53 protein-coding genes and 4 tRNA genes are annotated in these 52496 nt (G+C 60.4%); 35 read left to right on the plus strand and 22 right to left on the minus strand.

Annotated elements, in window-relative coordinates; genetic code table 11:
• The first annotated feature begins 155 nt into the window (after positions 1 to 155).
• Positions 156 to 1427, plus strand: a complete 1272-nt coding sequence (locus tag ACR0I0_RS19590) for an NAD(P)/FAD-dependent oxidoreductase (protein ID WP_480492563.1) — start codon at positions 156 to 158, stop codon at positions 1425 to 1427.
• 2 nt (positions 1428 to 1429) lie between these two features.
• Here the strand turns inward: ACR0I0_RS19590 and ACR0I0_RS19595 are convergent, their stop codons facing one another.
• Positions 1430 to 2131 (minus strand): SDR family oxidoreductase, encoded by a 702-nt coding sequence (locus tag ACR0I0_RS19595; protein ID WP_171634230.1) that lies wholly within the window; start codon positions 2129 to 2131, stop codon positions 1430 to 1432.
• Between the two features lie 103 nt (positions 2132 to 2234).
• Between ACR0I0_RS19595 and ACR0I0_RS19600 the strand changes: the two genes are divergently transcribed.
• Positions 2235 to 3086: a LysR substrate-binding domain-containing protein gene (locus ACR0I0_RS19600; RefSeq protein ID WP_171634228.1), complete on the plus strand. Its 852-nt coding sequence runs from the start codon at positions 2235 to 2237 to the stop codon at positions 3084 to 3086.
• Here the strand turns inward: ACR0I0_RS19600 and ACR0I0_RS19605 are convergent.
• Positions 3077 to 3979, minus strand: coding sequence for a LysR family transcriptional regulator (locus ACR0I0_RS19605; RefSeq protein WP_209832332.1), 903 nt, complete (start codon positions 3977 to 3979; stop codon positions 3077 to 3079). The two genes, ACR0I0_RS19600 and ACR0I0_RS19605, sit on opposite strands and share 10 nt — an antisense overlap.
• A 75-nt stretch (positions 3980 to 4054) precedes the next feature.
• Between ACR0I0_RS19605 and ACR0I0_RS19610 the strand changes: the two genes are divergently transcribed.
• The 5 genes from ACR0I0_RS19610 (at position 4055) to ACR0I0_RS19630 (ending at position 11228) form a co-directional block, all read left to right on the plus strand.
• Positions 4055 to 7267: a reductive dehalogenase gene (locus ACR0I0_RS19610; RefSeq protein WP_480492564.1), complete on the plus strand. Its 3213-nt coding sequence runs from the start codon at positions 4055 to 4057 to the stop codon at positions 7265 to 7267.
• A gap of 125 nt (positions 7268 to 7392) precedes the next feature.
• Positions 7393 to 8259, plus strand: coding sequence for an FAD binding domain-containing protein (locus ACR0I0_RS19615; RefSeq protein WP_171634219.1), 867 nt, complete (start codon positions 7393 to 7395; stop codon positions 8257 to 8259).
• A complete protein-coding gene (locus ACR0I0_RS19620; RefSeq protein WP_152458906.1) occupies positions 8256 to 8735 on the plus strand; it encodes a (2Fe-2S)-binding protein in 480 nt (159 codons plus the stop codon). The genes ACR0I0_RS19615 and ACR0I0_RS19620 overlap by 4 nt, the downstream gene beginning before the upstream one ends.
• The gene (locus ACR0I0_RS19625; RefSeq protein WP_480492565.1) at positions 8735 to 10990 is read left to right on the plus strand and encodes a xanthine dehydrogenase family protein molybdopterin-binding subunit; all 2256 of its coding nucleotides are present in this window, start codon (positions 8735 to 8737) and stop codon (positions 10988 to 10990) included. The genes ACR0I0_RS19620 and ACR0I0_RS19625 overlap by 1 nt, the downstream gene beginning before the upstream one ends.
• On the plus strand, positions 10983 to 11228 hold the full coding sequence (locus ACR0I0_RS19630) for a MoaD/ThiS family protein (protein ID WP_152458904.1): 246 nt from the start codon (positions 10983 to 10985) through the stop codon (positions 11226 to 11228). The genes ACR0I0_RS19625 and ACR0I0_RS19630 overlap by 8 nt, the downstream gene beginning before the upstream one ends.
• Here ACR0I0_RS19630 and ACR0I0_RS19635 read toward each other — a convergent pair.
• Positions 11225 to 11929 (minus strand): lysophospholipid acyltransferase family protein, encoded by a 705-nt coding sequence (locus ACR0I0_RS19635; RefSeq protein WP_171634212.1) that lies wholly within the window; start codon positions 11927 to 11929, stop codon positions 11225 to 11227. The two genes, ACR0I0_RS19630 and ACR0I0_RS19635, sit on opposite strands and share 4 nt — an antisense overlap.
• A gap of 141 nt (positions 11930 to 12070) precedes the next feature.
• Between ACR0I0_RS19635 and ACR0I0_RS19640 the strand changes: the two genes are divergently transcribed.
• Positions 12071 to 12146, plus strand: a tRNA-Trp gene (locus ACR0I0_RS19640).
• Positions 12147 to 12573: 427 nt separating this feature from the next.
• Here the strand turns inward: ACR0I0_RS19640 and ACR0I0_RS19645 are convergent.
• The gene (locus ACR0I0_RS19645; protein ID WP_171634209.1) at positions 12574 to 13341 is read right to left on the minus strand and encodes an alpha/beta fold hydrolase; all 768 of its coding nucleotides are present in this window, start codon (positions 13339 to 13341) and stop codon (positions 12574 to 12576) included.
• 378 nt (positions 13342 to 13719) lie between these two features.
• Between ACR0I0_RS19645 and lptF the strand changes: the two genes are divergently transcribed.
• The gene (gene lptF / locus ACR0I0_RS19650; protein ID WP_480492566.1) at positions 13720 to 14859 is read left to right on the plus strand and encodes an LPS export ABC transporter permease LptF; all 1140 of its coding nucleotides are present in this window, start codon (positions 13720 to 13722) and stop codon (positions 14857 to 14859) included.
• 3 nt (positions 14860 to 14862) lie between these two features.
• Here the strand turns inward: lptF and ACR0I0_RS19655 are convergent, their stop codons facing one another.
• Positions 14863 to 15696 (minus strand): LysR family transcriptional regulator, encoded by an 834-nt coding sequence (locus tag ACR0I0_RS19655; RefSeq protein ID WP_171722796.1) that lies wholly within the window; start codon positions 15694 to 15696, stop codon positions 14863 to 14865.
• A 101-nt stretch (positions 15697 to 15797) separates the two neighbouring features.
• Between ACR0I0_RS19655 and ACR0I0_RS19660 the strand changes: the two genes are divergently transcribed.
• Entirely contained in the window at positions 15798 to 16400 is a 603-nt protein-coding gene (locus ACR0I0_RS19660) for an HD domain-containing protein (protein WP_152458899.1), read from the plus strand.
• A gap of 39 nt (positions 16401 to 16439) precedes the next feature.
• Here ACR0I0_RS19660 and speB read toward each other — a convergent pair whose 3' ends face one another.
• The 11 genes from speB to ACR0I0_RS19715 form a co-directional block, all read right to left on the minus strand.
• Positions 16440 to 17282 carry an agmatinase gene (gene speB, locus ACR0I0_RS19665; protein WP_480492567.1) on the minus strand — a complete coding sequence of 281 codons (843 nt, stop codon included), beginning with the start codon at positions 17280 to 17282 and terminating at the stop codon, positions 16440 to 16442.
• Positions 17279 to 18448, minus strand: coding sequence for a carboxynorspermidine decarboxylase (nspC, locus tag ACR0I0_RS19670; protein ID WP_480492568.1), 1170 nt, complete (start codon positions 18446 to 18448; stop codon positions 17279 to 17281). Before nspC ends, speB begins: the two co-directional genes overlap by 4 nt.
• A 52-nt stretch (positions 18449 to 18500) precedes the next feature.
• Positions 18501 to 18695, minus strand: coding sequence for a hypothetical protein (locus ACR0I0_RS19675; RefSeq protein ID WP_480492569.1), 195 nt, complete (start codon positions 18693 to 18695; stop codon positions 18501 to 18503).
• Between the two features lie 60 nt (positions 18696 to 18755).
• Positions 18756 to 19979: a saccharopine dehydrogenase family protein gene (locus ACR0I0_RS19680; protein ID WP_480492570.1), complete on the minus strand. Its 1224-nt coding sequence runs from the start codon at positions 19977 to 19979 to the stop codon at positions 18756 to 18758.
• 25 nt (positions 19980 to 20004) lie between these two features.
• The gene (gene speA / locus ACR0I0_RS19685; protein ID WP_171722800.1) at positions 20005 to 21894 is read right to left on the minus strand and encodes a biosynthetic arginine decarboxylase; all 1890 of its coding nucleotides are present in this window, start codon (positions 21892 to 21894) and stop codon (positions 20005 to 20007) included.
• A 101-nt stretch (positions 21895 to 21995) separates the two neighbouring features.
• Positions 21996 to 23081: a DUF1513 domain-containing protein gene (locus ACR0I0_RS19690; RefSeq protein ID WP_480492571.1), complete on the minus strand. Its 1086-nt coding sequence runs from the start codon at positions 23079 to 23081 to the stop codon at positions 21996 to 21998.
• A 3-nt stretch (positions 23082 to 23084) separates the two neighbouring features.
• Positions 23085 to 24095, minus strand: coding sequence for an imelysin family protein (locus ACR0I0_RS19695; RefSeq protein WP_480492572.1), 1011 nt, complete (start codon positions 24093 to 24095; stop codon positions 23085 to 23087).
• A gap of 3 nt (positions 24096 to 24098) precedes the next feature.
• The gene (locus tag ACR0I0_RS19700; protein WP_480492573.1) at positions 24099 to 25646 is read right to left on the minus strand and encodes a di-heme oxidoreductase family protein; all 1548 of its coding nucleotides are present in this window, start codon (positions 25644 to 25646) and stop codon (positions 24099 to 24101) included.
• Positions 25606 to 26091 (minus strand): bacterioferritin, encoded by a 486-nt coding sequence (bfr, locus tag ACR0I0_RS19705; RefSeq protein ID WP_170346155.1) that lies wholly within the window; start codon positions 26089 to 26091, stop codon positions 25606 to 25608. Before bfr ends, ACR0I0_RS19700 begins: the two co-directional genes overlap by 41 nt.
• A complete protein-coding gene (locus tag ACR0I0_RS19710) occupies positions 26039 to 26332 on the minus strand; it encodes a (2Fe-2S)-binding protein (protein WP_171722804.1) in 294 nt (97 codons plus the stop codon). Before ACR0I0_RS19710 ends, bfr begins: the two co-directional genes overlap by 53 nt.
• An 86-nt stretch (positions 26333 to 26418) precedes the next feature.
• Entirely contained in the window at positions 26419 to 27690 is a 1272-nt protein-coding gene (locus ACR0I0_RS19715) for an imelysin family protein (protein ID WP_480492574.1), read from the minus strand.
• 249 nt (positions 27691 to 27939) lie between these two features.
• On the opposite strand from ACR0I0_RS19715, the gene ACR0I0_RS19720 reads away from it, so the two are divergent.
• The gene (locus ACR0I0_RS19720) at positions 27940 to 28497 is read left to right on the plus strand and encodes a ZrgA family zinc uptake protein (RefSeq protein WP_209832354.1); all 558 of its coding nucleotides are present in this window, start codon (positions 27940 to 27942) and stop codon (positions 28495 to 28497) included.
• A 472-nt stretch (positions 28498 to 28969) separates the two neighbouring features.
• Here ACR0I0_RS19720 and ACR0I0_RS19725 read toward each other — a convergent pair whose 3' ends face one another.
• Positions 28970 to 29920 carry a GlxA family transcriptional regulator gene (locus ACR0I0_RS19725; RefSeq protein WP_480492575.1) on the minus strand — a complete coding sequence of 317 codons (951 nt, stop codon included), beginning with the start codon at positions 29918 to 29920 and terminating at the stop codon, positions 28970 to 28972.
• Positions 29921 to 30088: 168 nt separating this feature from the next.
• On the opposite strand from ACR0I0_RS19725, the gene ACR0I0_RS19730 reads away from it, so the two are divergent.
• The 4 genes from ACR0I0_RS19730 to ACR0I0_RS19745 are packed head-to-tail and all read left to right on the plus strand — an operon-like array spanning position 30089 to position 34563.
• A complete protein-coding gene (locus ACR0I0_RS19730; RefSeq protein ID WP_480492576.1) occupies positions 30089 to 30799 on the plus strand; it encodes a GntR family transcriptional regulator in 711 nt (236 codons plus the stop codon).
• 7 nt (positions 30800 to 30806) lie between these two features.
• Positions 30807 to 31724, plus strand: coding sequence for a dihydrodipicolinate synthase family protein (locus tag ACR0I0_RS19735; RefSeq protein ID WP_480492577.1), 918 nt, complete (start codon positions 30807 to 30809; stop codon positions 31722 to 31724).
• Positions 31725 to 31729: 5 nt separating this feature from the next.
• Positions 31730 to 33226 (plus strand): aldehyde dehydrogenase, encoded by a 1497-nt coding sequence (locus ACR0I0_RS19740; protein ID WP_480492578.1) that lies wholly within the window; start codon positions 31730 to 31732, stop codon positions 33224 to 33226.
• The gene (locus ACR0I0_RS19745; protein ID WP_480492579.1) at positions 33223 to 34563 is read left to right on the plus strand and encodes an NAD(P)/FAD-dependent oxidoreductase; all 1341 of its coding nucleotides are present in this window, start codon (positions 33223 to 33225) and stop codon (positions 34561 to 34563) included. Before ACR0I0_RS19740 ends, ACR0I0_RS19745 begins: the two co-directional genes overlap by 4 nt.
• Positions 34564 to 34573: 10 nt before the next feature.
• On the opposite strand, the gene ACR0I0_RS19750 is transcribed toward ACR0I0_RS19745, so the two are convergent.
• The 4 genes from ACR0I0_RS19750 to ACR0I0_RS19765 all read right to left on the minus strand — a co-directional run bounded on the left by ACR0I0_RS19750 (position 34574) and on the right by ACR0I0_RS19765 (position 38775).
• Positions 34574 to 35308, minus strand: a complete 735-nt coding sequence (locus ACR0I0_RS19750) for an SDR family NAD(P)-dependent oxidoreductase (protein ID WP_480485456.1) — start codon at positions 35306 to 35308, stop codon at positions 34574 to 34576.
• On the minus strand, positions 35305 to 36036 hold the full coding sequence (locus tag ACR0I0_RS19755; protein WP_480485454.1) for an SDR family NAD(P)-dependent oxidoreductase: 732 nt from the start codon (positions 36034 to 36036) through the stop codon (positions 35305 to 35307). The genes ACR0I0_RS19750 and ACR0I0_RS19755 overlap by 4 nt, the downstream gene beginning before the upstream one ends.
• A 15-nt stretch (positions 36037 to 36051) precedes the next feature.
• Positions 36052 to 37155 (minus strand): mandelate racemase/muconate lactonizing enzyme family protein, encoded by a 1104-nt coding sequence (locus tag ACR0I0_RS19760; protein ID WP_480492580.1) that lies wholly within the window; start codon positions 37153 to 37155, stop codon positions 36052 to 36054.
• A gap of 72 nt (positions 37156 to 37227) precedes the next feature.
• Positions 37228 to 38775: a trimethylamine methyltransferase family protein gene (locus ACR0I0_RS19765; protein ID WP_480492581.1), complete on the minus strand. Its 1548-nt coding sequence runs from the start codon at positions 38773 to 38775 to the stop codon at positions 37228 to 37230.
• Between the two features lie 227 nt (positions 38776 to 39002).
• On the opposite strand from ACR0I0_RS19765, the gene ACR0I0_RS19770 reads away from it, so the two are divergent.
• From ACR0I0_RS19770 to ACR0I0_RS19780, 3 genes are all read left to right on the plus strand, one after another.
• Positions 39003 to 40475 carry a flavin-containing monooxygenase gene (locus ACR0I0_RS19770; protein ID WP_480492582.1) on the plus strand — a complete coding sequence of 491 codons (1473 nt, stop codon included), beginning with the start codon at positions 39003 to 39005 and terminating at the stop codon, positions 40473 to 40475.
• Positions 40476 to 41462 (plus strand): alpha/beta fold hydrolase, encoded by a 987-nt coding sequence (locus tag ACR0I0_RS19775; RefSeq protein ID WP_480485446.1) that lies wholly within the window; start codon positions 40476 to 40478, stop codon positions 41460 to 41462. It abuts the gene before it with no gap.
• A gap of 72 nt (positions 41463 to 41534) precedes the next feature.
• Positions 41535 to 41611: transfer RNA gene (locus ACR0I0_RS19780), tRNA-Met, on the plus strand.
• Positions 41612 to 41996: 385 nt separating this feature from the next.
• On the opposite strand, the gene ACR0I0_RS19785 is transcribed toward ACR0I0_RS19780, so the two are convergent.
• Positions 41997 to 42071: transfer RNA gene (locus ACR0I0_RS19785), tRNA-Thr, on the minus strand.
• Between the two features lie 83 nt (positions 42072 to 42154).
• Here ACR0I0_RS19785 and ACR0I0_RS19790 point away from each other — a divergent pair.
• The 17 genes from ACR0I0_RS19790 (at position 42155) to ACR0I0_RS19870 (ending at position 52010) form a co-directional block, all read left to right on the plus strand.
• Positions 42155 to 42310, plus strand: coding sequence for a hypothetical protein (locus ACR0I0_RS19790; protein WP_171118532.1), 156 nt, complete (start codon positions 42155 to 42157; stop codon positions 42308 to 42310).
• 6 nt (positions 42311 to 42316) lie between these two features.
• Positions 42317 to 43585 (plus strand): UDP-N-acetylglucosamine 1-carboxyvinyltransferase, encoded by a 1269-nt coding sequence (murA, locus tag ACR0I0_RS19795; protein ID WP_171634135.1) that lies wholly within the window; start codon positions 42317 to 42319, stop codon positions 43583 to 43585.
• Positions 43582 to 44058: a DUF2948 family protein gene (locus ACR0I0_RS19800; protein ID WP_480492583.1), complete on the plus strand. Its 477-nt coding sequence runs from the start codon at positions 43582 to 43584 to the stop codon at positions 44056 to 44058. The genes murA and ACR0I0_RS19800 overlap by 4 nt, the downstream gene beginning before the upstream one ends.
• On the plus strand, positions 44059 to 44580 hold the full coding sequence (locus tag ACR0I0_RS19805) for a GNAT family N-acetyltransferase (RefSeq protein ID WP_480485442.1): 522 nt from the start codon (positions 44059 to 44061) through the stop codon (positions 44578 to 44580).
• 61 nt (positions 44581 to 44641) lie between these two features.
• On the plus strand, positions 44642 to 45943 hold the full coding sequence (hisD, locus tag ACR0I0_RS19810; RefSeq protein WP_480492584.1) for a histidinol dehydrogenase: 1302 nt from the start codon (positions 44642 to 44644) through the stop codon (positions 45941 to 45943).
• A 98-nt stretch (positions 45944 to 46041) separates the two neighbouring features.
• A complete protein-coding gene (locus ACR0I0_RS19815; protein ID WP_171722821.1) occupies positions 46042 to 46521 on the plus strand; it encodes a UPF0262 family protein in 480 nt (159 codons plus the stop codon).
• Positions 46522 to 46524: 3 nt separating this feature from the next.
• The gene (locus tag ACR0I0_RS19820; RefSeq protein WP_171634118.1) at positions 46525 to 46977 is read left to right on the plus strand and encodes an arsenate reductase/protein-tyrosine-phosphatase family protein; all 453 of its coding nucleotides are present in this window, start codon (positions 46525 to 46527) and stop codon (positions 46975 to 46977) included.
• 2 nt (positions 46978 to 46979) lie between these two features.
• A complete protein-coding gene (locus tag ACR0I0_RS19825) occupies positions 46980 to 47378 on the plus strand; it encodes a ketosteroid isomerase-related protein (RefSeq protein WP_152458860.1) in 399 nt (132 codons plus the stop codon).
• The gene (locus ACR0I0_RS19830; protein ID WP_480492586.1) at positions 47371 to 47964 is read left to right on the plus strand and encodes a GNAT family N-acetyltransferase; all 594 of its coding nucleotides are present in this window, start codon (positions 47371 to 47373) and stop codon (positions 47962 to 47964) included. Before ACR0I0_RS19825 ends, ACR0I0_RS19830 begins: the two co-directional genes overlap by 8 nt.
• 61 nt (positions 47965 to 48025) lie before the next feature.
• The gene (locus tag ACR0I0_RS19835; RefSeq protein WP_171722823.1) at positions 48026 to 48295 is read left to right on the plus strand and encodes a DUF4242 domain-containing protein; all 270 of its coding nucleotides are present in this window, start codon (positions 48026 to 48028) and stop codon (positions 48293 to 48295) included.
• A 67-nt stretch (positions 48296 to 48362) separates the two neighbouring features.
• Positions 48363 to 49238: a carbon-nitrogen hydrolase family protein gene (locus ACR0I0_RS19840; protein ID WP_480492588.1), complete on the plus strand. Its 876-nt coding sequence runs from the start codon at positions 48363 to 48365 to the stop codon at positions 49236 to 49238.
• Between the two features lie 91 nt (positions 49239 to 49329).
• Entirely contained in the window at positions 49330 to 49548 is a 219-nt protein-coding gene (gene infA, locus ACR0I0_RS19845; protein ID WP_005978431.1) for a translation initiation factor IF-1, read from the plus strand.
• Positions 49549 to 49559: 11 nt separating this feature from the next.
• The gene (locus ACR0I0_RS19850) at positions 49560 to 50138 is read left to right on the plus strand and encodes a Maf family protein (RefSeq protein WP_480492590.1); all 579 of its coding nucleotides are present in this window, start codon (positions 49560 to 49562) and stop codon (positions 50136 to 50138) included.
• The gene (locus ACR0I0_RS19855; RefSeq protein ID WP_171722826.1) at positions 50135 to 51157 is read left to right on the plus strand and encodes a ribonuclease E/G; all 1023 of its coding nucleotides are present in this window, start codon (positions 50135 to 50137) and stop codon (positions 51155 to 51157) included. The genes ACR0I0_RS19850 and ACR0I0_RS19855 overlap by 4 nt, the downstream gene beginning before the upstream one ends.
• Positions 51154 to 51336 carry a DNA gyrase inhibitor YacG gene (locus ACR0I0_RS19860; protein WP_171634093.1) on the plus strand — a complete coding sequence of 61 codons (183 nt, stop codon included), beginning with the start codon at positions 51154 to 51156 and terminating at the stop codon, positions 51334 to 51336. Before ACR0I0_RS19855 ends, ACR0I0_RS19860 begins: the two co-directional genes overlap by 4 nt.
• 79 nt (positions 51337 to 51415) lie before the next feature.
• A tRNA-Phe gene (locus tag ACR0I0_RS19865) sits at positions 51416 to 51490 on the plus strand.
• Between the two features lie 61 nt (positions 51491 to 51551).
• A complete protein-coding gene (locus ACR0I0_RS19870) occupies positions 51552 to 52010 on the plus strand; it encodes a DUF6538 domain-containing protein (RefSeq protein WP_480492592.1) in 459 nt (152 codons plus the stop codon).
• Positions 52011 to 52496: the final 486 nt, after the last annotated feature.

A 52496-nucleotide genomic window follows, 5' to 3' on the forward strand; every position in this document is an offset into this window, starting at 1 on the left:
CCGGTAAAAGCACAGGCCGTCGCCTTTGCGCGCCGTCCGGGCACCTTTGCCGTGGTGATTGATTGCTGTTTCGTTGTCGCAGCACGGGTCAAAAGGCCGCTTGCAAAGGGGGGGTGTCGGTATGATGATCCGCCGACAAGACTCAGAGGCCCGACGTGAACGATCCCGAACAATCACTTTGGCAGACCACCTGCACCGAGACAGTCCCCGCACCGCCCCTGACCGCTGACGCAGCGGTTGATCTGGCTGTCATCGGAGGTGGCTACACCGGCTGTTCAGCGGCTTTGACCGCTGCCCGCGCCGGCGCGTCGGTCTGCCTGCTCGAGGCGCAGGAAATCGGGTTTGGCGGTTCGGGGCGCAATGTCGGTCTGGTCAATGCGGGGCTGTGGCTGCCGCCGGATGACATCCGGGCGCATATCGGTATTGAACCGGGGAACCGTTTGATCGACTTGCTGGCCAAGGCGCCGGCGGATGTGTTTGCCTTGATCGATGAATATGGCATTGCGTGTGAGCCCGTGCGCAGCGGAACCCTGCATTGCGCTCATTCCGCGTCGGGTTTGAAGGACCTGCATACGCGTCATGCGCAGTTGAGCGAAGCCGGAGCGCCGGTTGTGCTGTTGTCGGCGGACCAGGCCGGTGAACGCACCGGCAGCCAGGCCTTTCACGGTGCCTTGTTCGATCCACGGGCAGGAACCATTCAACCTTTGGCCTATGCGGTGGGTTTGGCACGCGCGGCGTCACAGGCCGGGGCGCGGATACATACGCAAAGCCCCGTGCAGACCATGACATATGAGGGCGGGCACTGGGTTCTGGTGACACCGGGCGGGACGGTTCGGGCAAGATCGGTCATTCAGGCGACGAATGCCTATCATCTTGCGCTGCCGGATACCGCGCCTGCCTATGTGCCGGTCTATTATTTCCAGTACGCCACGGCCCCGCTGACGGACAATTTGCGCGCCAGTATCCTGCCACGGAAAGATGGGTGCTGGGATACCGGGCTGATCATGACGTCATTCCGGCTGGATCAGGCGGGGCGGATGATCATTGGCGGCATGGGGGATCTGGGACACGCCGGCCGGGTTGTACATTCCGGTTGGGTCCGGCGCAAGCTGGCCGAGCTCTATCCGCAATTGGCCAACCAGTCGTTGGAACACGGGTGGCACGGGCGGATCGCAATGACATCGGATCATATTCCAAAGATCACGCAGATCGGCCCCAAAGCTTTGGCCGCACACGGGTATTCCGGTCGCGGCATCGGCCCGGGCACGGTGTTCGGCCGCATGATGGCCGAAAGCCTTCTGGCCGATGATCCCTCGCTTCTGCCGGTTCCCGCCGTGTCGGAACACCGCGAAAACTGGACGCGCGTGCGCCGCGCATTTTTTGAATCCGGCGCGGCGCTGACGCATCTTGTAAAAGCGCGGTTCTAAGTTCAGACAGACCGGGTGATACCGCCGTCCACCCGGATATTCTGTCCGGTGATGTAACCGCCGCCCTCCGAGGCGAGCAGAGCGACGACCGAGGCGATCTCGTCGTAGCTGCGCCCATAACGACCCATCGGAATGCGGCTGCGGAATTCTTCTTTCTCGGGCAGGCTGTCAATGAAGCCCGGAAGAATGTTGTTCATGCGGATATTCTCGGCGGCATATTTGTCCGAGTACAGCTTGGTGAAGGCGGCCAACCCGGCGCGGAACACGCCCGACGTCGGGAAAACCGGATCCGGCTCGAAGGCGGCAAAGGTCGAGATGTTGATGATCGAGCCTCCTCCCTGCGCCTGCATGATCGGGGTCACAAGCCGGGTTGGGCGCACCGCGTTCAGGAAATAGACATCCATGCCGGTGTGCCAATCCTCATCCGTCAATTCAAGGATCGGGGCACGGGGACCGTGACCGGCAGAATTGACCAGAACGTCAACACGCCCCCAATGGGCCATGGCGGCATCGACAAGTTTCTGCAAATCCTCGGTGGACTGGTTCGAGCCGGTAATACCGACACCGCCCAGCTCTTTTGCCAAAGCTTCCCCTTTGCCCGAGGAGGACAAAATGCCGACCTTGAACCCGTCCGCCGCCAGCCTCCGGGCGGAATCCGCCCCCATGCCGCTGCCGCCCGCTGTGATAAGTGCTACCTTTTCCATCTGACATCTCCGTTTTCAGTTGATCCCAAGATGGCTGTCGGACAGTGGTTTGACCAATCAGTTCTGCTGCCTCTATTCTGTAGAAAATCTACAGGATAACAGCATGACCGCCCTTCCACCCCTTAACGCCTTGCGCGCTTTCGAGGCTTCTGCCCGTCACTTGAACTTTCGACTGGCCGCCGAAGAGCTGGGCGTGACGCAGGGCGCCGTGGCGCAGCAGGTGCGCGGGCTTGAGGCGCGATTGAACGAGGTTCTGTTCGACCGCCTGCCGCGCGGGTTGCGCCTGACGGATGCCGGGCGGCGGTTTCACGCGCCCCTGCGACGTGCTTTCAGGTTGATCGAAGAGGCTGTGGCCGACTTGTCTCCGGACCGGCGGATCACATTGTCGGTCACGCCCAGCTTTGCCTCGAAATGGTTGGTGCCGCGTTTGTCGGGCTTCACGGACCTGTATCCGGACGTCTCGGTTCAGGTGGATGCGCGCGAGCGTCTGGCGGATTTCAGTTCGGATGGCGTCGATCTTGCAGTCAGGCAGGGTCGGGCGCCGTTTGCGGCGGAACTGGAGGCGGTGCCTTTGTTCTCGACCGAATTCATCCCGGTATGCAGCCCTTCTGTTGCGGGCGGAATCAGCACCTCTTCTGATCTGCTGACGCAAGTGCTGCTGAACGACACCCACGGATTGTGGCCCTTGTTCCTTGAACGGGTGGGGGTAAGCGGAAAACCCAGAATGATGAGCTTCAGCCAGACCAGCCTTGCGATCGATGCCGCAGTTTCGGGGCAGGGGATAGCACTGGCCAATGCGCCTCTTGTCGCGCCCGAGGTGGCCTCGGGCCGTCTTGTTCAGCCGCTTGCGGATGTCCTGGTTGCAGATCTGGGGTTTTACGTGGTTGCGCCCCGCAAGCCGCGCCAGCCGCAACTGGTCAGGATCATGCGCGACTGGCTGTTGTCTCAGGTCTGAAGAGACGCGGCGATCGCCTCGATCCGGGCCCGCAACCAGCGATGTGCCGGATCATTGGCCGACCTTTGGTGCCAGACCATGTAGATCGACACCGGGGCGCATTCGAACGGCAGTGGCGCGCAATCCAGCATGGCCAGCGGGCCCTGTTTCATCAGCGCCGTGTCGGTCGAGATCAGGTCGCTGCCCAGTATGAAGGCCGGGATGGCGTTGAAATGCGGCAAGGTCACCACTGCTGGCCTGATCTGGCTTTGATCGACGCCACGCATGACGGCGCGGGCATTGCGGCCATCGGCAAAGCGAACCTCGACATGATCGCAGTTGCAATAGGCGTCCCAACTGTCCGGCGGCGTGCGCTGTGTGGCGTCATAGAACAGCATCAGCGGGCTGGTCATCAGGCGTTTTTGAAAGATATCCGGCCCGTCCGGCGGCAACGGGGTCAGCATCAACTGGCATCTGTCACTGCGCAGCAGCTCGGGGTCGGGCACGCCTGAAGGAATGAATTCCAGCCGCAGACCCGCGCCTTCGGCACGTGTTTCTCGTAACAGCTGCGGAAAGATCAACTCGCGCGGCATGTCATTGGTGGCGATGCGGATCCTGATCTGTTCAGACTGCGGATCGAACGGCCGCCCTTCGGTCAGCGCCCGCATTCCGTCCAGCACCTTTTGTGCGGGCTCCTTCAGGGACAAGGCGCGCTCGGTCGGGGTCAGGCCCTGACCGGACCGAACAAACAGCGGGTCGCCCAGCACCAGCCGGAGCTTGGCCAGCGTGTGGCTGATGGCCGATTGCGTGACGCCCAGCCGATCCGCAGCTTTCGAAACCGAGCTTTCCTCGAGAATGGTCAGAAAGGTGCGCAGAACCTTGCCGTCGAGATCAGTGAAATCGATTTTCTTCATACCGCTTATGATTATGCATGAATGGTTTCGCTGTCCATGACGGGGTAGGGGATGGATGGCAACAGGAGGCGCATAATGGGAATCCGCTTTTTCTCGGACAAGAACCGGCCCGTTCACATGGGGCGATACCCGTTGGAGCGTTTGACCCGACAAGATACCATGCCGGATTTGTCGCGCGTGCCCGCCATGGGCGAACTGAGTTTCCTCCGGCCGGAACGGCCCTACAGCATCGTCAACGCCATGGGCGAGTTTCAGGCGATGCTGGACGCGATCCGCGACGGGTTGGTGAACCCGATTGCATCCGAGATCCCCTCAGATCCGCAGGAGCGCGCCAACCATCTGAAGGCATTTGGGTATTTCAACGACGCATCGATGATGGGCTGTGGGCCGTTGCCGTCGGATGCACTGCTGGAGGAACCACGCCGCAACCCCGATATCGACCGGCTTGCCCACGCATTGCGCACGCGCCAGACCAAAACGCTGGCCTCTGGGATCGATCTCATCATGGCCGATCTGAAAGACAGTATGGAGGCCGCGCCCAAGCCGATTGACGACCACCGTCACGCCATCGTCTTTCTTTACGAACACAACCGCGACCCTGACCCTTCCGAACCCGGTGCGGACTGGATCATCGACGCGCAGGATCATCGTGCCTGCCTGCTGGCAACCGAGAATGCGGTGGTCATCGCCAACTATATCCGACTGCTGGGTTTTGACGCCCGCGCGCACAGCATGATGTCGTCCGAAGTTGATCTGGGCAAGCTGGCCATGGCCGCCGGTCTGGCCTCGGTCGAGGGCGACCAGCTGGTTGCGCCTTGGCTGGGCACCCGGTTTGGCCTTGCTGCCGTGACGACCGAGATGCCCATCGCGCATGACCGGCCGCTGAGGCCCATGCCGCAACAGCCGTGGTTTCGGACCCAAGGTCCGGCATGGTGGCTGGGCACGGGATTTGCCAAGAACGCCCTCAACCGTGACCCATATGCCAAACGACGCTATGTGGACGGGGCCCATCCCTTCGAAAAGCTCAAACGGGTCGAGGCTCCGACAACCTATATCGACGAAGAGAATGTGGCCCGCGTTCCCAAGCGCGCCGACATGTTCGCCCGCGCCCAGTTCGGCGACATGGGCAAGTCATTGCAGGACGCCGCGAAAGGCGGGTACTACGTGCGCAAGGCCGCGCCCAGCTTTGCCCAGCGCCGCGCGCTGGGTGCATTCGTTCTGTTGCAGGATGGTGAAAGCGCCGAGGTCGCAGGACCCACCGATGCCGAGCGCAATGCGGCGAACATCAAGGCGGCGACCTATTTCCTTGGGGTCGATGCGGTGGGCCTCAGCCGCTGCCCGGAATGGGCGTGGTATTCTCATGACGCCACGGGCGAAGAAATCGTGCCGCCGCATGATCAGGCCATCAGCATGATCATCGATCAGGGCTATGAAACGATGGAAGGTGCCAGCGGTGACGACTGGATCAGCGTCGCCCAATCCATGCGCGCCTATCTGCGCTTTTCGCTGCTGGGCGGCGTGATTGCCCAACAGATCCGCAACCTGGGCTACAAGGCCAAGGCGCATACGGTGATGGATGGCGAGGTGCTGCAACCGCCGCTTTTGCTGCTTTCGGGGTTGGGAGAGGTCAGCCGGATCGGAGAAGTTATCCTGAACCCCTATCTGGGCCCGCGCCTGAAATCAGGCGTGGTGACGACCGACATGCCGATGACGCATGACAAACCCATCGATTTCGGCCTGCAAACCTTTTGCGAATCCTGCAACAAATGCGCCCGCGAATGTCCCTCGGGCGCGATCACCGCCGGACCGAAGCTGATGTTCAACGGTTACGAAATCTGGAAATCCGACAGCCAGAAATGCGCCACGTACCGTGTGACGACCCCGGGCGGCGCGATGTGCGGGCGCTGCATGAAGACCTGCCCGTGGAACCTCGAAGGCCTCTTCGCTGAACGCCCGTTCCGCTGGGCTGCGATGAACATCCCCACCGCCGCGCCCGCGCTGGCCAGGCTGGACGATGCGGTCGGCAATGGCGGGCTGAACGACACCAAGAAATGGTGGTGGGATATCGAGTTGCAGCCCGACGGCGCCTATCGCCCTACGACGCACCCGTTGAACCGGCGCGATCTGCAAAAGGATCTGGACCTGAAATATGAGGATCAGACCCTGGCCGTCTATCCCGCTTATCTGGCTCCGCACCCATGGCCCTATCCCTTTGCAATGGACCGAGAAGCCGGGATTGCAGCCTATGAGGCCATGGTGACGGCTGACGAGTACAAGGCCCGCAAGGCAAGCGGGGACATGTCGATCATCCATCGCTATCAGATCGCCGGTGATGCGCCCGTGATGCGGGTCGCCGTGACCAAGGTTGAAAAGATGACGGCGGATGTCACGAAATACGAATTTGCATCGCTGGACGGTGCGCCCCTGCCGGGATGGACAGCGGGCGCACATCTGGACGTTCTGGTCGCGCCTGAATTTCTGCGGCAATATTCCATGTCCGGCGACCCGTCGGATCGTACGAAATATCAGATCGGAGTGCTGCGCGAGGATGACGGGCGCGGCGGGTCCGCGCTGTTGCATCGCATCTTCACCGAGGGCCGAAAGGTTTTCGTGTCCAATCCGATCAACCACTTTGAATTGGATGAAAGGGCCACCAGAACATTCCTCATGGGTGGCGGCATCGGCATCACCCCGATGATCGCATTTGCCCATCGTCTGCATGCGCTGGGCCGCGAGTTCGAATTACACTATTCGGCCAGCACACGGGGCGGGGCGGGGTATCTGGATGATCTGGCCGCCATGCCCTGGGCGGATCGCGTTCATTACCATTTCTCGGATGAAGGCACCCGCGCCGACCTGAATGTAATTCTGTCCGGCTACCGGGATGGATGGCATGTCTATACCTGCGGGCCGGATCGTTACATGGACGGCGTGGTTCAGGCGGCCGAGCAGCAGGGCTTTCCCGAAGAGGCGCGTCACCTGGAATATTTCTCGGTTCCTGAAACGCCTGAATATGAAAACCACGCGTTTGAGCTCAAGCTTGCGCGTTCGGGCCGGACACTGCCCGTGCCCGCAGACAAGGACGCGGCGCAAGTTCTGAACGAAGCCGGTATTCATGTGGATGTGAAATGCGCAGACGGCATCTGCGGCGTCTGTAAATGCGGTGTCATTTCGGGCGAGGTCGAGCATCGGGATTTCGTTTTGTCCCGCAAACAGCGCGAAGGCGCCATGATCCTGTGCCAAAGCCGCGCGGCGGAACCTGATGGGGTGATCGAGATCGATCTCTGAACCCTGTCCAAAAGCGACATTTGGAAGTTGAATTTTGATCGCTCGGCCCATGGACGCCGGACGAGGGGTGAATTAACGTCGCCGCGAACCCAGATATTCCTGACCAACAGGTACGAGGTAGCTTCATGGATTATCACAGCCCTGCCAGCTTTGCCGAAGCTTCGGCTCTGGCCGCGAACGCGACGGGCATCACACGTTTTCTGGCGGGCGGTACGGATGTACTTGTGCAACTGCGCTCGGAACTGGTGACGCCCGATACGCTGATCGACATCAAGAAGATCGACGGCGTGCGTGACATCACCCGCAATGCCGACGGCAGTTGGACGATCGGCGTGGCCGTCACCGGCGCCGAGATGAGCGAGCACCCCGAGCTTGGCCGCGACTGGCCCGGTGTGGTCGAGGCGATGGACCTGATCGGTTCAACTCAGGTTCAGGGCCGCGCGACGCTGACGGGCAATCTGTGCAATGGCTCACCTGCGGCTGATTCCGTGCCCGCCATGGTGGCCGCAGGCGTGACCGTCACCGTAACCGGCCCCGATGGCACGCGTGACGTTGCGGTCGAGGACATCCCGACCGGGCCCGGCAAGACCTCGCTGGCGAAGGGCGAGTTGATCTCGGCCGTCAACATCCCTGCCCGAGGCAAGAATGGGGGCGACGCCTATCTGCGGTTCATCCCCCGTACCGAAATGGACATTGCGGTGGTGGGCGTAGGTGTGAACCTCCGTCTGGACGGTGAAGTCATCACAGAGGCGCGCGTGTCGCTGGGTGCCGTGGCACCGACCGTTCTGTTGGTTGAAGACTGTGCCAACGCGATCATCGGCAGCACTTTGGACGATGCCGCCCTTGACGCACTGGCCGCGGCCGCGTCCGCCGCCTGCAATCCGATCGACGACAAACGAGGTACGATCGCATTCCGTACCGAAGTCGCCGGCGTTCTGGCCAAACGTGCCGCAAAGATCGCCTATGCCCGCGCGAAGGGAGAAAACGCATGAGCAAGCTCCACGTATCCACCACCGTGAACGGGGACGCAGTCGAATACCTGTGCGACCCGCGCGAAACCCTGCTGGACTGTCTGCGCGACAAACTGAACCTGACCGGCGCCAAAGAGGGCTGCGGCACCGGTGATTGCGGCGCGTGTTCGGTCACCGTCGATGGCCGTCTGGTGTGCTCGTGCCTGATGCTGGGTGTCGAGGCCGAAGGCAAGCAGATCGAAACCGTCGAAGGGATTGCGGATGGTGACATCCTGCACCCGTTGCAGAAGAAGATGATCGAATACGCCGCGCTGCAATGCGGCATCTGCACCCCGGGCATTCTGGTGGCGGCGAAGTCGCTGCTGGAGAAGAACCCCAATCCGACCGAGGAAGAAACGCGTTATTGGCTGGCGGGCAACCTATGCCGCTGCACCGGTTACGACAAGATCATTCGCGCCGTGATGGACACGGCGGCTGAGATGCGGGAGGCGTCATAATGGCTCTGGACGATCGCAAAACTGACTTCACCTTCGTTGGCACCCGCCCCGATCGCCCTGACGGTCTGGACAAGGTGACGGGCCGGGCCAAGTTCGGTGCGGATATCTCGGCCCCCGGCATGTTGCACGGCGCAATTCTGCGCTCACCCCATGCCCATGCCCGGATCGTCAGGATTGATACCTCGAAAGCCGAGGCATTGAAGGACGTCAAAGCCGTCGTGACCCGCGCCGATTTCGCCGATGTCCCGTTCAAGCCCGGGCTTGAAGGCGAATTCTGGAATGTGCTGGAAAATGTCATGGCGGGGGAAAAGGCGCTCTATGACGGGCACGCGGTAGCTGCGGTGGCGGCCACATCTGCCTTGGCGGCACGTGATGCGCTGAAACTGATCGAGGTCGAATACGAGGTACTGTCGCACGTCACCGATGTGGACAAAGCGATGGCCCCGGATGCGCCGGTGATCCGGGAAGGTGCTGCGGATTATTCGGTGCCGGAAGGGATGCACCCGAACGTCGTGCGTTATCACGAAAGCGGTCACGGTGACGTCGAGGCGGGCTTTGCCGAGGCCGATCTGGTTATCGAAGACAGCTTTGTCACCGAGGCGACCCATCAGGGCTATATCGAACCGCATGCCTGCCTGGGCATGCTGGGCAATGACGGCAAGGGCGAGTTGTGGTGCACAACCCAAGGCCACTGGATCGCGCAAAAGACCTGTGCGGCGCTGCTGGGAATCGAAACCTCTCAGCTGCGCGTCACGGCGTCTGAAATCGGCGGCGGTTTTGGCGGCAAGACCACGGTGTTCATCGAACCCGTCGCGCTGGCGCTCAGCCGCAAGGCCAACCGTCCGGTCAAGATCGTGATGACCAGGTCCGAAGTTTTTCGTGCCACCGGGCCGACCTCTTCGGCGTCGATGGACGTGAAGATCGGCATGAAGAAAGACGGCACGGTCACGGCGGCGCAGGGTGTCTTCCGCCTGCAAGGCGGGGCCTTCCCCGGCGCCCCGGGCGATATGACGGCCATGTGTGCCTTTGCGCCCTACAACCTGACCAACGTCAAGCAGATCGGTTACGATGTGATGTCGAACCGTCCGAAACAGGCCGCGTACCGCGCGCCGGGCGCTCCGATGGGCGCCTTCGCCGTTGAATCCGTCCTTGATGAGCTCTGCAACAAGCTGGGCCTCGATCCTATTGATGTGCGTTTGAAAAATGCCGCGCATGAGGGCACGAAGGCCAGCTATGGCCCGACCTACGAACGCATCGGTCTGGTCGAAACCCTTGAGGCTGCCAAGGCGCATCCCCATTACGCGGCACCGCTGAAGCCGGGTCAGGGGCGCGGGGTTTCCTGCGGTTTCTGGTTCAACCACGGGGGCGAGACCAGCGTCTCATTGGCACTGTCCGAGGATGGTTCGGCGCAGTTGATGGTCGGCACACCCGACATTGGCGGGTCGCGCGCATCCATGGCCTTGATGGCGGCCGAGGTTCTGGGCATTCCGTATGAAAATATCCGCGTGACCATCGCCGACACGGCGACGCTGGGTTACAACGACGTGAGCCATGGTTCGCGCGTGACCTACGCGTCGGGCCTCGCGACGATCAAGGCAGCAAGACACGCGGTCGAGAAACTGTGCGAACGTGCGGCGGCCAAGTGGGGCATCCCGGTCGATGCGGTGAAATGGGAAGACGGCTGCGCGGTGCCCTCGGGGCCCAATGCGGGGGATTTCGACGCGATGCCTTTGGCCGACATCACGGCGGATATGGGATCGACCGGAGGCCCGATTTCGGGCCATTTCGAAGCAACCCCCGAAGGCGCGGGCGTATCCTTTGGCACCCATATCGTCGATGCCGAGGTCGACCCGGAAACCGGCAAGACATCGATCACCCGGTACACGGTCATTCAGGACGCCGGCAAGGCGATCCACCCGACTTATGTGGAAGGGCAGTTTCAGGGTGGCGCCGCACAGGGCATCGGCTGGGCACTGAACGAGGAATACATCTATGGCGAAGATGGCCGGTTGCAGAACTCGATCTTTCTTGACTACCGGATTCCCGTTGCCAGTGACCTGCCGATGATTGACACGGTGATCGTCGAAGTGCCCAACCCGGGCCACCCGTTCGGGGTGCGCGGCGTGGGCGAGACGGGCATTGTGCCGCCCCTGGCCGCCATTGCCAATGCGGTGTCCAATGCGGCGGGTGTTCGGATGAAGCAACTGCCGATGTCTCCGCCGCGCATTCTGGCGGCCCTGAAAGAAAATGGTTGAGGTCCACCTTTGGTCCGGCCTCCGGTCACTGACCGGGGGCCAGCAAGTGGTTGAGGTCGAGGCCAAAACCACCGGAGAGCTATTACGGGCTTTGGTCCGTGCCCACCCACAGTTGCAGGCCCCCATTGATGCAGGGGTCTCCATCGCGATCGACGGGCGCGTCATAGCCACCGGGCTTACCGAGCCGATTCCCGAAGGCAGTGAAGTCTATCTGATGCAACGTCTCAGGGGCGGTTAGGCGTCAGGTGACCAGGGCTCGCGCCCGACCATCCGGTCAGCTTCTGCCGTGATGTCGTTCATGTGCTGCTCCAGGCTCAGGCGCAGGGTCTCGATTTCCTCTTCGCTGGCCTTGCGGGGCACTGTTTCAGTCCATTCCCGGCACAGAAACACGCCTTCATTTCGCCAGGGGCGGGGCATCAGAAGGTGATCCCAGGTTCCCGCTTCGCGACCATGTTTCGCGGAAAAGGTGATACCGAATACGCGCTTGCCCGAGGTGCGCGCCCATACCAACGGAACCGTCGACAGAACCCGTTCCGGCCCGCGCGGTCCGTCTGCCGCGATCCCAATAGAGATACCCTGCTTCATCTTGCCCAGAACCTGGCGTGACAAGGCAACGTGGCGTGTCTTGCTGGCCATGGCGATCGTGTCCATGCCAAACAGCTTTTGTACCCGGCCCACCATGCTGCCCGCCCGGGCAGACGAGGTGATCGAACAGATGCGCCCCTTGTCCAGCGGGAAGAAATAGGGCGACTGCGCCAGCCGTTGGTGCCACAGCACAACGATGACCGGTTCACCTTGTTCGGCCAGCTGATCCAGTTCTTCGTATCCGATGCGCTGCCAGCGTGTGTTGCGGTTGACCAATCGAATGTAAGTGGCGATCCGGCGGGCCACCCAGTTCAGCACGGCTTCGCTGTCTGCGATCTTCTTGCGGAGGTTCACACGGGGTTCCTTTTGCTGACCGGACCTTGTCTTAGCGCACTGCACATTTTGCGCAACTTGTTTGTCGGCTCAGATAGTGGCGTGGAATTCGAAAAAGCCTCTTGAGTCCGCCGCGCGGCTGTCATATCTGGGGCTCACCATAGGGGTATAGCTCAGTTGGTAGAGCGACGGTCTCCAAAACCGTAGGTCGCGGGTTCGAACCCTGCTGCCCCTGCCATCCGCATTAAAACACCATTCGGCAATCGTGCCTGGCGCGTTTCCAGCGCGCGCGGCTTTCGGCTATGGCCGGGGCGGACCGGCAATAAGAACGCATGCAGGCTTTGTGAGCCGCAGTGCAGCCAAACCCTATATGCCATCTAAAAATACCGGCCCAGAGTGTGAACAGCGTCACTGACGGATGTTGGAAAGTCTGGTTGTTTGAGAATGTCAAAGAGTTGGCGTTCAGGTTCTGCACAGAACGCAGGTTTTCAGTTTCTCCCTTGTGACTGGGGCGCGCTTGTGGTCGAGCGCGCCCTTTCCGTTTCTGGTCAGCAACCCATAGTGACGATATCAGAACGTGCAGAGAATCCGTCCAAAGACGGTACTTGAGCAGAACCCGCAAAATCGGGCTTTGCACCATAGAAAGGTGTTGGGCGACCGGTCAGTCAGGCCAGCAGCGCCAGATCCCCGATATTTGTCTTGTGCCGGGTCGGCATCGTTTTTGCCGGATGGCCGTCGATCGTCAGGGCGAGGTCCTCATAAAACCCGCCGCTGTCGAACCACCAGCGATGCGACTTCATCATCTTGCGCTGCCCTTTGGGGACGTCTCGTTGATATTGGTGGTCACAGAAAATATCCCAATGACCTTTCGAGGTCAGCTTCGGCATCCCGACACGACCAGCGCGACGCCGACCGCCGTGAACAATCCCGCCGGCCAGGGCCAGCACCTTGTCTTTCCGGCTATAGTAATTGGTGAATCGCTTGCACCGTTTTTTCAGGACCAGATCGCCCCATGCGCCCTTTTCCAGCCATTCTGAATCGATGTCCGCTGATGCAAACATGACCTGATCCGCCGACCATATCTTGTTGCCTGGCCCGGCCGAATCCCCGAAGTCCGAGAAAGCGCGCAGTACCACCAACGCCCCCATGGAATGCGCGATCAGATGCACCTTGGGGCGTGGCGACATCCCCAACAGCGGCAAGATCCCGTCCCCCACCAGATGCGGCGCCACCGCCTTGGCATCGGAGCGGTCCGAGTCGTAGGTGTGCACCGATCCGTCGCTGGGCCAGTCAAAGGCAACGACCGCGCCCTGATACCCGTTGCCCCTGAGATTGGTTTCTATTTTCCCCAGCCGGTCCAGCATGTCCTTCTGGCTGGTGTTGAACCCGTGAACATAGATCAGGACGGCCGAATCCCCGCCCTCCTGTCGCACGAGATCCAGCCATTTGGTTTTTTTGATAATACTACCCTTACGAATTTTTCCACCAGGGCTTTGCTGGGTGATGTGAACATACCTGGTCTTTGCCGCCGGCTTAAACGTGAACTTTTTCTTCGGGGCGTTATAGGTGCGGCGTGAAAAAAATAGTGCCAAGTCGGAAACTCCCTTCTGAACAATTCCTGAATTGTGCCACGAACTGCCATTTTCACAAAGGGTTGGCCTTTAACCTCTTCGGGGCCAAATCGGCGTCGTTGGGAGAATGCGGGAATGCGCCAAGGTTGCATACCGGGGCATCCTGACGTCCAATGCCTGTTTCCTCTGCCGGCTTAATGCCCTAGTGTCCGCTGCAAACGAACACACGCACGAGGCCCCATGTCGCGTTTTGATGGATATTTCCTGCGGCAATTGCTGATTCTGTTTGGCTTTTTCACCCTGGTGCTTGTCGGTGTGTTCTGGATCACCCGGTCTGTCAGCCTGTTTGACAGGGTCATCAGCGGTGGGCAGTCGGCGATGGTCTTTCTGGAATTCACCGCGCTGACTTTGCCGACCCTGATCCGCACGGTCATGCCCATGGCGGTGTTTGCCGCCGCCGTCTATGCCACAAATCGCCTGAGCCGCGAAAGCGAACTGACGGTTATGCTGGCCACCGGATCCAGCCCTTGGCGGCTTGCCCGGGCGGTGCTGCTGTTCGGTGTGATTACCGGGGTGATGATGGCGATCATCAGCGTGTTCCTGCGCCCGGCCTCGGTTGAACAGCTGGAAATCCGGCAGGCTGAAGTGGCCGGAGATGTGACGGCTCAACTGCTGAACGAAGGCGAATTTCTGCACCCCGCCGAAGGTGTCACGGTTTACATAGGCAGGATTGATCTGGACGGCACACTTCATGAAGTCTTCGTGTCTGATCGCCGCGATCCTGAAAACGCGGTCAGCTATTCAAGCGTAACGGCCTATCTGGTCAACAATGATGCTGGCATTCACCTTGTGATGGTTGATGGGGTTGCATTGCGCCTGAACAAGGAAGGCAAGGTGTTGTCATCGACCCTGTTCCAGGACGCGTCCTACGACATCTCGGAACTGACGAATACAAATCCGATGGCCCGGCGCAGCCTCGAAGCCATTCCAACCGCCGAACTGATCCGCAACCGGGATGAGGTTTCAGCCACGGAAGGGTTCAGCCAAGGCAAACTGATCGAAGAGCTGCACCAGCGGTTCTCGTGGATTGCGATTTGCATCGCCGTGGCGCTGGCCGGGTATTCAACCCTGATGCTGGGCAGCTTTTCCCGGTTTGGATTGTGGCCGCAGATATTGGGCGCCTTCACCATTCTTGTGCTGCTTGAAGGTGTGCGCGGGTTTGTTTCCCCGGTGGTGATCGATGACCCGGAGCTTTGGTTTCTGCTGTACCTTCCCGCAATCATAGGGGTGCTAATCTCGGGCCTTTTCCTGCTTGTTGCTGGTCGGCCGCTTGTGCGAAAACGGCAGCGCGATCCCCAGATCATGCCGACACCGGCCTGAGTTCTAGCCGCGAAGATCCACCAAACAGCTGTGAATGTCGTCAAATTCCTCGCGATCACCGCGGGTGACCAGATACATGGGCAGCGGCAAGCTGATACTGTCCTCGACCCGCTCCAGAGCACCCGAGGCCAGATGTTCGGAAATGACGTAATCGGGGAAATAGCCGTTTCCGCCTCGGTGCAGAACATATCGCAGCGCCATCATGCAATTGCCAAGAAACACTGTCTGACCCGACGCCCGTCGCGCAGCCGATCTGACATGGTCCTGATAGACCTCGCCCAGTTCAAGGTTGACGAAGATCATGTCATCGTCCGTGCCGTCAGCCTGTGGCGTCCGGACCAGGGACAATAGCTCGGGTTCAAGCGCGTACCATGTGACACGCCGGTCCGCCGGCTTTTCATGTGTGATCGCCGCGTCCAGCACATGGGTTGCCACCGCTTCGACCATGTTCAGGTCGTGGTCATAGTTCAGCGTCAACAGCAATTTGCCAAAGCGCTGTTCAAACCGAACCGCCAGGTCCACCAGCAACGGATCCCAGATGCTGAGCTGGCCGCCCAACCGCAGTGCCGGGCGGTTCTGTGCCTGTCCCGGCAGGTCGCGCGATGCGAAGCCCCAAAGGGACAACATCTGTTCCGCATAGGGTTTGAACTGCCGGCCGAACTCGGTCAGCGCCGTTCCTCCGGCACCGCGCGTGAACAGCGCCCTGCCGGTTTCCTCCTCGATCAGGCGAATACGCGCGCTGACAGCGGTCTGCGTCACATTCAACTTGCGAGCGGCGGCATGAAAGCCACCGGCTTCGGCCACGCAGAGAAAAGTTTCCAGAGCTTTGAATTGCATGTCGAAAGTATTTTTTGATCATTGCGATAAAATCAATTCATTTTTTTGAAGGGTGGTTTCGAACTACGCTTTCGCTCAGGACACATGCCAAAGGATCAGCCATGCTGGACAAAAGCCACAAACCCACCTGGACCAGTTTCGAAACAGCCACCAAGGCCGACTGGGACGCCGTGATGGAGTATGAAGAGGCGTATAATGCGGCCCTGCCAGACCGTATCCTCGATGCCATCCGCTCGTTGGACGAAGAATGGACGCCCTATCCGGTCAACCGCTACCAGCACAGCCTGCAAGCCGCGACCCGTGCTTACGAGGACGGTGCGGATGAGGAACTGGTGGTGGCGGCGTTGATCCATGATACCGGCGATATCCTGTCGCCCTACAATCACGGAGAGCTGTCAGCGGCGATGATGAAGCCTTACGTCAGCGAAAAGACGTATTGGATTCTCAAGCATCATTGTGTGTTTCAGGGGTACTACTACAACCACCATCTGGGCGGCGACCGCAACGCGCGCGACAAATATCGCGACAGTCCTTATTGGGAAGATTGTCGCTATTTCTGCCATGAATATGATCAGAAGGCGTTTGACCCGAATTATCCGACCAAGCCGCTGGAGTTCTTCGAACCCATGTTGCGCCGCGTCCTGAACAGGGGCGAAGGCCATATGGAGCTGAACGAAACCGCCGATGACGGCAAAACTGGCTAGGAACCGGATCAGGCGGGCCAGCCCGGCCCGCCTGTCTGATCAGCAGCTCGCCATCAGGCGATAGACGATCTGCGCCGCGGTGAAATCCCAGGCGGCATTGCCGTCGGGGGCCAGTTCGACCACGTCGAAGCCGACGCATTTACGACCCTTCAACGCATGTTCCACCAGGCGAAGCGCCTGATAGTATCCCAGCCCGCCCGGAACAGGCGTGCCGGTCGCGGGCATCTGCGCCGGGTCCAGCCCATCAACGTCAAAGCTGACATAGACCAGTTCGGGGAAGTCTTCGGGCAGGTCGACGGCATGGATGTTGCCGGTCACCAGCTCTTCGGCATCCACGTGGAAGACGTGGTTCCTCAGGCGGCTTTTGGCTTCCTCGGTGGAAAAGGCGCGCACGCCGAACTGGGCCAGTGGGATACCTTCCTCGGCCAGCAGATGCATCACCGAGGCATGCGAGTGTTTTTCGCCCTGATAGGCGTTGCGCAGATCGGCATGGGCGTCGATCTGCACGATACCGACGGGCTGGCCCAGGGCGCGGGTCACACCCATGACCGCGCCATAGCTGAGCGAGTGTTCACCGCCCAGCGTGACCGGCACCTTGCCGGCACGGACGGCGGCCTCGGTGCGCTGGGCGAGGCGCTCCATGACGTCCGGCAGCGGGCCGGCGCAATCCAGTGGGGCTTCGGTAAAGATGCCTTCGACGCAGGGTTCCGCGTGACCCGTGATGCGTTCGAGTTCATTGCTGGCCTCGATGATCGCTTCGGGGCCTTTGGCGGTGCCAGACCCGTATGAGACCGTGCGCTCCAGCGGCACCGGGATCACACGGAACCGGGCGTCTTCGCTGCGTTCGGCCTCGGTCAGTTCGCTGTCGAGGAAAATGCTCATGAAAGTCTGTCCTTAAAGTCGTCATAGCCGAATTCCCTGATGATCTTCAGGTCATCGGTTTCGCTGTTCCACAGGGCGATGGTGGGCAGGGGCACGCCGTTGAACGTGTTGGTCTTGACCATCGAGTAATGCGCCTGATCGAGGAAGGCAAAGCGCTGCCCGATCCGCAGCGGCTCGGCCCAAGTGTAGTCGCCGATCACGTCGCCCGCCAGGCACGAGGGGCCGCCCAGGCGATAGGTGTGGCCGGTTTCGGCCTCGTCCATCAGGGCGGGGCGATAGGGGGCCTCGATCACGTCGGGCATGTGGCAGGTGGCCGAGATATCGGTGATGGCGAGGTTCATGCCATTGGTGGGTAGGTCAAGGATTTCTCCGATCAGAATGCCTGCGTCCAGGGCGACGGCCTCACCGGGTTCGAGGTAGACGTCGACGCCATATGCCTCGCGTATGGTTTTGATGAAAGCCACCAGACCCTCACGGTCGTAATCGTCGCGGGTGATGTGGTGACCGCCGCCGAAATTCAGCCATTTGAGCTGGCCCATGAATGGCCTGAGTTTTGGTTCGACAGCCGCCCACGTGCGTTGCAGCGGCTCGAACCCTTGTTCGCAGAGTGTATGCATGTGCAGGCCGTCAACTCCGGTCAGAGCCTCGGCAGTCAACTGGCTGACCGGCGTGCCCAGGCGTGAGCAGGGCGCGCAGGGATCGTATTTCGGCACCTCACCTTCGGAATGTTCCGGGTTGATCCGCAGGCCGACCTGAACGCCCGCGGCCTGGGCTTTGGTCAGGAACCGGTCTTTTTGCGCCGGAGAGTTGAAGATGATGTGATCGGACAGCGACAGGATTTCGTCGATATCCGCGTCCTTGTATCCGGCGCAGAAGGTGGCAACCTCGCCGCCATATTCTTCGCGGCCGAGCCGTGCCTCGTAGATGCCGGACGCACAGGTGCCGCCGAGGTGCTGGCGGACCAGCGGGGCCAGTGAGAACATGGAAAACGCCTTGAGCGCGCTCAGGACATGCGCGCCGGACCGGGTGCCGATGTCGGCGAGGATGCGCAGGTTTCGCTCAACCGCTTTTTCATCGACCACAAAGCATGGGGTTGGCACGCGGCTGAGATCGAAATTGCGAAAGGCACCGGCATCGCCGGCTTGTGTGGTCATCATGTCTGCCATGAGAATCCAATCCCTTTCATTCTAACCGCGGCCCCTCAAGTTCTAGGCAGTTTCAGAGGAGGCCCATCATCCAAAGTGGCACAATGAATGACAGGAGATGGGCGATGAGAGCGACAGGATTTTCTACTGCCACACGAATGGTGGATTTTTCCAAGCGGAACATTTCGACCGTATCTGTCCTATAACGCTCGGAAAAAACAAGAAGGAGTGCGTAGGTTCCGAGCATCGACCCGATCAGAACAGCCATTTGCTTATCTGACGACATTGTTTCTACACGCTCCTTCCTTTGTTTTAGGACGATTGAGCTTCAGAACTCGACGGGGCCGTCGAGTTCGTGGACCTGCCAGGGAAGGCCGTGGGTGTTGAGCATGTCCATGAAGTCATCCGGGTCGAGCTGTTCCATGTTCCACACGCCCGGTTCGCGCCAGTTGCCTTTCAGCACCTGTGCCGCGCCGATCATGGCGGGGACGCCGGTGGTGTAGCTGACGGCCTGGCTGCCGACCTCGCGGTAGCATTCCTCGTGATCGCAGATGTTGTAGATGTAATAGGTTTTCTCGCCCGAGCCGTCCTTGGCCTGACCCGTGGCGATGTCGCCGATGCAGGCCTTGCCCTTGGTTTCGGCGCCCAGATCGCCGGGATCGGGCAGCAGGGTTTTCAGGAACTGGATCGGGATGATTTCCTTGCCGTCATGCATCACCGGGTCGATGCGGGTCATGCCGACATTTTCCAGAACTTTGGCGTGAGTGATGTAAGCGTCACCGAATGTCATCCAGAAGCGGGCGCGTTCGATCTCGGGGAAGTGGGTGCTGAGCGACTCCAGTTCCTCGTGATACATCAGATACATATTCTTGGGGCCGATGGCGGGAAAGTCGAACTCGACCTTATGGGTCATGGCGGGGGAGTGTTTCCACTCGCCACCTTCCCAGTGGCGCACTTCGGCCAGCACTTCGCGCAGGTTGATCTCGGGGTTGAAGTTGGTGGCGAATTCTTGGTCGTTGCTGCCGCCATTGGCGTCGAGCACGTCGATCTGGCGGATCGTGTCCAGCTTGTGTTTCTTGAGCCACTTGGCGAAGACGGATGTCACGCCCGGATCGAAACCCGAGCCGAGGATGGCGGTCAGGCCAGCCTGTTTGAACTTGTCCTGATAGGCCCATTGCCAGTGATATTCGAACTTGGCCTCATCCTCGGGCTCGTAGTTCGCAGTGTCGAGATAGTGGCACCCGGCCTCGAGGCAGGCGTTCATCAACACCAGGTCCTGATAGGGCAGGGCCAGGTTCACCAGGATCTCGGCACCGGTTTCCTTGATCAGCTTCACCGTGTCCTCGACCTTGTAGGCGTCAAGCTCGGCGGTGGCGATGTCAACGCCCACGCGCTCTTTCACCGATTTGGCGATGGCGTCGCATTTCGACTTGGTCCGGCTGGCCAGTGTGATTTCGGTGAAGATGTCCGAATTCATCGCCATCTTGTGCACGGCGGCGTGGGATACGCCGCCCGCGCCGACAACCAGTGTTTTGCCACTAAGTGAACCCATGGGGGTAATCTCCTCTCACAGGGGGTTATTCGTAATAGGTGTAGCCGTTGATCGAGTCGCGATAAGCGCTCATCAGGGTTTTGCGGTCCTTGGCTTTCAGAGTACCGGTCGAGATCGCCTCGTCCACCATTTTGCGGAAGGCGGCGACGCAGTCGGTGGGGTCGAATTCGACATAGGACAGCACCTGACTGATCGTGTCGCCCTCTTGTTCGTGCAGCAGGTCGAACCCTCCGTCAGCGCGCAGGTCGATGGTGACGACGTTGGTGTCGCCGAACAGGTTGTGCAGATCCCCCAGCGTTTCCTGATAGGCGCCGACGAAAAAGACGCCCATGAAATATTCATCATCTTCCGGCAGGGTATGTACCGGCAGACTGGGTGAAACACCGTCTGCCAGGATGAACCGGTCGATCTTACCGTCGCTGTCGCAGGTGATGTCGGACAGGACTGCCCGGCGGTCGGGTGTCTGGTTCAGGCCCTGCAAGGGCACGATGGGATGCAGCTGGTCAATGGCCCAGACGTCCGGCAAGGACTGAAACAGAGAAAAGTTGCAGTGGTAGATATCGGCCACTTTCTCAAGCTGGTCGTCCACGTCGGTTTCCAGATCGTCACTGGCCGCCAGCGCCTTGAGGCGGGCCATCAGCGACAGGTAGATCCGTTCGGCCCGGGCCATCTGGCGCAGGTCTACATATCCACGGCGGAACAGGGCGCGCAATTCGTTGCGATAGAAGGTGGCGTCGTTCCAGCATTCCTGAAGACGGTCTTTGCTGAGATAGCCGTGCACCGCGGCAAGGTCTGAAACCATGTGGTGATCGTCGGCTTCAACCTCGGGGCCGTTGGGCGCATCATAGAGCGTGCTTTCCAGCACGTTGAACACCAGCATCGACGACGTCGCCACCACCGCGCGGCCGCTTTCGGTAACCAGCGTCGGGTGGTCCACCTCGGCCTCGTCCATGGCATAGGCCACGGTTTCCACCACATTAGCGCAGTATTCCTCGACCGTGTAGTTGATCGAGTTTTCAGCCGCCTTCTTTTCACCGGTATAGTCCACCCCCATACCACCGCCGAGGTCCAGATGGGTCAGCGGCACGCCCTCGCGCGTCAGTTCGGTGTAATAGCGGCAGGCCTCGCCCACCGCGCGGCGCACGTCGTTGACGTCCTGCACCTGAGAGCCCAGATGCGAATGCTGCAACTTCAGGCAATGCAGAAGGCCCGCGTCGCGCAGCTTGTCCACCGTGGCCACCAGTTGATCGGTGTTCATACCAAAGGCGGACCGGTCGCCCGAGCTTTCTTCCCATTTGCCGCTGATCTGGTTGGTCAGCTTGACCCGCACGCCAATCAGGGGTTCAATGCCCAGCTCTTTGTATACTTCGATCACCGTGTCAGCCTCTTTCGGGCTTTCAAGAACGATCACCGTGTTGAACCCGATCTTGCGGGACAGGATGGCCAGCTGGATGAATTCGGCATCCTTGACGCCGTTGCAGACGATCAGCGCTTCGCTGGCCAGCCGATGTGCCAGCGCGATCACCAGTTCGGGTTTGGACCCGGCCTCGAGCCCATAGTTGTACTTCTTGCCGAATTCGACGATCCGGTCGACGACCTGGGCCTGCTGGTTCACCTTGATCGGGAACACACCGCGATAGCTGCCTCTGTAGCCGACGCGGGCGATGGCTTCGCGGAAGCTTTCGTTCAGATGCGCGATCTCGTGTTCCAGATAGGAAGAGACGCGCAGAACCATCGGGGCCTTGATGCCTCGGTCGTTCAGATCGCTGAGAATACCTGGCAGGCTGATCGCGCCAACATCGGGAGCCAAGGGATTGCGCAGACCGATCTCGCCCTGCTCCGTCACCTCGATGAGGCCTTTGCCCCATTTCTCAACTCCGTAGATCGAATGCGGTGCGTCGGGCGTCTGTTTCAATCAAGTCGGTCCTTAACGTTGGGGTGCCAGTTTCGCGCCCGGCAATACGGCAGCTGTTTGATTCTTCCAAGTCTAAACTATGTGACGGAAAAATCCGAATTTCATGCCGGTGGGCTGATCGGGACCAGATGATTGTCCCACTGGCACTTCGCGCGGGTCCAGATCTCGGGGTGCGCAGTGGTCAACGCACCGAACACACCGGTTCCGGTGGTGAAAACCAAATCGTTTGGGCCGGAACCAAGCCCGCAGACATCCTCAAGCTCGAACGCATCGCTGAATGTGCCACTGGCCACGTCGAACCGCTGCAACGCATTGCCGCGTGGACAGGTGATGGCAACGGTTGCACCATCCGCCGAAAACGCGATGCTGCCCGCATAACCTTGCAGCGTGCTCTGATCCTGCACCGGCGCAGACAGAAGGTGCGGGTTTTCCCCCTGACGGTGCAGGCCCAGCAAGGGCGGATGTTCGGCTTTGCTGCCCTGCCACTGCATCGCAAAGCCCACCAGCCCGTCGCGACGGACCGCCAGATGGCGGATCGAGTTCTTGTGAAGCGCAGGCGACAGCGACACCTGTTCCTGAACCAGGCCCGTCAGGGAAAGGTAGGTCAGGTTGGGCTTCATCGTCGGCAGGTTCAGTTTCGTGCGCCCGGTTTCGGGATGGGTTTCGATACCGCCATTGGCAATCACAAGCGTTTTCCCGCCCGGCATCAACCGCATGTCATGCGGCCCGACGCCGCCGGACGGGAATTCGCCCAAGCGCGCAAAGGTTTCAGCGTTCCAGACGCCTATGATACCTTTTCCGGCCTCGTAATCGTTTTCGGTGGCAAAGAAAATCGTGCCGTCGGCTGAAAAAGTACCGTGACCATAGAAATGCCGGCCTTCCGGCGCCGTCAGCCGCGCGATCGGTGATCCCGTCACGCAATCAATCACCACGGCAAAGGTGCCCGGACGGCGCGCAAAGGCGACGGCCTGTGCTTTTACCGGATGTGCCGCCGCCGCATGCCCGCGCGCGGGCAGGGGCACGGAAAACAGAAGGGTTCCCTGTGCATCCAGCCCGGCCAGTCGATACGAACCATCCGGAAACAGCGCTGCGGCCAGAAACTCCGGCGTGCCCACCGAGGCCCATCCATGGATCGGAGGAAGAGAGGTTGCAGCAAGCCCTGCAAGGAAACGGCGGCGCGATGTCACGGATCAGTCTCCGTCCAGAGAATTGAAGCCTGCGCTGACGCCCAGCGTCGGGCCAAGTTCAGTCGAAGCAATTGCGCGAATATCGTGGATGGACTGTTGCAGGGCCTCGATACGGAACCGGGCCTGCGGATCCGCAACGCCGGCCAGCGCCGGGTCGTCAATGGGCTGGGCATTCTCAATGGCGCGCGCAAAAGCAGCATCCAGATCCGCGGCGATATCGGGATGATCAAAGGCCAATCGCGAGGCAAGATCACGAAGGGCCATCAGCGAAAGTTCGACATGGCGCAAGGATCGCTTCGACCGCCACGCTTCGGCGCGGTTCGGACGCGGGCGGTCGAACGTGCCCAACGGGCGACCAAGCCGAGTGTCGGCCGTGAACTCAAGACCCGTGGACAACGCCTTGAACAGTTCCTGCATCGCTTCGTCCTGCGTTCGGTAGCGGCCGTTCTTGCCGGGCCGGGTCAGGCTGGGGGCATAGCTTTGCCAGTCATCGGCCATCGCCCGTGCGTTGGCATCAATGTCCGCCGCGATCGCCTGAATCAGCGCGCAGCGGTAATCCGCATTGCCCTGCTCTGCAAAGGCGGGATCTAACAGCATTTGTTCCAGCGCAAAGAACCCGCGCCCGGCTATGGATGTCTCGGCATAGGCTTCGGGGTCTTGCACGGCGTCATCCTCGGTTGCGATATGCTGGGACAGGGCTTTGGTGGTGAACCCTTTCGTGTCGGGCCAGAACGCCATGGCAAATGCACGATCATCGACCTCGGTCGGACCGAAACGCAGGTGACTGGCGGAAATCCAGCTGTCGAAGGCCGCATCGTAAGCCGCGCGCAACGCAGGTGAGGTCGGATCGCAATCCACCCGCGATGCACTGACCAGAGCCCCGGTCGTTTCCGGCAGCTTGTCGAACCTGGGCAGTATATGTGTCTCGGCAACGTCCATCAGGATCGGTGCGCGGTCCTGCGCCTGTGCGGCAAGCGGCATCATCAACGCGGCAATAATTGTAAGAATACGCATGGGTCAGAGGCTCTCCAGAAAACGGATCAGGGCGTCGCGGTCAGTTTTCGGCATCGACACAACCGCATCGCGCGCGGCCTGGGCTTCGCCGCCGTGCCACAGGATCGCCTCGAGCAGATTGCGTGCCCGCCCGTCATGCAGAAACTGCGTGTGGCCCGAGACGCGTTCGGTCAGACCAACACCCCACAAAGGCGGCGTCCGCCATTCGCGCCCCGTCGCGCGGGCCTCGGGGCGGTGATCCGCCAGACCTTCGCCCATGTCATGCAGCAGCAGATCCGTGTAAGGCCAGATCAGCTGAAAACTGTGCTCGGGCCGATCTTCCAACCGGTGGGTGACATGGGCCGGAGTATGACAGGATGCGCAGCCGGTCGTGTGAAACACCTCTTTGCCGCGCAAAACCTCGGGGTCGTCGACATCACGGCGGCCGGGCACGCCCAGATTGCGGCTGTAGAAAACCACCAGGTCCATGCCCTGCTGATCGATCTCGAACTCGCGGGTATCGGTGTCGCCATGCGGGGCCTCGACGCAGTTCACCTGCAAGTCCGTGCAGTCCCCCTGAGGTGCCGGGTAAAGCGGGCTTGAAATACCGATATCCCCGGCAAAGGCTGCGGCGGATTGCTCCATCACCGTCGGCATGCCTACCTTGTGCCCGAACCGGCCCATCATCGGGGCGCCGTATTCAACAGACCAGACGATGTTCGGACGGCCCGAGATGCCATCCCCATCCACGTCGTCGGGATCAGCCTTGGCCAGAAGGTCTTCGACCGGGATCGCCTCGAGCAGGCCAAGCCCGATCATCTGTGGTGCGACCCTCGGGCTCAGCATTGCATCCGGGTGCAGAGGGCCATAGCCCAGATCAGCGGCCCTGTAAGTCGGGCGGCGCAGTGACGCGGTCTCGCCGTCAGAGAGTTCAACAGGGACTTCTTCGTAAGAGATATCCAGCCGATATTCCGCCGGATGCCCCGCAAGCGCGAAATCCTGCATCTGCCCGCCATAGTTGGGATCGGGCCGGGTGGCGATGTAATCCTCGATCTCGGCATACCCGTCTTCCGGCGCGCCGGGGATCGAGACCCGAAGGAACATTGAGACCGCGTTGTCATCGGGCCCGTTCGGTGTGTGCCCCCGCCCATCCTTTATATGGCAACGCTGGCAGGATCGCGCGTTGTACAGCGACCCCAACCCGTCAGAGGCCAATGTGGATGATGGTGACGACACCCAGATTTTCTTGAACAACCCGTTGCCGACCTTGAAATCCAGCTCCTGCTCGAAGCTCAGATTGCCCGAGGGTTGCGAGAACGCATCCGCGTCGTTGCGGACCCGGACAGTTGCCGCCCCGGCCGAGAGTTCTTCGAACGGCTGCGACACGCCAAAATCCTGCGGGGGTGCCGTCACGGCGGCAATGCGGGCGCGTTCCTCGTCGGTGCGGGGGGTGAATTTCAGATGCAGGTCCCGCAGCTCGGCTGCCAGGGAGGGGGTGGCCGCCAGGGCGGCCACTGACAGGGCAAAAAGACTATTCGCCTTCGTCCATTTTCGATGCGTTGAGTTGCGCATAATTGGCTTCGCCGATCCTTTCATACAGGTCGAGCTGCGTTTCGAGGAAGTCGATATGTCCCTCTTCATCGGACATCAACTGTTCGAACAGCGACATGGAGACAAAGTCGCCGGCCTCCCGACAATACTCGCGCGCTTCCTTGTAAAGTGCCCTGGCGTCGATCTCGGCCGCCAGGTCGCATTCCAGCGTTTCCTTCGGCGTCTGACCGATCCGCAACGGGTCCAGTTTCTGAAGGTTGGGGTGACCTTCCAAAAAGATGATCCGTTCGATCAGCTTGTCCGCGTGGCCCATCTCTTCGATGCTTTCCTCGCGGCTTTTCTTGGCCATATGGCCAAGGCCCCAGTCTTCTTGCAGGCGGTAATGCAGCCAGTATTGACTGACGGCAGTCAGCTCATGCCGCAGAGACTTGTTCAGATATTCGATGACCTTCGGATCGCCTTTCATCAGCCTTCTCCTGTGTTGCTCCGGCACGCAAAGTGCGGAGTTGCATGGGGACTTCCAGATTACCGCTGGCCCGCATTGTGTCTAGGAACAGCGGCATGCACCCGCCACAATCCGCCGATTTGCCAAGGGCATGGTAGATCTTGCCGGGGGTGATTATGGTCCGCGGATCCGCCGTGCGCATCCAATCGATGGCGGCACGGATGTCGTGATCGGATATGTTGGTGCAGTGGCAGACAATCATTGGTCTTGGCTCGTTTCGCCGCCCTGTCAGGCGATCAGTAAGGTTTGCAGGGGCCGGAAAGAAACCCTCTCCGGCCCGCTTGAAGATTAATGGAAGACGGCGTCCGGGTTATCCAGGCTGTCTGACCCTTCAAACGCAACCCCGTCCAGCTCCAGCGCGGTTACGATGCGCTCGATCGTTTTGGTCTGATCGATCAGGCCGTTGACGCCGCCCATGATCAGGGCCTCACCGCCTTCGTTACCGCGCTCAAGCATCTGGTCATAGGCAAATCCCGCCTCGGCCGTTGTCTTGATCTTGCCCAGGGCCTGCATGGTGGTGGCCAGTTTCGCTTTCATCTCGGTATCCAGCGCCGGATCGGTGGCGATGACCAGATCGGCCAGAGATGCGCCCGAAACCGGGGTGCCATCAATGCGGGTATAGCTGCCCAGATAGACGTTCTGGATGCCCAACCCGTCATAGTAATGGCTGTTGTGGGTGTTGTCCGAAAAGCAGTCATGTTCTTCTTCGGGATCGTTCAGCATCAGGCCAAGGCGCATCCGTTCGCCGGCTTGCTCGCCATACGAGAGAGAGCCCATGCCGGTCAGGATCGCGCTGATGCCTGCTGCTTCGTTCTCCACAAGGGCTGCGCGCGCCGCTCCGCCGTCTTTCCACTGATCCGCCATCCAGGCCAGATCGCTGACCAGCAGTTCGGTCGCAGCGCTCAGATATTGCGCGCGACGGTCGCAATGGCCGCCGGTACAGTCCTCGCCCTGCGCATAATCGGTCGCTGGGCGGTTGCCGGCACCGGCGCCATGGCCGTTCATGTCCTGACCCCACAGAAGGAACTCGATGGCGTGATAGCCGGTTGCCACATTCGCCTCGATACCATCGGCTTCGTGCAGGGTGTCGCTCAGCAGTTCGGGGGTGATTTCGCTGGCATCAATGGTCTCGCCCGACAGTTGGAAACTGGGGTTGGCGATGACGTTCAGCACGGCAAATTCGTTTTCGTCCGTCGCGCCGCCATAGGCCGCGTCGACATAGTCGATCAGCCCTTCGTCCAAGGGCCAGGCGTTCACCTTGCCTTCCCAGTCATCAACGATGGCATTGCCGAAGCGATAGACTTCCGTCTGCTGATAGGGGACACGCGCAGCAACCCAAGCCGCGCGCGCCGCGTTCAACGTTGCGTCCGAGGGATCGGCGATCAGCGCGTTGACCGCATCCTGCAATTTCCTGGCTGAAATCAGGCTGTCCTCAAATTTGGCTTCCGCAATATTGGCATAGGTGTTCAGTACATCTGCCTTGGTGGGGGCATCACCCGAGATCGCGGCGGTTGCCATGCAAAATGTCAGGGCGCTGGCAGTGGTGAATAACTTGGTCATAGGAGTTCGATGCTTTCCTGTCAGAACTGTCGGATCGCGCGGGGATGCCCCGCGGGTTTCGCGAAGAATTAACTGAGTGATTTAGTCGGTAATGTCAACCTGAGTTTTATTGTCGGATATAGGCAATGATAGTTGAATCCCACGCTCTTCCCCAAATCTGGCGAGCTCTGATCCGAGGGTTAACGTTGCGTGGCAGGTGATTCGCGGTAAAATCACTGTTGTGATTCTGTTAAAGGCGGTTTTTGGTTAATGAAGTGCTCTGTTCTGGCGTTGTCTCTTTTTCCGGCAGCTCTTGCCGCTCAGGCGACGCAGATCACGCCCACCCATCAACATGGGTCCGGTCAATTGGAAATCGTGTTTACGGACACGGAATTTACGCTGTCGCTCAGGGTTCCAAGCATTGACATCATTGGGTTCGAGACCCCGGTGGCAAGTGATGACGAGCGTACGCGTGTCGCCATCGCGATTTCCGAACTGTCCAAACCACTGGATCTGTTTGTCGTCCCGCCCGACGCCGTGTGTTTTACCGCATCTGCAAACGTGATCCTGACGCATGATATTCCGGGGCAGCAGGACAACGCGGGCGAGGGGGGCACGTCATTCGCAACGGGCGAACATTCGGAATTTCAGGCTGACTACGTTGTTCAATGTCAGGATATGGATGCGCTGACCACGATGGAATTTGCGTATTTCCAGCGGTTCAACGGGACAGAGAAGCTGAACGTTCGCGTCGGATCAGGCGCGGCGACCAGCGCCCATGAAATCACGCGCGCCGCGCCCAGGCTGGATATGACGCAAATCCGTTAGAAATGGCGCTTGAGCGCCTGTTGGGCGGTTTCAGGCACGCAGCCGAATCTGTCGAGCCAAGATTGCCCCGTCCATCCGTGGGGTGCCGGGCAGAAAACGAACACCTCAGATCGAAGCATATTGCTCCCCGGTGCGATCTTTGAATGCAGCAAGGACGAAACCTGTAATTTATATTTTTTGCAAGTGGTTATGGCCTTTGAGGTTGCCGGACTTCGCTGAATCAAAAGTCTCCAATTGAGGCAAAGATTAACGAATAAGGGCACAAGAATCGCATGTATGACAAGTTCTCGCAAAACTTATGCCAATATCCAAATCTATTGGTACATCATCCTGCCGATCTGTTGACTAGTCCGGTTTTAATGAGGGGGTATCTCGGCAGGGTTAGGGGGATGCCCGTTCAGGCCCGTCATGGGCCGACAAAGCGCGGCATCCCCTGCCGTTTCGATTGCGGCAAACCCACCACCACACAATGTCAGTCGATCTTGTTGCGTTGCGCGTGCGGGGTGACGCCAAAGCTTGATCGGTAGACGCGCGAAAAATGGCCCGGGTTTTCAAAGCCACAGGCCACGGCAATCTCGGTGACGGATGCTTCGGTCTGAAGCAACAATTTCTGGGCGCGCTCCAGCCGCATTTCCATGAAGTATTTCTTGGGCGACGTGTTGAGGTATTTTCCAAACAGCCGCTCAAGCTGTCGGGTTGAAATGCCAAGCTCTTCTGCAATGAACGAGGGGGAAACCGGGGTTTCGATACTGTCCTGCATGATGGTGATCGCCTTGGCGAGGTGCGCATTGCGCATTCCGTTGCGTGATTGCAGGGAAACCCGTTGTTTAGCTGTGGCATTGCGTACCGCGTTATAGACCATCTGATCCGCCACATCGATGGCCAGTTCTTCACCGTGATCGCGTTCGATCAGGTGCAGCATCAGATCCGCCGTTGCCGTTCCGCCAGATGCGGTAATGTGCTTTTCATCGGCCACGAACACGCTGCGTACCAGGTTGACCTCGGGAAAGGCCTCCATGAACGCGTCGTGATATTCCCAGTGGATTGCCGCTTGCATTCCGTCGAGAAAGCCAGCCTCGGCCAGCACCCATGCCCCCGAGCACAGGGCGCCGATTTTCGTGCCGCGCGCGCGTTCGCGGCGAAGGGTTGCAAGCAGGGGGCGGGTGACGTGGTCACGCATGTGAATGCCCGACAAGACAAACAGCTGATCACATTTGGCCAGACCCTGAAGGCCGGAATGCACCAGCGTGATGGATCCGTTCGAGCACACGGCCTGCTCGCCATGTTCTGACAGAAAGGACCAGCGGTACAGTTCATCGCCGCTCACAAGATTGGCGATCCGCAAGGGTTCGACTGCGCATGAAAACGCAAGGTGCGAGAACTCCTCGACAAGGACGAAAGTGATGTGCCGCGTCTGAGGCATGAGCAGTACCGTTTGCAAGCTGGGACAAAGCCCAGAACATGAGTCTATTTCGCAGGCTCTTATGCTGCACGAATTATTATTGTATACAAGTTGTATTTTTATGGAATACAAAACTGTGACCGCACGCGATTCGACCGCGTTCGCCGAACAGAAGGATGAGGCCAAAGCATGAAAGACGAAGCCAAGTCTCGTAAAAGCGCGCTGAAAGAGCACCTGAAAGTGTCCATCCTCACGCTGCGCCTGCGCCCAGGCGCCGATCTGGACGAAGCGCATTTGTCCGAGGAATTCGGCTTGTCGCGCACGCCGCTGCGCGAGGTGTTTCGACAATTGGCTGGCGAAGGCTATCTGGATCTGCGGACAAACCGCAGCGCCCGGGTTTCGGAAATGTCCTACACCACACTGCGCGACTTCTTCCTTGCCGCGCCCATGGTATACGGAGCGATCCTGCGTTTGGCGGCTTTGAATGCGTCGAACGCCCAGATCAATGATTTGAAAGAGGCCCAGCAGGCGTTCAAGGCGGCCCTTCGGTCCGGGTCCGGCGAGGACCGAGCCTTGGCCAACAACCGCTTTCATGACGTGACCGGCGAAATGTCCGGAAATGTCTACCTGCTGCCGTCGTTCAATCGGCTGTTGATCGATCACGCCCGGATCGGCATGACGTTTTACCGGCCTCAGACGGCTGAGATGTCCGAGAACCTGTCCGAAGCAAGCCGCCAGCACGACGCCATCATCGCCGCCATCGAGGCGCGCGACGAGGCGGCTGCTGCGCAGCTGGCCGAAGATCACTGGAACCTGTCACGCGATCAGATCGAGATGTTCGTGATGCCTGACGCGCTGGATGTCCCGATGGGCGTCCCGCCCCTTTCGAAACCTGCATGAGGACGGAATGAACCCGATTTTCAAGTTTGAGGGGATCTATACCCCTGTGGTCACGCCCTATCACGACGATGGCAGCGTGAATTGGGACATGCTGTCCGACGTGATCGAATACCTGATCGAAAACGGCGTGCATGGCCTGATCTCGGGGGGGTCGACCGGTGAGAACTATGCCCAGACCGTCCACGAACGTGTCGAACTGGCCCGGTTCACGCATGAGCAGTTGAAGGGCCGGTTGCCATTGGTGGTTGGCACAGGCGCGATGCTGACGCCGGATTCGATTGCCCTTGCCGCCGGCGCGCGCGAAATCGGCGCCGATGCGATCCTGCTGGCCAGCCCGCCGTATTCGGTGCCGACTGATCGGGAAAACGCGCTGAATGCGCTGGCCATCGACAAGGCCGCTGATCTGCCGGTGATGCTGTACAACTACCCGCACCGCACCGGCACGATGATGGGTGAGGAATTCCTCGACCGCGTTGGCCGCAGTCGCAACTTCTGCGGCATCAAGGAAAGCTCGGGCGATATCAACCGGGTGCATTTGCTGGCCCGCGACTATCCGCATATCCAGCTTGGCTGCGGCATGGATGATCAGGCGCTCGAATTCTTTGCCTGGGGTGCGCCGTTCTGGGTGTGCGGCGGGTCCAACTTCCTGCCTGCCGAACACGTGGCTCTGTATCAGGCCTGCGTGGTCGAAGGGAATTTCAACAAAGGCCGCCGGATCATGTCTGCGATGATGCCGCTGATGCGGGTGCTGGAACAGGGTGGCAAGTTCATCCAGACCATCAAGCATGGCGTCACCATGAACGGGATCGATGCGGGCGCTATGCGGCCTCCGTTGAAGGGCTTGAACAAGGACGACAAACGCGCGCTGGAACAGGTCACGCGCGTGCTGAAAAAGACAATCGCCGACATCGTGGCGGAAGGGTAAGAGACATGGATCTGCTGACACAGGACGAATACAAATCCATCGCCGCAGGCCTGAACCTGCCGACCGGGGCGTTCATCGACGGCGCATTCCGCCCGGCGATCTCGGGTGAGACGTTTGCAACCGTAAACCCGGCCACCGGCGACAAGCTTGCCAATATCGCATCCTGCGGTGCGGCGGATGTGGATTTTGCAGTCGAAAAAGCGCGCGAGGCCTTCGACGATGGCCGCTGGTCGAAACTGCACCCGTCCGAGCGCAAGGACGTGCTGATCCGGCTGGCCAAGCTGATGACCCGCAATGCCCGCGAACTGGCGGTGATGGAAAGCCTCGACAGTGGCAAGACCATCTATGACTGCGAAACCGTGGACGTGCCCGAAACCATCCACTGTCTGAAATGGCATGGCGAGGCGATCGACAAGATCTACGATCAGGTCGCACCTGCCAGCGACGACCATATCGCCATGGTCGTGCGTGAGCCGATCGGCGTCGTGGGGCTGGTACTGCCGTGGAACTTCCCCCTGCTGATGCTGGCGTGGAAGATCGGCCCGGCACTGGCGGCGGGATGTTCAGTGGTTGTGAAACCCGCGGCTGAAACCACACTGACCGCGCTGCGTATGGCCGAACTGGCGATGGAGGCTGGCCTTCCCCGCGGCGTGCTGAACATCGTACCGGGTGGCGGTGCCGACGTGGGCGAACCCATCGGGCGGCACATGGATATCGACATGGTGTCCTTCACCGGCTCGACGGTGACGGGCAAACGGTTCCTGACCTATTCGGCGGAAAGCAACGCCAAAGAAGTGGTGCTTGAGATGGGCGGCAAGAACCCTGCCATCGTCATGGATGACGCCGAAAACCTAGACCGGGTGGCGGCGCATGTGGTGAACGGTGCGTTCTGGAACATGGGCGAGAACTGCTCTGCCTCGTCGCGCCTGATCGTGCACAAAGACGTGAAAGCCGAACTGCTGGACCGCATCGCGCATCACGCCAAACAGTGGAACATCGGCGACCCGCTGGATCCTGAAACCCGCATGGGCGCGCTGGTCAGCGAAGGGCATTACAACAAGGTCTGCGGATATCTCGATCAGGTTGAAAACGTGGTGATCGGCGGCAAGGCCGATAAAGGCTTTGTCGAGGCGACCGTCGTCGAAGTGCCGGGCAATGACGCCGTGCTTGCCCGAGAGGAGATCTTCGGCCCGGTCCTGTCGGTGATCGAAGTGTCGGGCTTTGACGAGGCCATCAAGATCGCCAATGACACCGACTATGGCTTGTGTGCCTCGATCTTTACCGCCAACGCCAAACGGGCCATTCGTGGTGCGCGGGCGATCCGGGCGGGCACCGTGACCGTCAACAGCTTTGGCGAAGGCGACATCACCACGCCGTTTGGCGGCTACAAGCAATCGGGCTTTGGCGGGCGCGACAACTCGATCCATGCGCATGATCAGTACACCCAGCTGAAAACCATCTGGATCGATCTTGCAGACGACGCCGACGAGGCTGTGGATTGACACGATACGAGGCCAAAAGACTGCCGCGGCAGACCGGTCCGGCGGGATGGAATGCCATCCTGCCGCCCCAGGACCCTCTGCCAGAGCTCGAACAGGACCTGACCGCCGACATCACCATTGTCGGCGGAGGGTTTGCCGGGCTGACGGCGGCGCGGCGATTGCACCAACTGGACCCTTCGCTGAAGATCGCCCTGCTGGAAGCGGGCCGATTTGCCGATGGTTCGGCGGGGCGGAACTCGGGGTTCATGATCGACCTGCCGCATGATCTGGCCTCGGACAATTACGCAGGCGATGGGCTGGAAGCGGATCGCGCCGCCATTGCCCTGAACCGCAAGGCCATCGCTTTCGCGACCGAGGTCGCCGCCGATTGCGACCTGCCGCAGGAAATGTTCGACCCTTGCGGAAAATACAATGCAGCCGCCACACGGGCAGGAGACGCCCATAACCGCGCCTTCGCCGAGCATCTGACCAAACTGGGTGAGCCGCACACGCTGTATGACCAAAAGCAGATGCAAGAGATCACGGGCAGCCCGCATTATGTTTCGGGGCTGTTTGCGCCGGGGACGGTGATGATCCAGCCCGCAGCCTATGTGCGGGCGCTGTCGGGTCAACTGGCTGGCCAAATCAACGTATTCGAGAACGCGCCAGTCACCAGCTTTGAAAAGCAGGGCGCAGGTTGGGTGGTCAACACCGCCAGGGCCAAAGTCAGCACCGGGCGGATCGTTCTGGCCAACAATGGCCATCTGGAAAGCTTCGGATTCTACCAACGGCAATTGATGCATATCTGCCTCTACGCCTCGATCACGGCGCCGCTGACCGAGGCGCAGATCAAGACACTGGGCGGGCAACCGCGCTGGTCGGTGACCCCGGCGGATCCGATGGGCACCTCGGTCCGGCGCATTTCGGGCAGCTATGGGGATCGCATCCTGATCCGCACCGGGTCCAGTTTTCACCCGACGATAGAAACCACCCGGATGCGGTTGCGCAATGCCGGCTGGGTGCATGACCGGAAGTTCCGTGAACGCTTTCCGCATCTGCCCGATGTACGGATGGAGCATCGCTGGGCCGGGATGCTGTGCCTCAGCCGCAATGGGTCTGCGGCGTTCGGCGAAGTGGCGGATGGCGTGTTCTCGGCCTGCTGCCAGAACGGCCTGGGCATCGCCCGCGGCACCCTGCAAGGCATGGGCATCGCGGAACTGGCGCTGCAAGGCGGATCAGAGATCGCGGATCACTTTCTGGCGCAGCCGGATCTTCCGCGATTGCCGCCCGAGCCTTTCGCCTCGCTTGGGGCGAACAGCTATCTGATCTGGAAAGAATGGCGGTCCGGCAAGGAATGACGCGTGGGCATCAGGGCAAGCTCAGCTTGGCCATACGCCCACCATCTATCGTAAAGACCTGCCCGGTGATGAAACCCGCATCCCCGGACGCCAGAAACGCGACGAGCGCGGCAACTTCTTCAGACCGCCCTGTTCGGGCCACCGGGTGGATCTTGGCGATGTCGCGACGGAATGCGGGCGGGTCGGGCATGGATTCGATGAAATCCTCGTTCAACTCGGTATCGATCCAACCGGGCGCGACGGCGTTGCAGCGGATACCTTCGCCCCCGTGATCCACGGCAACGGCGCGGGTCAGGCCGTGCAACCCTGCCTTTGATGCGCAATAGGCAGCGTGACCGGGATTGCTGCCCAGGCCTTCTATGGATCCGGTGTTGACGATGGCGCCCTTGGTCTGGCGCAGATGCGGCAGCGCGGCCTTGATCATCAGGAACGGGGCGGTCAGGTTCACCGTCAGGTTGCGGTGCCAGTCCTCAAGGCTCATTCCTTCGACCGAGGCTTCCTGCATCATGCCGGCGTTGTTGACCAACACGTCCAGACGCCCGGCTTTCGCGATCACTTTGTTGACCACCTGTGCCGGGCTGTCGGGAAGGGTGAAATCTGCAGCAATGCCTTGGAATTCGGTGTCCTGACCACGTTGGGCGGTGAAGACCAGTGCGCCTTCGTCGTGCAAACGCCGGGCAATGGCCTTGCCGATGCCGCTGCGCCCGCCGGTGACCAGTGCCACCTTTCCATCGAACCGCCTCATGATACCGGTTTCCCTCCATTCACCTCAACCAGCGTGCCGCAAACATAACGCGACGCGTCCGAGATCAGGAACATGATGACGTCGGCGATGTCCTCGGGCTCGGCGATCCGGCCCAGCGGCACGGTCCGGCCCAGTTCGGCTACGGCTGTATCGGGGTCAAAGCCCCGCGTTTCAAAGCCTGATCGCAGCATCGGGGTATTCACTTCGTTCGGGCAAACGGCGTTGATGCGGATACCCTGATGGGCGTGATCCATGCCCATGCACTGGGTCAGGGACGCGATGGCCGCCTTGGTCATGCAATAGACCGCATGATTGGGGCCGGGGCGCAGCCCCCAGCAGGACGCGGTGTTGACGATGGCCCCGCCGCCAGCGTCCGCCATGATCGGAATTGCCGCACGACAAATGCGGAACGGGGCTTCGACATTGACACCCAATGACAGAGACCAATCCGCATCAGACGTATCCGTGACCGACCCGCGCGTGATGACGCCCGCATTGTTGATCACGATGTCAAGCCCGCCCAATGCGGACGCGGCTGCGCCGGGCAGCTGGTCTGCATATTCGGGAACAAGCAGATCACCGGGCAGATGTGCCTCGGCCTCGATGGCATCGACAGCCCGGTCGGCGACTGCGACCCGCGCCCCGGCATTGCGCAGGCGTTGAACGATTGACGCCCCGATGCCGCCAGCCGCGCCAGTGACCAGAGCCGATTTTCCTTTCAGGTTCATATTGTCATCCATTTCTTAGAATGATGCGACAGGTGCGCCGAGCAGGCTTTCATCAGGAACCACGCCCAGCCCCGGCCCGGTTGGCAGCGCGATATGCCCGGCGTCGACCCGGATGCCGTTTTCGGGATCGTAGTTGCCTTCGATATATGGCGCAGCCAGCCAGACGCCTTCCAGCAGGTCGGGCCGAACGGTTGCACCGATATGGGTGCATGCAGCGGCGATGATGTCCCCGCCCCAGCTGTCATCGCAGGTATGGGGCAGGTTGCGCGCCTCGCAGATATCACGGAAGGCGCGCATCGGGTGCAAGCCGCCGATGCGGGTGACCTTCATGCCGAACCCGTCGACCAGACCGGTGCCCGCCGCCGAGACCACGGTGTTCAGGTTGGTGCTGTTTTCATCCATATAGATGCCATGCGTGACCTGAGGCCGGATCTTCCTGAGATCTTCGATTGTGTTGCAGGGCTGTTCCATGATGAAGGGGATTTCGGGGCATTCGCGGCTGACCCGCAGGGCGTCTCGTGTGGTCCAGCCCCGGTTGCCGTCGACGGCCAGACGCATACCCGATCCCTTGACCACGTCCCAAACCTTTCGAATGGTTTCGATGTCGATCTCGACCGGGCGGCCTCCGACCTTGATTTGCAGACGCGGGTAGCCTTCGGCCATTTTCTCGGCAGCCAGTTTCGCAATGTCGTCGGGTGCACCGACGCCCGTGGCATAATAGGACGGCACCTTTTCCGAGACCGCTCCGCCCAGCAAATCGGAAACCGGAACACCCAAGTGTTTGCCAAGCAGGTCGTGCGCCGCAATGTCGATGGCGGCCTTGGCATAACCATGACCGTTCAACAGCCCATCCATCCGGCGATGCAAGGCCAGAGGCAGGACCTCTGTTCCGATCAGGCCCGGGGCCATTTCGACCAGAGCGGCGCGCGCCCCGGCGGCGTGCGCCTCGGCATAGGTCGGGCCAACCGGGCAGGTCTCGCCCCAGCCGGTCAGACCGTTGTCCGACACGACCTTGACCAGCGTGGTATCGAGCGCCCAGACCTCGGCATTGGCCATCGTATAGGGCCCGTTTTTGACTGGCAGGTCGTGGCTGTAGATATGCAGTTCGGCGATCTTCATCTTGGTTTACGTGTCTTGAGTGGAAAAAAGGGCCCACCCGGATGACGGGTGGGCAAGTACGGGGAGTGTGGATCAGTATGTTTGGTTCAACTCGTCCGCCGCCGGGATTTCCCTTTCGCGGCGGGCGATATAGTCCAGAAGGGCCTCGTTCTTGGCCTCGTCCAGCTTTGGTTCTTCATATTCGGCCAATAGTTTCCGCGCATGTTTCAGGGCGCGTTCGGTGATTTCCACCTCCCCCTCGGCCACCCATTGCTCGATCGAGTTGTTGTCGAACAGTTCCGGCATGAAGAACGCGGTCTGAAAGTTGTCCTGCGTGTGCGGATGACCCAGATAATGCCCGCCGGGCCCCACATCGGGAACCGCTGCCAGGGCCTGGTCGAAATCGTGCCACTTTGGGCCTTCCGCCATCCGGTAAGCCATCGCGCATTGTTCGGCGTCGACGATAAACTTGGCGACCGAACAGTGCATGCCCGCCTCGTTCCAGCCTGCCGAATGCCAGATATAATTGGCCCCGGCGTGAATGACCGCACTGAGCGTCGTGGCGGATTCGTACCCGGCCTGTGCATCAAAGGTCTTGGCCCCACCCAGAGTGTTCGAAGTGCGCCACGGTACGTCGTAGAAGCGCGCCATCTGGCCGATCATGAAGTTCATCAGGCTGATTTCGGGCGTGCCGGCCATCGGCGCGCCGGATTTCATCGAAACGGTCGACAGGTAATGCCCCCAGATCGCCGGGCAGCCCTTGCGGATCACCTGCGTATAGGCCAGCGCCGAAAGCGCCTCGGCGGTCAGCTGCGCCACGGTCGCGGGCACCGATGCCGGGGTGTTCGCGCCACCCAGAACAAAGGGCGAGCACAGAACCGGCTGATTGCGGCGGCAGAAGGCCCGCATCGCACCCAGCATGGTTTCGTCCCACACCAGTGGGCTGTTGCCGTTGCAGTTGCCGGTGGTGACCGGATGATCGTCAATGAACCCTTCGCCGAACAGGATATCGCACATATCCATCACATCCTCGGCATTCCTGGGCGAGGTGGTCATGCCCATGAAGGTCTTGTCCGAGTACTTCATCGACGAATAGGTGATGCGCAGGTGCCGCTGGCTGATCGGGTGGTCGTAGGGCTCGACAATGTGATGGGCCGAGCTGTGCAGCGCCGGCATCATGTGCGACAGCTTGTGGAACATCGCCAGATCATCCAGCGTCGGGTTCCGGCGCACGTCATCCAGATCGCGCAGGAAAGGGGCCCCGGTCATTGGCACGAAGATCGCGTGCTTGCCACCCAGTGCAAGGTTCTTTTGCGGATTGCGCGCGTGATAGGTGAACTGCGCCGGAATGGTCGAGATCAGCTCGCGCACCATATTTCGGTCCAGATAGACCAGTTCGCCGTCAACCTTGGCCCCGGCTTTTTTCCAGTCTTCCAGCGCGATGGGGTCGCGGAACTGAACGCCGACATTTTCCAGAATGTCCATCGCCGCATTGTCGATGCGCTCAACCTGGGTTGCGTCCATGACTTCGCACAGCGGGATGCCTCGGGTCAGGCCCGGCAGCATGTCGAAATTTGGAGCGGTGCGTTGGGCTCGGCGGGCAGAACGTCCGCCGGAACGCGTGACAGTGCGAGTGGTCAAGGGGCAATCCTCCAATTTTGAAACAAACTGACGGATTCGCGGCGCAACCACCTCTCTGATTGCGATATGTGCTTGCAATAAGCGACACGGGTCATTCCAAATAATTTTGTCCCTGCGTAACGAAAAAGACGCCGGGTCATTGTTACCTGTGTGACCTACTTCACAGCCAGGCAAGTGCATATATCTGCAACAGATAAACGCAGGGTTGTTTCAGAAGGCACTCACTCATGCACCACAAAACAGAGATGCTGATCGTCGGCGCCGGGTTTGCCGGGCTGACGATGGCGCTTGAGGCGCGCAAGCGCGGTATCAAGGATATCGCGATTTTGGAAAAGGCCGATGATATCGGGGGGACATGGCGCGAAAATACCTATCCCGGTGTCGCCTGTGATGTGCCGTCGCATCTGTATTCCATGGCGACCCATCTCAACCCGCATTGGAGCCGCGCCTATGCCGGTGGCGCGGAAATTCAGGCTTATCTGCAAAATGTCGCGCGTCAGGAAGGGTTGTATGACCTGTGCCATTTCCGGCAGGAGCTGAAATCGGCCAGCTGGGATGGAACGCGATGGCAAGTTGAAACGATGGATGGCCAGCAATGGTCGGCGCGGTTTCTGGTCTCGGCCATTGGCGCACTTCATTATCCCAGCATCCCGGATATCCCCGGCGCCGACGGTTTTTCGGGGCCCAGTTTCCACTCGGCCGAATGGAATCACGAAGTCGATCTGACCGGCAAGCGCGTGGCGGTCGTTGGAACCGGCGCATCCGCCGTTCAGTTTGTACCCGAGATCGCCAAGATTGCAGGCCACGTCGCGATCTTTCAACGCAGTGCGCCTTACGTGATGCCGCGCCCGGACGGTCCGATTGCGCCCTGGGTGCGCAGCCTTTACGCTTGGCTTCCCATTTTGCCCCGCATTCGGCGCAAGCTGATATTCATGATCTTCGAATTTCGCCACCGCGTGTTTCGTGGTGAGGAACGCGCGGTGAATTTTGCCTTGAAGATGTGGCAAAAGGCATTGGAGCGCGCCATCACCGATCCGGTCGAACGGCGGACTCTGACCCCCGACTATCGGATCGGCTGCAAACGTATCCTGAGTTCGAACGATTGGTACCCGACCCTGGCCCGCGACAATGTCAGCGTTGTTCCGAAGGGCGTCGCCCGAATCGAAGGTGACACGGTCATCGCGGCGGATGGCACCCGGACCAAGGCGGATGTCTTGATCTGGGGCACCGGGTTTCACGTAACCGACGCGGTCGAGCGTCTGGACATTACCGGTGCGGACGGGCTTACGCTGCGCTCTGCCTGGTCGGATGGCATGTGCGCGCATCTGGGTACCGCAGTTTCGGGTTTTCCCAATTTCTTCCTGCTTCTGGGGCCGCATACCGGGTTGGGGCACAACTCGGTCGTGCTGATGATCGAGGCCCAGGTTGGCCATATCGGCCGGGTCCTGAGCGAGATGCAGCGCGAAGGGTTGTCTGCAATCACTCCAGACGCCGCAAAACAGGCGGCGTTCACGCGGGAAATGCACAGCCGCCACGCGGACGGCGTCTGGCAGGCCGGCGGCTGTACATCCTGGTACATGGATGCGGAAGGCCGAAACACGACCTTGTGGCCCGGCACCGTTGCCGAGTTTCAGAAACGCATGGCACAATCAGGGTTGGAGCAATACGGACCCGCCGCCCCTAGCAATGGAGAAAGTTGAATGACAACCGTTCTGATCGCAATCGCCGTCCTTGTTGCGGTTCTGTTTGTCTTGAACCTGTGGACCCGGAAGATTACCCGCCGGGGTCGTGAAACCGTGCCGCAGCTGGGTCAGATCACACCCGTTCGCGGCGGCAGCATCCACTATGTGGAAAAGGGAAATCCCGAGGCGCAGACCATCGTCATGATTCACGGTCTGGCCGGGCAGTTGCAGCACTTTACCTATGCGCTGGTGGATCTTCTGGCCGACGACTACCACGTTATCGCGCTGGACCGGCCGGGATGCGGGTATTCAACGCGCGATACGGCCGAGCTGGCGCAATTGCCCCACCAGGCAGGCATGATTGCCGAGTTTCTGGACAAAAAAGGCGTGGACCGCGCCGTTCTGGTCGGCCATTCACTGGGGGGCGCGGTTTCACTAGCGATGGCACTGGACCATCCGGCCCGGGTCGCCGGTCTGGCGCTGCTGGCGCCGCTGACGCACAAACTGCCCGAAACCCCGGCGATCTTCAAACCGCTTGAGATCCGCTCCGAATGGATGCGCAGCCTGATCGGCAACACGCTTGCCGTTCCCCTTGCGTCCAGAACCGCGCCGCACACGCTGAGCGCAGCGTTTGATCCGGAAACCCCGCCGGACGACTTTCTGGACCGGGCAGGCGGCGCGCTTGGCCTGCGGCCTTCCGCCTTTGTCACGGCCTCTCAGGACGTTGCCGGGGTCGATGCAAGTATCAATGCGCAGGTCGCGCGCTATCCGAAACTGACTGTCCCCGGGGGCATCTTGTATGGCCGTCAGGACGCGATACTGTCACCGCCGCTGCACGGGCCGACAATGACCGAGTTCGGGCTGAGTTACGAAGAGCTGGACGGGTTCGGCCACATGATTCCGATCACAGAGCCCGAAATATGTGCCGTCTTCATCCGCAGGATGACCGACGCGACCACATCCCCTCGAACATCCTTGCAGGACAGGCCATCAGAGCAGGCGTGAAAGAAATCTTGAGGTTGGTTGATTTCCCTCTTGACCCTCCCGGGCCCCTCGCTTACATCGCCTCTCACTCAAGGCGGAGTAGCTCAGTTGGTTAGAGCAGCGGAATCATAATCCGCGTGTCGGGGGTTCAAGTCCCTCCTCCGCTACCAAAACCCTTCCCATTTTGTTGAATGGTTTGAGGCCGCAACGCCGGGGATCCTCCTTCGCTTGTGTATCTACGTATCCAGCCGGCAACACCCGTCTTTGTGCAGATGCTGCCAGCTTGTTCTGGCGTGCCTTGTGCGTCAAATCCGCCCCATGCCGTTAAAGAGCCGGGGGTCTGCGTCCTTGATCGCCCGGCGGCCGTGCTTTACCCGTGTGTGTTGTCGATCACGGCGATATCCCCGTCCTGCCAGTTGATTTCGACCGTGCAGCTTTCGGCGATGTCGTGTTCTTCGTTCGTCAAGAAAACTTCCGCCGCCCCACATCAGGGAATTTACAGGAAGTGTCCCGAGAGTCCGAGTATATCTACAACATCGACTAAATCGGAAATCATGGTGCTGCTGGAGAGAATTGAACTCTCGACCTCTCCCTTACCAAGGGAGTGCTCTACCTCTGAGCTACAGCAGCGCTGTGGGCGGGTGATTAGACTCAAACGAAACGCGGCGCAAGGGTGTCTGGACGGTTTTTTTCGCCTCCTGTAGAGAAAGATCATGACGAATAAAAATTCACCCAAAAAACAAGGCAAATCCGGGGATGCGCGCGAAGAGCGGCTGAAAGCGGCGCTGAAGGCCAATATGGCCCGGCGCAAGGCGCAGGCCAAGGCGCGGGCGACCTCTGGGGACAAGGCCGACAAGGACAAGGGATAAGAGCAGATGGATTCGATTCTGGTGACGGGCAACGGCCCGCTGAATGGTCAGATACCGATTGCGGGGGCCAAAAACGCGTGTCTGACGCTGATGCCTGCAACCTTGCTGAGCGAAGAACCGCTGACGCTGACGAACGCACCACGCCTCAGCGACATCAAGACCATGACCGCTCTGCTGCAATCACTGGGGGCCGAGGTGTCGTCGCTGCAAGATGGTCAGGTGATCGCGATGTCGAGCCATAGCCTGACCAGCCAAACGGCGGATTATGACATTGTGCGCAAGATGCGTGCCTCGAATCTGGTGCTGGGCCCCTTGCTGGCGCGGTTCGGGCAGGCGGTTGTTTCTCTGCCCGGTGGCTGCGCGATTGGTGCCCGTCCGATGGACTTGCATGTCGAAGGGCTCGAGGCGCTGGGCGCCGAGATCGAGCTGAAAGACGGGTATCTGCACGCCAGGGCTCCGGGAGGGCTGAAAGGCGCGGTGCACGAGATGCGCTTTGCCTCGGTCGGGGCCACCGAAAACATCGTCATGGCGGCGACGCTGGCCAAGGGCACCACGGTGCTCAAGAACGCCGCGCGCGAGCCCGAGATCGTCGATCTGGTCGAATGCCTGCGCAAGATGGGTGCGCAGATTTCGGGCGAGGGCAGTTCGACCATCGAAATTCAGGGCGTCGACCGGCTGCACGGTGCCACCCATCAGGTTGTCACCGACCGGATCGAACTGGGCACCTATATGCTGGCCCCGGCGATTTGCGGCGGCGAGGTCGAACTGCTGGGCGGGCGCATGGCGCTGGTTGAATCCTTTGCGGCCAAGCTCGACGCGGCGGGGGTCAGTGTCACCGAAACCCAAAACGGCTTGAAAGTGGCGCGCAAGAACGGCCGTGTGCAGGCTGTGGATGTGGTGACCGAACCCTTCCCGGGCTTCCCGACCGACCTTCAAGCGCAGATGATGGCGCTGATGTGCACGGCTGAGGGCACCTCGGTTCTCGAAGAACGCATTTTCGAAAACCGCTTCATGCATGCCCCGGAACTTGTGCGCATGGGCGCGAATATCGAGGTGCACGGCGGCACCGCCACCGTCACGGGTGTCGAAACCCTGAAAGGCGCCCCGGTGATGGCGACGGATCTGCGGGCTTCGGTGTCGCTGATCCTCGCCGGATTAGCGGCAGAAGGTGAGACGACGGTAAGCCGGGTCTATCATTTGGACCGCGGATATGAACATGTGGTGCGCAAGCTGGAAGGCGTGGGCGCAAAAATCGAACGGATCAAGGGCGAATGACGGACGCAAGTTTTGAAGACGGGCGCGAAGCCCCGCTGAATCTGGGGGCTGAGGATGCAGATGACCTGAAGGTGATCTCGACCCTGGTGCAGGATGCGGTTTTTCCCGTGACCGAGATGAAATGGCAACCGTCGCACCGCCGCTTTGGCCTGTTGCTGAACCGTTTTCGCTGGGAAGACAAAGATGCCGCCGCCCGCCGTGACCGCCCGTTTGAACGGGTGCAGTCGGTGCTGGTCTTCGATTCCGTTCTGTCCGCGGCCAGTCAGGGCATTGATCGCAGCGAGAAAGACATGGTCATGTCGCTGTTGTCCGTCGAATTCGAACCCGGTGAGGATGGCGCGGGCCAGGTCTTGCTGACCCTGGCGGGTGACGGCGCGATCCGCCTGACGGTCGAGGCGTTGGATGCCACGCTCAAGGACGTCACGCGCCCATATCGGGCCCCATCCGGCCGGGTGCCGCAGCACCCCGAATAGATGCAGAACAAGCGCGGCATTTCTCAGGCGTTTTCAAATGTGCCCGAGGGTATTGCCCTGCGTCCCGCGACCGTGTTCGATGTGTTCGACATCAGTCGCGTGCTGATACGGTCGATCACGCAGCTTTGTGTGGCCGATCACAACAACGATCTCGACCATCTGGAACAATGGACCGCGAACAAAGACCCGGCGACCATCCGGGGCTGGTTCAAGCCGGGATCACAGATCTGGCTGGCCGAGCGTGAAGGGCGGGTGGCCGCGGTCGGTGGGTTGTTCGAAACCGGCAAGATCACCTTGCTCTATGTTGACCCGGATCACGTCGGCAGCGGGGTGGGGGCCGCGTTGCTCAACCGGCTGGAACGGCAACTGGCTGCGTGCGGCTGTACCGAGGCGCATCTGGACGGCACGAAAACCGCCCGGGAATTCTATTTGCGCCACGGCTGGAAGGTCACCGGTCAATGCAGTGACAGTCGGGACCTGACCTGCTTTGCCATGCGCAAATCGCTGCACCCCCAGGGCTGAGGGTTGAGGCCGCGCCCCGTGGGCGATATGTCCCGTGGCGCAACGCCCGGAGTGCCAGATCATGCCCGTTTTCCTTGACGCCACATCACCCGATTTCGAAACCGCCTTTCAGGCCCTGCTGTCCGCCAAGCGCGAGGACAGCCCGGATGTGGACGCGGTTGTGGCGCAGATCATCGACGATGTCCGCAACCGGGGTGACGCGGCGGTCATCGAACTGACCACGAAATTCGACCGGCTGGAGCTGACGCCCGAAACGCTGGCCTTCAGCGCTCAGGAAATCGTGGACGCGGTGACGCAGGTCTCGGCCGAGGATCGCGCGGCGCTGGAACTGGCCGCCGCCCGCATCCGGGCCTATCACGAAAAGCAGATGCCAAGCGATCACAGCTGGACGGATGAGGCCGGGGCCACGCTGGGCTGGCGCTGGTCGGCGGTTTCTGCCGCAGGTCTCTATGTGCCGGGCGGGCTTGCCTCGTACCCGTCATCGGTGCTGATGAATGCCATCCCGGCCAAGGTGGCGGGGGTTGAACGGCTGGCCATCGTGGTGCCCACCCCGGACGGGCAGGTGAACCCGCTGGTGCTGCTGGCAGCGCAGCTGTCGGGTGTGGACGAGGTCTATCGCATCGGCGGCGCGCAAGCCGTGGCGGCGCTGGCCTATGGCACCGACACCATCGCGCCGGTCGACAAGATCACGGGCCCGGGCAACGCCTTTGTTGCGGCGGCCAAACGCCGTGTCTTTGGCAAGGTCGGCATCGACATGATTGCGGGCCCTTCCGAGATTCTGGTCATCGCCGACAAGGACAACGATCCCGACTGGATCGCGCTGGACCTGCTCAGCCAGGCCGAACACGATGAAAGCGCGCAGTCGATCCTGATCACGGATGATGCCGCTTTTGGCCAAAGCGTCGCTAAGGCGGTCGAAAAACGCCTCGAAACCCTGCAACGCCGCGCCATCGCCGGGGCCAGCTGGCGCGACTTCGGTGCCATAATCACCGTCCGTGATCTGGATCAGGCTGCAATCCTATCGAACCGTATCGCCCCGGAACATCTGGAGCTTTGCGTCGCAGACCCGGTGGCGCTGAGCGAAAAAACCATCCACGCCGGGGCCATCTTTCTGGGCCAGTACACACCGGAAGCCATCGGTGATTATGTGGGCGGTCCCAACCACGTGTTGCCCACCGCGCGTTCGGCACGGTTTTCGTCAGGCCTCAGCGTGATGGATTTCCTCAAACGCACCACGCTCAGCCAGATGACCCCCGAAGCCCTGCGCGCCATTGGTCCTGCCGCTGAACAGTTGGCGTGCTCGGAAAGCCTCGAGGCGCATGGCCTCTCGGTCGCCGCGCGCCTGAACCGCCTGAATGGCTGAAATGACGCAAAGACCTGGCGCATATGGCGTTTCTGTGCGTTGCCCGTTGAATATCATTGCTATAGGTCTGTGCTGACGCAAGGAATGTGACTGTAAAGATGACCCGCATCTCGCATATCGAACTGGATGATAGAAATCTGCCGCCGCCCACGCCCGAGATCGAGCAGGAACGCAAGGTTGCCATCTATGATCTGCTGGAAGAAAACAGCTTCTCGCTGCCCAAACGCGACGACCGCGTTGTGCCCGAAGGCCCCTATCGCCTTCAGCTTTCGATCCGCGACAAACGGCTTGTCTTCGACATTGAAACCGAGGCCAACGAAAAAGCGGCCGAGTTTCACCTGTCGCTCGGTCCCTTCCGGCAGGTGGTCAAGGATTACTTCCAGATCTGCGAAAGCTATTTCGATGCGGTGAAATCACTGCCGCCCAGCCAGATCGAAACCATCGACATGGCCCGCCGGGGTATCCACAACGAAGGCAGCCGCGTGTTGCAGGAACGGCTGGAAGGCAAGGCAGATGTCGACACCGACACCGCCCGTCGCCTGTTCACGCTGATCTGCGTTCTGCATTTTGGGGGCTGACGCGTGAAGCCTCTGCCGCAGTCGGTCTTGTTCTGTTGCGACCACAACGCGGTTCGGTCCCCGATGGCCGAGGGGCTGATGAAGAAATTCTATGGCACCGGCACCTATGTTCAGTCCGCCGGTGTGCATAACGATCTGGAAATCGACGGCTTCAGCATCGCCGTCTGCCACGAGGTCGGCGTAGAACTGTCCCGCCACCGCTCGCGCTCCTTTGACGAGATGCAGGAATGGGGTGATGACCTCAGCTCGTTTGATCTGGTGGTGGCGCTTTCACCCGCCAGTCAGCGGCAGGCGCTGGAACTGACCCGGGTTTTTCACCTCGATGTCGATTATTGGCCAATAATGGACCCTACCGGGTTGGGCGAGACCCGCGAAGAAAAGCTACATCACTACCGACAGACCCGCGATCAGATCATCAAACATCTGAAAGACCGCTGGGGCGAACCTACGGAGTGACCATGAACCAGACCGTCAAAACCTATTTCGAAGCCTTCAATGCCGGTGACGTGGATGCCATGCTGGCCTGCCTGTCCGATGACGTGGCCCATCACGTGAACGAAGGCCAGATCCGCATTGGCAAGGACAAGTTCGCCGCGTTCTGCGCGCATATGAACCGGTGCTACAAAGAAAACCTGACCGACATCGTCGTGTTCGAAGCCGAAGGCGGCACCCGCGCCGCAGCCGAATTCATCGTCAACGGCACCTACCTGGAAACCGATGATGGCCTTCCGGATGCGCATGGCCAGACGTACCGCCTGCCTGCCGGTTCGTTCTTCGACCTGAAGGATGGCAAGATCACCCGCGTCACCACTTTCTACAACCTGGCAGACTGGACCAAACAGGTTTCGAATGGCTGAGGTCACCGACGTCCGCCCCCTGACCGGAGCGGCACTCGGGGCCGCTCTGGACGATGTCGCCCGCCTGCGGATCAGAGTGTTTCACGCCTGGCCCTACCTCTATGACGGCGATCTGGAATACGAACGCAAATACCTGCAATCCTACCGCGACAGCGACAAGGCCATCGTGATTGGCGCCTTCGACGGCGACCGCCTGATCGGCGCCTCGACCGGCGCACCGCTGACTGACCACGCTGACGATTTCGCGGCGGCCTTCGAGGGCTCCGGGCTTGACCTGCATGACATCTTCTATTGCGCCGAATCGGTGCTGTTGCCCGACTATCGTGGGCAGGGTGTCGGCCACAGGTTCTTTGACGAACGCGAAGCCCACGCCCGCGCGCTGGGTTTCACCAATTGCGCATTCTGCGGCGTGCAACGCCCGGCAGATCATCCGATGCGGCCCGACAATTACCGCCCGCTGGATGCCTTCTGGCGCGCGCGGGGGTATGAACCATTGCCCGGTGCGATCGCACAGTTTTCGTGGAAAGACATTGGGGAAGAGGGTGAGACGCTGAAGCCGTTGCAGTTCTGGATCCGGGATCTCTGAACGCCAAACGCAAAAAATTCCCGAATCATGGTAGTGTTGGGTTTTCTGTGGGGGAATTGCCATGAAACGCTATGTTATCGAACGCGATCTTCCGGGTGTCGGTTCCATGTCCGGTGACGAACTGTGCGGCGCGTCTGCGAAGTCGAACGAAGCGCTGGCGCAAATACCCGGCGTGCAGTGGGAGCATTCCTATGTTGCTGGTGACAAGACCTTTTGCATCTATCTGGCCGAGAGCGAGGACGCGATCCACAAGCATGCGGAACTCAGCGGGTTCCCGGCCAACACGGTCACCGAAGTGACCACGATCATCGATCCGACGACCGCAGGGTAATTGGGCTGTACTCCGGTCTGCGTCCGCGACTAAGGTCACGCGAATTTGACCGAACGGGGACGCTGCCATGAAAGTCGCAACTGCCGCCTACAACCTCGACTGGCTGAATAGCTGGGCGCAATTCGAAGACAAGCTTGAGGGGTGGGTGTCCCAGGCCGCAGGGCAGGGGGCCGAATTGCTGGTCTTTCCCGAATATGGCGCGATGGAGCTGTCGACCCTCGAAGGGGCCGAGATTGCCGGCGATTTGGAGCGGTCGATCCGGGCCGTGTCCGACCGGATGGAGGATGTACAAAACCTGCACACCCGCCTCGCCAAGACGTACAAAACCTACATTCTGGGTGCGTCGGCGCCGGTTGTTGATGGCCCCGGGCGTCCGGTGAACCGTGCCGCCTTCTACGCGCCGGATGGCAGTTTCGATAATCAGGACAAACAGATCATGACCCGGTTCGAACGCGAGGATTGGGACATCGCCCCGGGGGGTCCGCTCAAGCTGTTCGACACCGCACTGGGCAAGATCGGTGTGTTGATCTGTTATGACAGCGAGTTTCCGTTGCTGGGCCGCGCGCTGAGCGAGGCAGACCTGATCCTTGCGCCATCCTGTACCGAAGCGCTTTCGGGTTACTGGCGCGTGCGGATTGGCGTAATGTCAAGAGCTTTGGAAAATCAATGCGTTACGGTCATGGCCTCGCTGGTCGGGAACAACCAGTGGTCCGAGGCGGTGGATGTGAACACCGGGACCGGAGGCGTTTTTGGCCCGCCCGACAAGGGGTTCCCGGCCACCGGTGTGCTGGCCGAAGGCACTTTGAATCAGCCGGGCTGGACCTATGCGGATGTCGACCTGTCAGCCATCGCCGAGGTCCGCGCGGACGGTCACGTGCTGAACCGAACCCATTGGGAGGAACAGGCCGCCCGAGTCGAATCGGTCACAATATCCGCTCTTTAGGTGATTCCGCCCTTGAAATAAGGCCGAAATAGGCTCATTTAAGCGCACACCCCCGCAGATTCTGCGGGTGCAACGTAATGATGGAGACAACATGGCCAAGGAAGATACGCTCGAATTTCCCGGTGTCGTGAAGGAACTCCTGCCTAATGCGACGTTTCGGGTCGAGCTGGAAAACGGCCATGAGATCATCGCACATACGGCAGGCAAGATGCGCAAGAACCGCATCCGTGTTCTGGCCGGCGACAAGGTTCAGGTCGAGATGACCCCATATGATCTGACCAAGGGTCGGATCAACTATCGCTTCAAGTAACGCCTGCCGCAATGGCGTTCATTCTCGGATCGGGCAGCCCAAGACGGCTGGACCTGCTGGCCCAGCTTGGCGTGCGGCCCGATGCCATTTGCCCTCCTGACATCGACGAAACGCCCTTGAAGGGCGAGCTTCCGGTTCCGTATTGCCACCGCATCACGCGCCAAAAAGTGCAGGCTGTTCAGTCAGATAGAGGTGACGTTACCCTCTGTGCAGATACCACCGTGGCCTTGGGGCGTCGGATTCTGGGAAAGCCCGAGGATGCGGGGCAGGCAGCGGAGTTTCTGCATTCCCTGTCTGGTCGTCGTCACCGCGTGATCACCTCGGTTGCGGTCCGGCGCGGAGACCGTGTGCTGCAGCGTGATGTCGTCTCACAGGTCAAGGTCAAACGTCTGTCGGATGTCGAGATCAACGCCTATCTGGCGACCGGAGACTGGCGCGGCAAGGCAGGCGCCTATGCGATTCAGGGGCCCGCAGGGGCTTTCATTCCATGGATTTCGGGGTCGTTTACAGGCATCGTTGGCCTGCCCCTGTCCGAGACCGCGGCCTTGCTGCAAGGCATCGGCTATCCACTGTATCGAGAGGCATCATGAAAGGTCGCACCATTGTTCTGGACCACATCCAAGGCCGCGAAGCGGCTGCGCTGATGGTCGACGGCAAGTTGGATGACTTCTTGATCGCCACAGACGCACCCGCGCCCGGCACGATCTATCGCGCCCGCGCTGACCGCCCGGTCAAGGGGCAGGGCGGAATGTTCCTGACCACACCAGATGGCCCTGCTTTCCTGCGACAAGTCAAAGGCTTGGGTCCCGGTGCCCTGTTGTTGGTACAGGTTACCGGCTTTGCAGAGCCCGGCAAAGCCATACCGGTGAGCAATCGCATCCTCTTCAAAAGCCGCTATGCGATTGTTACGCCGGACGCTCCGGGCCTGAACATTTCGCGCAGTATCAAGGACGAGGACACACGCGATCAACTGCTTGAAATCGCCCACGAGCAGATGGGTGACAGCGCCTATGGATTGATCCTGCGCTCCTGCTGCGCTGGTGCGGATGCCGAAGAGATCTCGGAAGACCTCTCGGCCATGTTGACGCAGGCCGAGCAGGTGATGAATGACGACGGGACCGAGCCTGAACTTCTCAGCGAAGGTGACAGCCCCCATATCCTTGCCTGGCGCGACTGGACCGACCCGGCCGAAGTCGTGACACAGGCGGGCGGGTTCGAAACCCACGGCGTTCTGGATGCGCTGGATACCGTGCGTGGAGCGTCCGAGCCTTTGCCGGGCGGAGGGTATCTTTACATCGAACCCACACGCGCGTTGGTCGCCGTGGATGTGAACACCGGAGCGGACACCTCGCTGGCGGCGGGCACCAAGGCCAATTTCGCCTGCGCCAAGATGCTGCCCCGTGCTTTGCGCGTACGTGGGCTGGCTGGTCAGATAACGCTGGACCTCGCTCCCATGCCAAAGAAGGATCGCCGCGGGTTTGAGTCCGCTTTGCGTGCCGCGTTCAGATCAGACCCGGACGAGACGATTCTTGCAGGCTGGACCCCGCTGGGCCACTTTGAGTTGCAGCGAAAGCGTGGTCGCGTTCCTGTAATGGAGATCCTGAAATGAACTGCCCGATTTGCGGAGGCGAGACCGAGCAGAAGTTTCGTCCGTTTTGTTCCAGGCGGTGTGCGGACATTGATTTGGCCAAGTGGCTGAACGGGTCCTACTCGGTTCCGTCGCAGCGCGAAGATGACCTTGAAGCCGAGGATGACACGCAGGACTTCACGCCAAAGCGACCGCATTGAAAAAATGTGAAAAAGCCTCTGGACACCGCTGGTAGCAAGTCATAGAAGGCCCCCACCCAATGACGAACGTCGTTCCCGTGCCCGGGTAGCTCAGGGGTAGAGCAGTGGATTGAAAATCCTCGTGTCGGTGGTTCGATTCCGCCCCCGGGCACCACTTCCTCAGGTAAGCCCTTGGCTTCACTCCGGCTTTTAACAGCAGGTTGGAGCCGTAGGCCATGGCAGAGACCATTTCACCCAAGTACACCTTCGTGAAAGAGGGTGTTTTTTACTTCAGTCGCCGCATCCCCAAGGAGCTTTGCCGCTACTACTCTTCTTCTCGGATCGCATTTTCTTTGCGTACTCACTCGGTAAACGTAGCGGCGACGATAGCAAGAAGAGCAGCTGATCAACTGGATGAGTATCGGTTTCATCTGAAGTCGAAGGATGCGCAACTGCGTGGAAAGTACATGTTGCGTCTTGGCGCAGCCAACTCCGCCGTAGCGCCAGTTGTTCTAAACGAGACTTCTGCTGCTTCTGTGCTGTTGTCAGAGGCAGTCGAGATTTATCTTACACAGAAAGGTCAAGGACGCCCCGTGACGTTTCACCGGGGTGCCGAGAGAACGTGCGGCTACGTGATTGATGCCTGTGGCGACAAACACCTTGAAGTCCATATCAAAGCCGACGTGAACGGGTGAACAACCTGACGGTCTGACCGCGGATTACCTGATCAGGTCGGGCTTCCCGGCGATCTGGTCAGGTGAGCACAAGCAGTTTGCTGAACTCAGGTCTACAGACTCTCCCAAGGTCACCAAACTCGTACCGCCGGAATGGCGAACTGAGACTGCGGCCCGAAATCGACCATTGTTGCGCATAAACTCGGGTCTCAGCTGGAGTAGCCGGATGATAACCTGCTGAAAACACGCGCTAATAGGCGGCCAAATTCTCAGTGCGTGATTCTAGAGAAAATCATGGCTGGGGTGGTAGGAATCCTTGCCGACCGATGAAACCTATGGGCTTTTCAGCGAAGCCCGAGAAACTGGGGCGGTTTCGGGGGCATTTAAAGGGTGAGCACGGGGCATTCTCGACCGGAGGAGTACCCGTTCACTGCCACTAGAGTGCCGCTCACTGGCGCTGGCGGGACCTCTGACGAGTCGTTCCGGGGTGCTGACGGGTGGTCGCTG

This window comes from Ruegeria sp. AG6 (assembly GCF_056541565.1).

What these genes read in the sequence shown, in the direction of transcription:
- ACR0I0_RS19695 (WP_480492572.1), bottom strand. Translation starts at nt 24,095, where the DNA reads ATGCGTATTCTTACAATTATTGCCGCGTTGATGATGCCGCTTGCCGCA.
- infA (WP_005978431.1), top strand. Translation starts at nt 49,330, where the DNA reads ATGGCCAAGGAAGATACGCTCGAATTTCCCGGTGTCGTGAAGGAACTC.
- ACR0I0_RS19680 (WP_480492570.1), bottom strand. Translation starts at nt 19,979, where the DNA reads ATGGGTTCACTTAGTGGCAAAACACTGGTTGTCGGCGCGGGCGGCGTA.
- lptF (WP_480492566.1), top strand. Translation starts at nt 13,720, where the DNA reads ATGTCGCGTTTTGATGGATATTTCCTGCGGCAATTGCTGATTCTGTTT.
- ACR0I0_RS19620 (WP_152458906.1), top strand. Translation starts at nt 8,256, where the DNA reads ATGAGCAAGCTCCACGTATCCACCACCGTGAACGGGGACGCAGTCGAA.
- ACR0I0_RS19770 (WP_480492582.1), top strand. Translation starts at nt 39,003, where the DNA reads ATGCACCACAAAACAGAGATGCTGATCGTCGGCGCCGGGTTTGCCGGG.
- ACR0I0_RS19710 (WP_171722804.1), bottom strand. Translation starts at nt 26,332, where the DNA reads ATGATTGTCTGCCACTGCACCAACATATCCGATCACGACATCCGTGCC.
- ACR0I0_RS19790 (WP_171118532.1), top strand. Translation starts at nt 42,155, where the DNA reads ATGACGAATAAAAATTCACCCAAAAAACAAGGCAAATCCGGGGATGCG.
- ACR0I0_RS19600 (WP_171634228.1), top strand. Translation starts at nt 2,235, where the DNA reads ATGACCGCCCTTCCACCCCTTAACGCCTTGCGCGCTTTCGAGGCTTCT.
- ACR0I0_RS19840 (WP_480492588.1), top strand. Translation starts at nt 48,363, where the DNA reads ATGAAAGTCGCAACTGCCGCCTACAACCTCGACTGGCTGAATAGCTGG.
- bfr (WP_170346155.1), bottom strand. Translation starts at nt 26,091, where the DNA reads ATGAAAGGCGATCCGAAGGTCATCGAATATCTGAACAAGTCTCTGCGG.
- ACR0I0_RS19610 (WP_480492564.1), top strand. Translation starts at nt 4,055, where the DNA reads ATGGGAATCCGCTTTTTCTCGGACAAGAACCGGCCCGTTCACATGGGG.
- ACR0I0_RS19730 (WP_480492576.1), top strand. Translation starts at nt 30,089, where the DNA reads ATGAAAGACGAAGCCAAGTCTCGTAAAAGCGCGCTGAAAGAGCACCTG.
- nspC (WP_480492568.1), bottom strand. Translation starts at nt 18,448, where the DNA reads ATGGCAGACATGATGACCACACAAGCCGGCGATGCCGGTGCCTTTCGC.
- speB (WP_480492567.1), bottom strand. Translation starts at nt 17,282, where the DNA reads ATGAGCATTTTCCTCGACAGCGAACTGACCGAGGCCGAACGCAGCGAA.
- ACR0I0_RS19715 (WP_480492574.1), bottom strand. Translation starts at nt 27,690, where the DNA reads ATGACCAAGTTATTCACCACTGCCAGCGCCCTGACATTTTGCATGGCA.
- ACR0I0_RS19815 (WP_171722821.1), top strand. Translation starts at nt 46,042, where the DNA reads ATGACCCGCATCTCGCATATCGAACTGGATGATAGAAATCTGCCGCCG.
- ACR0I0_RS19750 (WP_480485456.1), bottom strand. Translation starts at nt 35,308, where the DNA reads ATGAGGCGGTTCGATGGAAAGGTGGCACTGGTCACCGGCGGGCGCAGC.
- ACR0I0_RS19755 (WP_480485454.1), bottom strand. Translation starts at nt 36,036, where the DNA reads ATGAACCTGAAAGGAAAATCGGCTCTGGTCACTGGCGCGGCTGGCGGC.
- ACR0I0_RS19660 (WP_152458899.1), top strand. Translation starts at nt 15,798, where the DNA reads ATGCTGGACAAAAGCCACAAACCCACCTGGACCAGTTTCGAAACAGCC.
- ACR0I0_RS19825 (WP_152458860.1), top strand. Translation starts at nt 46,980, where the DNA reads ATGAACCAGACCGTCAAAACCTATTTCGAAGCCTTCAATGCCGGTGAC.
- ACR0I0_RS19595 (WP_171634230.1), bottom strand. Translation starts at nt 2,131, where the DNA reads ATGGAAAAGGTAGCACTTATCACAGCGGGCGGCAGCGGCATGGGGGCG.
- ACR0I0_RS19720 (WP_209832354.1), top strand. Translation starts at nt 27,940, where the DNA reads ATGAAGTGCTCTGTTCTGGCGTTGTCTCTTTTTCCGGCAGCTCTTGCC.
- ACR0I0_RS19800 (WP_480492583.1), top strand. Translation starts at nt 43,582, where the DNA reads ATGACGGACGCAAGTTTTGAAGACGGGCGCGAAGCCCCGCTGAATCTG.
- ACR0I0_RS19830 (WP_480492586.1), top strand. Translation starts at nt 47,371, where the DNA reads ATGGCTGAGGTCACCGACGTCCGCCCCCTGACCGGAGCGGCACTCGGG.
- ACR0I0_RS19675 (WP_480492569.1), bottom strand. Translation starts at nt 18,695, where the DNA reads ATGGCTGTTCTGATCGGGTCGATGCTCGGAACCTACGCACTCCTTCTT.
- ACR0I0_RS19775 (WP_480485446.1), top strand. Translation starts at nt 40,476, where the DNA reads ATGACAACCGTTCTGATCGCAATCGCCGTCCTTGTTGCGGTTCTGTTT.
- ACR0I0_RS19805 (WP_480485442.1), top strand. Translation starts at nt 44,059, where the DNA reads ATGCAGAACAAGCGCGGCATTTCTCAGGCGTTTTCAAATGTGCCCGAG.
- ACR0I0_RS19605 (WP_209832332.1), bottom strand. Translation starts at nt 3,979, where the DNA reads ATGAAGAAAATCGATTTCACTGATCTCGACGGCAAGGTTCTGCGCACC.
- hisD (WP_480492584.1), top strand. Translation starts at nt 44,642, where the DNA reads ATGCCCGTTTTCCTTGACGCCACATCACCCGATTTCGAAACCGCCTTT.
- ACR0I0_RS19725 (WP_480492575.1), bottom strand. Translation starts at nt 29,920, where the DNA reads ATGCCTCAGACGCGGCACATCACTTTCGTCCTTGTCGAGGAGTTCTCG.
- ACR0I0_RS19655 (WP_171722796.1), bottom strand. Translation starts at nt 15,696, where the DNA reads ATGCAATTCAAAGCTCTGGAAACTTTTCTCTGCGTGGCCGAAGCCGGT.
- ACR0I0_RS19700 (WP_480492573.1), bottom strand. Translation starts at nt 25,646, where the DNA reads ATGCGCAACTCAACGCATCGAAAATGGACGAAGGCGAATAGTCTTTTT.
- ACR0I0_RS19860 (WP_171634093.1), top strand. Translation starts at nt 51,154, where the DNA reads ATGAACTGCCCGATTTGCGGAGGCGAGACCGAGCAGAAGTTTCGTCCG.
- ACR0I0_RS19625 (WP_480492565.1), top strand. Translation starts at nt 8,735, where the DNA reads ATGGCTCTGGACGATCGCAAAACTGACTTCACCTTCGTTGGCACCCGC.
- ACR0I0_RS19855 (WP_171722826.1), top strand. Translation starts at nt 50,135, where the DNA reads ATGAAAGGTCGCACCATTGTTCTGGACCACATCCAAGGCCGCGAAGCG.
- ACR0I0_RS19870 (WP_480492592.1), top strand. Translation starts at nt 51,552, where the DNA reads ATGGCAGAGACCATTTCACCCAAGTACACCTTCGTGAAAGAGGGTGTT.
- ACR0I0_RS19630 (WP_152458904.1), top strand. Translation starts at nt 10,983, where the DNA reads ATGGTTGAGGTCCACCTTTGGTCCGGCCTCCGGTCACTGACCGGGGGC.
- murA (WP_171634135.1), top strand. Translation starts at nt 42,317, where the DNA reads ATGGATTCGATTCTGGTGACGGGCAACGGCCCGCTGAATGGTCAGATA.
- ACR0I0_RS19835 (WP_171722823.1), top strand. Translation starts at nt 48,026, where the DNA reads ATGAAACGCTATGTTATCGAACGCGATCTTCCGGGTGTCGGTTCCATG.
- ACR0I0_RS19615 (WP_171634219.1), top strand. Translation starts at nt 7,393, where the DNA reads ATGGATTATCACAGCCCTGCCAGCTTTGCCGAAGCTTCGGCTCTGGCC.
- ACR0I0_RS19735 (WP_480492577.1), top strand. Translation starts at nt 30,807, where the DNA reads ATGAACCCGATTTTCAAGTTTGAGGGGATCTATACCCCTGTGGTCACG.
- ACR0I0_RS19740 (WP_480492578.1), top strand. Translation starts at nt 31,730, where the DNA reads ATGGATCTGCTGACACAGGACGAATACAAATCCATCGCCGCAGGCCTG.
- ACR0I0_RS19760 (WP_480492580.1), bottom strand. Translation starts at nt 37,155, where the DNA reads ATGAAGATCGCCGAACTGCATATCTACAGCCACGACCTGCCAGTCAAA.
- ACR0I0_RS19850 (WP_480492590.1), top strand. Translation starts at nt 49,560, where the DNA reads ATGGCGTTCATTCTCGGATCGGGCAGCCCAAGACGGCTGGACCTGCTG.